This is a genomic window from Arthrobacter sp. APC 3897 (genome assembly GCF_030407495.1).
Taxonomy (GTDB): domain Bacteria; phylum Actinomycetota; class Actinomycetes; order Actinomycetales; family Micrococcaceae; genus Arthrobacter_B.
This window is the reverse complement of record NZ_JASDDG010000028.1, coordinates 1-57,671: the sequence shown is the minus strand read 5'-3', so window position 1 is coordinate 57,671 and position 57,671 is coordinate 1. Positions and strand designations below refer to the sequence as shown.

General features: G+C 65.2%; 48 protein-coding genes and 3 tRNA genes (1 of these 51 running past the window's edge). 24 read left to right on the top strand and 27 right to left on the bottom strand.

Annotated elements, in window-relative coordinates:
- Positions 1 to 401, bottom strand: partial view of a serine/threonine-protein kinase gene (locus QMA10_RS13810; RefSeq protein ID WP_290169215.1) — the 5' end (the start) only. It extends 544 nt beyond the left edge of the window; only the first 401 of its 945 coding nucleotides appear in the window; it begins with the start codon at positions 399 to 401; its stop codon lies off the left edge, out of view.
- A 238-nt stretch (positions 402 to 639) separates the two neighbouring features.
- Positions 640 to 1,452, bottom strand: a complete 813-nt coding sequence (locus QMA10_RS13805) for an alpha/beta fold hydrolase (protein ID WP_290169213.1) — start codon at positions 1,450 to 1,452, stop codon at positions 640 to 642.
- Between the two features lie 342 nt (positions 1,453 to 1,794).
- Between QMA10_RS13805 and QMA10_RS13800 the strand changes: the two genes are divergently transcribed.
- Positions 1,795 to 1,926, top strand: a complete 132-nt coding sequence (locus tag QMA10_RS13800; protein ID WP_290169212.1) for a hypothetical protein — start codon at positions 1,795 to 1,797, stop codon at positions 1,924 to 1,926.
- A gap of 311 nt (positions 1,927 to 2,237) precedes the next feature.
- Here QMA10_RS13800 and QMA10_RS13795 read toward each other — a convergent pair whose 3' ends face one another.
- Positions 2,238 to 3,578, bottom strand: coding sequence for an amino acid permease (locus QMA10_RS13795; RefSeq protein WP_290169229.1), 1,341 nt, complete (start codon positions 3,576 to 3,578; stop codon positions 2,238 to 2,240).
- 248 nt (positions 3,579 to 3,826) lie between these two features.
- On the opposite strand from QMA10_RS13795, the gene QMA10_RS13790 reads away from it, so the two are divergent.
- From QMA10_RS13790 to QMA10_RS13765, 6 genes are all read left to right on the top strand, one after another.
- Entirely contained in the window at positions 3,827 to 4,330 is a 504-nt protein-coding gene (locus tag QMA10_RS13790; RefSeq protein ID WP_290169210.1) for an Lrp/AsnC family transcriptional regulator, read from the top strand.
- 159 nt (positions 4,331 to 4,489) lie between these two features.
- Positions 4,490 to 5,245, top strand: a complete 756-nt coding sequence (locus tag QMA10_RS13785; protein ID WP_290169209.1) for an NUDIX domain-containing protein — start codon at positions 4,490 to 4,492, stop codon at positions 5,243 to 5,245.
- A 2-nt stretch (positions 5,246 to 5,247) separates the two neighbouring features.
- Positions 5,248 to 6,561: a quinolinate synthase NadA gene (gene nadA / locus QMA10_RS13780; protein WP_290169206.1), complete on the top strand. Its 1,314-nt coding sequence runs from the start codon at positions 5,248 to 5,250 to the stop codon at positions 6,559 to 6,561.
- A complete protein-coding gene (gene nadB, locus QMA10_RS13775) occupies positions 6,558 to 8,195 on the top strand; it encodes an L-aspartate oxidase (RefSeq protein ID WP_290169204.1) in 1,638 nt (545 codons plus the stop codon). Before nadA ends, nadB begins: the two co-directional genes overlap by 4 nt.
- Positions 8,196 to 8,218: 23 nt before the next feature.
- Positions 8,219 to 9,118, top strand: coding sequence for a carboxylating nicotinate-nucleotide diphosphorylase (gene nadC / locus QMA10_RS13770; protein WP_290169227.1), 900 nt, complete (start codon positions 8,219 to 8,221; stop codon positions 9,116 to 9,118).
- Positions 9,115 to 10,302 carry a cysteine desulfurase family protein gene (locus QMA10_RS13765; RefSeq protein ID WP_290169203.1) on the top strand — a complete coding sequence of 396 codons (1,188 nt, stop codon included), beginning with the start codon at positions 9,115 to 9,117 and terminating at the stop codon, positions 10,300 to 10,302. The genes nadC and QMA10_RS13765 overlap by 4 nt, the downstream gene beginning before the upstream one ends.
- Position 10,303: 1 nt before the next feature.
- On the opposite strand, the gene QMA10_RS13760 is transcribed toward QMA10_RS13765, so the two are convergent.
- On the bottom strand, positions 10,304 to 10,849 hold the full coding sequence (locus QMA10_RS13760) for a GNAT family N-acetyltransferase (protein WP_290169201.1): 546 nt from the start codon (positions 10,847 to 10,849) through the stop codon (positions 10,304 to 10,306).
- A gap of 87 nt (positions 10,850 to 10,936) precedes the next feature.
- Between QMA10_RS13760 and QMA10_RS13755 the strand changes: the two genes are divergently transcribed.
- Together QMA10_RS13755 and QMA10_RS13750 are read left to right on the top strand one after the other, a co-directional pair.
- Complete coding sequence (locus QMA10_RS13755) at positions 10,937 to 12,337, top strand: M20/M25/M40 family metallo-hydrolase (protein ID WP_290169199.1); 1,401 nt, start codon at positions 10,937 to 10,939, stop codon at positions 12,335 to 12,337.
- Positions 12,334 to 13,902, top strand: a complete 1,569-nt coding sequence (locus QMA10_RS13750) for an MFS transporter (protein ID WP_290169198.1) — start codon at positions 12,334 to 12,336, stop codon at positions 13,900 to 13,902. The genes QMA10_RS13755 and QMA10_RS13750 overlap by 4 nt, the downstream gene beginning before the upstream one ends.
- Here QMA10_RS13750 and QMA10_RS13745 read toward each other — a convergent pair.
- From QMA10_RS13745 to QMA10_RS13720, 6 genes are all read right to left on the bottom strand, one after another.
- On the bottom strand, positions 13,871 to 14,782 hold the full coding sequence (locus QMA10_RS13745; RefSeq protein WP_290169197.1) for an oxidoreductase: 912 nt from the start codon (positions 14,780 to 14,782) through the stop codon (positions 13,871 to 13,873). The two genes, QMA10_RS13750 and QMA10_RS13745, sit on opposite strands and share 32 nt — an antisense overlap.
- Positions 14,783 to 14,825: 43 nt before the next feature.
- A complete protein-coding gene (locus tag QMA10_RS13740) occupies positions 14,826 to 15,293 on the bottom strand; it encodes a MarR family winged helix-turn-helix transcriptional regulator (RefSeq protein WP_290169195.1) in 468 nt (155 codons plus the stop codon).
- A 9-nt stretch (positions 15,294 to 15,302) separates the two neighbouring features.
- Positions 15,303 to 16,412 carry an LLM class flavin-dependent oxidoreductase gene (locus tag QMA10_RS13735; protein ID WP_290169193.1) on the bottom strand — a complete coding sequence of 370 codons (1,110 nt, stop codon included), beginning with the start codon at positions 16,410 to 16,412 and terminating at the stop codon, positions 15,303 to 15,305.
- A gap of 109 nt (positions 16,413 to 16,521) precedes the next feature.
- On the bottom strand, positions 16,522 to 19,665 hold the full coding sequence (locus QMA10_RS13730; protein ID WP_290169192.1) for an efflux RND transporter permease subunit: 3,144 nt from the start codon (positions 19,663 to 19,665) through the stop codon (positions 16,522 to 16,524).
- Positions 19,666 to 19,817: 152 nt separating this feature from the next.
- Positions 19,818 to 21,308, bottom strand: a complete 1,491-nt coding sequence (locus QMA10_RS13725) for a malate:quinone oxidoreductase (RefSeq protein WP_290169191.1) — start codon at positions 21,306 to 21,308, stop codon at positions 19,818 to 19,820.
- Positions 21,309 to 21,409: 101 nt separating this feature from the next.
- Entirely contained in the window at positions 21,410 to 23,092 is a 1,683-nt protein-coding gene (locus QMA10_RS13720; RefSeq protein ID WP_356835090.1) for an ABC transporter substrate-binding protein, read from the bottom strand.
- 152 nt (positions 23,093 to 23,244) lie between these two features.
- Here QMA10_RS13720 and QMA10_RS13715 point away from each other — a divergent pair, with 152 nt between their 5' ends.
- The gene (locus QMA10_RS13715; protein ID WP_290169190.1) at positions 23,245 to 25,080 is read left to right on the top strand and encodes an ABC transporter ATP-binding protein; all 1,836 of its coding nucleotides are present in this window, start codon (positions 23,245 to 23,247) and stop codon (positions 25,078 to 25,080) included.
- Positions 25,081 to 25,148: 68 nt separating this feature from the next.
- Here QMA10_RS13715 and QMA10_RS13710 read toward each other — a convergent pair whose 3' ends face one another.
- From QMA10_RS13710 to bcp, 6 genes are all read right to left on the bottom strand, one after another.
- On the bottom strand, positions 25,149 to 26,099 hold the full coding sequence (locus tag QMA10_RS13710; RefSeq protein WP_290169189.1) for an ABC transporter permease: 951 nt from the start codon (positions 26,097 to 26,099) through the stop codon (positions 25,149 to 25,151).
- Positions 26,096 to 27,100, bottom strand: a complete 1,005-nt coding sequence (locus QMA10_RS13705) for an ABC transporter permease (RefSeq protein WP_290169187.1) — start codon at positions 27,098 to 27,100, stop codon at positions 26,096 to 26,098. Before QMA10_RS13705 ends, QMA10_RS13710 begins: the two co-directional genes overlap by 4 nt.
- Positions 27,101 to 27,194: 94 nt before the next feature.
- On the bottom strand, positions 27,195 to 28,892 hold the full coding sequence (locus tag QMA10_RS13700) for an ABC transporter substrate-binding protein (RefSeq protein ID WP_290169186.1): 1,698 nt from the start codon (positions 28,890 to 28,892) through the stop codon (positions 27,195 to 27,197).
- A gap of 294 nt (positions 28,893 to 29,186) precedes the next feature.
- A complete protein-coding gene (locus tag QMA10_RS13695; RefSeq protein ID WP_290169185.1) occupies positions 29,187 to 29,885 on the bottom strand; it encodes a fasciclin domain-containing protein in 699 nt (232 codons plus the stop codon).
- Between the two features lie 266 nt (positions 29,886 to 30,151).
- Positions 30,152 to 30,236: transfer RNA gene (locus QMA10_RS13690), tRNA-Leu, on the bottom strand.
- 70 nt (positions 30,237 to 30,306) lie between these two features.
- Entirely contained in the window at positions 30,307 to 30,774 is a 468-nt protein-coding gene (gene bcp, locus QMA10_RS13685; RefSeq protein ID WP_290169183.1) for a thioredoxin-dependent thiol peroxidase, read from the bottom strand.
- Positions 30,775 to 30,955: 181 nt separating this feature from the next.
- Here bcp and QMA10_RS13680 point away from each other — a divergent pair, with 181 nt between their 5' ends.
- Entirely contained in the window at positions 30,956 to 31,468 is a 513-nt protein-coding gene (locus QMA10_RS13680) for a MarR family winged helix-turn-helix transcriptional regulator (RefSeq protein ID WP_356835083.1), read from the top strand.
- Between the two features lie 223 nt (positions 31,469 to 31,691).
- Here the strand turns inward: QMA10_RS13680 and QMA10_RS13675 are convergent.
- The 3 genes from QMA10_RS13675 to QMA10_RS13665 all read right to left on the bottom strand — a co-directional run bounded on the left by QMA10_RS13675 (position 31,692) and on the right by QMA10_RS13665 (position 32,539).
- Positions 31,692 to 31,767 (bottom strand) — tRNA-Lys (locus QMA10_RS13675).
- 271 nt (positions 31,768 to 32,038) lie between these two features.
- Positions 32,039 to 32,114, bottom strand: a tRNA-Lys gene (locus QMA10_RS13670).
- A 101-nt stretch (positions 32,115 to 32,215) separates the two neighbouring features.
- Complete coding sequence (locus tag QMA10_RS13665; protein ID WP_290169179.1) at positions 32,216 to 32,539, bottom strand: hypothetical protein; 324 nt, start codon at positions 32,537 to 32,539, stop codon at positions 32,216 to 32,218.
- A gap of 157 nt (positions 32,540 to 32,696) precedes the next feature.
- On the opposite strand from QMA10_RS13665, the gene QMA10_RS13660 reads away from it, so the two are divergent.
- Entirely contained in the window at positions 32,697 to 33,653 is a 957-nt protein-coding gene (locus QMA10_RS13660) for a 2-hydroxyacid dehydrogenase (RefSeq protein WP_290169178.1), read from the top strand.
- Between the two features lie 60 nt (positions 33,654 to 33,713).
- Here QMA10_RS13660 and QMA10_RS13655 read toward each other — a convergent pair whose 3' ends face one another.
- On the bottom strand, positions 33,714 to 34,160 hold the full coding sequence (locus QMA10_RS13655) for a hypothetical protein (RefSeq protein WP_290169176.1): 447 nt from the start codon (positions 34,158 to 34,160) through the stop codon (positions 33,714 to 33,716).
- Positions 34,161 to 34,321: 161 nt separating this feature from the next.
- Here QMA10_RS13655 and ilvD point away from each other — a divergent pair, with 161 nt between their 5' ends.
- From ilvD to QMA10_RS13615, 8 genes are all read left to right on the top strand, one after another.
- Positions 34,322 to 36,025, top strand: coding sequence for a dihydroxy-acid dehydratase (ilvD, locus tag QMA10_RS13650; RefSeq protein ID WP_290169174.1), 1,704 nt, complete (start codon positions 34,322 to 34,324; stop codon positions 36,023 to 36,025).
- A gap of 408 nt (positions 36,026 to 36,433) precedes the next feature.
- Positions 36,434 to 38,341 (top strand): acetolactate synthase large subunit, encoded by a 1,908-nt coding sequence (locus QMA10_RS13645; RefSeq protein WP_290169173.1) that lies wholly within the window; start codon positions 36,434 to 36,436, stop codon positions 38,339 to 38,341.
- Between the two features lie 4 nt (positions 38,342 to 38,345).
- A complete protein-coding gene (ilvN, locus tag QMA10_RS13640; protein ID WP_104052391.1) occupies positions 38,346 to 38,861 on the top strand; it encodes an acetolactate synthase small subunit in 516 nt (171 codons plus the stop codon).
- Positions 38,862 to 38,927: 66 nt separating this feature from the next.
- Positions 38,928 to 39,953, top strand: a complete 1,026-nt coding sequence (ilvC, locus tag QMA10_RS13635) for a ketol-acid reductoisomerase (protein WP_290169171.1) — start codon at positions 38,928 to 38,930, stop codon at positions 39,951 to 39,953.
- A 208-nt stretch (positions 39,954 to 40,161) separates the two neighbouring features.
- Positions 40,162 to 41,757 (top strand): phosphoglycerate dehydrogenase, encoded by a 1,596-nt coding sequence (serA, locus tag QMA10_RS13630; RefSeq protein WP_290169169.1) that lies wholly within the window; start codon positions 40,162 to 40,164, stop codon positions 41,755 to 41,757.
- 335 nt (positions 41,758 to 42,092) lie between these two features.
- Positions 42,093 to 42,818, top strand: coding sequence for an ABC transporter ATP-binding protein (locus QMA10_RS13625; protein ID WP_290169168.1), 726 nt, complete (start codon positions 42,093 to 42,095; stop codon positions 42,816 to 42,818).
- Positions 42,815 to 44,209 (top strand): FtsX-like permease family protein, encoded by a 1,395-nt coding sequence (locus tag QMA10_RS13620; protein ID WP_290169165.1) that lies wholly within the window; start codon positions 42,815 to 42,817, stop codon positions 44,207 to 44,209. The genes QMA10_RS13625 and QMA10_RS13620 overlap by 4 nt, the downstream gene beginning before the upstream one ends.
- 48 nt (positions 44,210 to 44,257) lie before the next feature.
- The gene (locus QMA10_RS13615; protein WP_290169162.1) at positions 44,258 to 45,040 is read left to right on the top strand and encodes a hypothetical protein; all 783 of its coding nucleotides are present in this window, start codon (positions 44,258 to 44,260) and stop codon (positions 45,038 to 45,040) included.
- Here the strand turns inward: QMA10_RS13615 and QMA10_RS13610 are convergent, their stop codons facing one another.
- A complete protein-coding gene (locus QMA10_RS13610) occupies positions 45,041 to 46,036 on the bottom strand; it encodes an NADP-dependent oxidoreductase (protein WP_290169160.1) in 996 nt (331 codons plus the stop codon).
- A 116-nt stretch (positions 46,037 to 46,152) separates the two neighbouring features.
- Between QMA10_RS13610 and metG the strand changes: the two genes are divergently transcribed.
- The gene (gene metG / locus QMA10_RS13605) at positions 46,153 to 47,712 is read left to right on the top strand and encodes a methionine--tRNA ligase (RefSeq protein WP_290169159.1); all 1,560 of its coding nucleotides are present in this window, start codon (positions 46,153 to 46,155) and stop codon (positions 47,710 to 47,712) included.
- A gap of 103 nt (positions 47,713 to 47,815) precedes the next feature.
- Here metG and QMA10_RS13600 read toward each other — a convergent pair whose 3' ends face one another.
- The 6 genes from QMA10_RS13600 to QMA10_RS13575 form a co-directional block, all read right to left on the bottom strand.
- On the bottom strand, positions 47,816 to 48,346 hold the full coding sequence (locus QMA10_RS13600; RefSeq protein ID WP_290169158.1) for a hypothetical protein: 531 nt from the start codon (positions 48,344 to 48,346) through the stop codon (positions 47,816 to 47,818).
- Positions 48,347 to 48,455: 109 nt separating this feature from the next.
- The gene (locus QMA10_RS13595) at positions 48,456 to 50,954 is read right to left on the bottom strand and encodes an FtsX family ABC transporter permease (protein ID WP_290169157.1); all 2,499 of its coding nucleotides are present in this window, start codon (positions 50,952 to 50,954) and stop codon (positions 48,456 to 48,458) included.
- A gap of 3 nt (positions 50,955 to 50,957) precedes the next feature.
- Positions 50,958 to 51,722 (bottom strand): ABC transporter ATP-binding protein, encoded by a 765-nt coding sequence (locus tag QMA10_RS13590; protein ID WP_290169156.1) that lies wholly within the window; start codon positions 51,720 to 51,722, stop codon positions 50,958 to 50,960.
- A gap of 70 nt (positions 51,723 to 51,792) precedes the next feature.
- Positions 51,793 to 52,107 carry an MmcQ/YjbR family DNA-binding protein gene (locus tag QMA10_RS13585; RefSeq protein ID WP_290169154.1) on the bottom strand — a complete coding sequence of 105 codons (315 nt, stop codon included), beginning with the start codon at positions 52,105 to 52,107 and terminating at the stop codon, positions 51,793 to 51,795.
- Between the two features lie 42 nt (positions 52,108 to 52,149).
- The gene (locus QMA10_RS13580; RefSeq protein WP_290169152.1) at positions 52,150 to 52,899 is read right to left on the bottom strand and encodes a response regulator transcription factor; all 750 of its coding nucleotides are present in this window, start codon (positions 52,897 to 52,899) and stop codon (positions 52,150 to 52,152) included.
- A gap of 2 nt (positions 52,900 to 52,901) precedes the next feature.
- Entirely contained in the window at positions 52,902 to 54,107 is a 1,206-nt protein-coding gene (locus QMA10_RS13575; RefSeq protein ID WP_290169150.1) for a histidine kinase, read from the bottom strand.
- A 120-nt stretch (positions 54,108 to 54,227) separates the two neighbouring features.
- Between QMA10_RS13575 and QMA10_RS13570 the strand changes: the two genes are divergently transcribed.
- The 3 genes from QMA10_RS13570 (at position 54,228) to QMA10_RS13560 (ending at position 57,266) form a co-directional block, all read left to right on the top strand.
- Positions 54,228 to 55,289 carry a 3-isopropylmalate dehydrogenase gene (locus QMA10_RS13570; RefSeq protein WP_290169148.1) on the top strand — a complete coding sequence of 354 codons (1,062 nt, stop codon included), beginning with the start codon at positions 54,228 to 54,230 and terminating at the stop codon, positions 55,287 to 55,289.
- Between the two features lie 61 nt (positions 55,290 to 55,350).
- On the top strand, positions 55,351 to 56,457 hold the full coding sequence (locus QMA10_RS13565; RefSeq protein WP_290169147.1) for a branched-chain amino acid aminotransferase: 1,107 nt from the start codon (positions 55,351 to 55,353) through the stop codon (positions 56,455 to 56,457).
- 23 nt (positions 56,458 to 56,480) lie between these two features.
- Positions 56,481 to 57,266, top strand: a complete 786-nt coding sequence (locus tag QMA10_RS13560; protein ID WP_290169145.1) for an MBL fold metallo-hydrolase — start codon at positions 56,481 to 56,483, stop codon at positions 57,264 to 57,266.
- The last annotated feature ends 405 nt before the right edge of the window (positions 57,267 to 57,671 follow it).

The window sequence follows — 57,671 nt, the reverse complement described above, 5'->3', positions numbered from 1 at the left end:
CGGTGAATGACCCCGTTTGAATGCACGTAGTTCAGCGCGTCAGCCAGATCAGCTCCCAGAGAAGCCGTACCGGACGGCGTGAGCGGGCCGGACTTTAGCGTTTTGCGGAGATCAGGACCGTCCACGAGCTCCATGACCAGATAGGTTGATGCCCGGCCGTCTCCCTCTTCGAAAGTGCCGGCATCCAGCAGTGTCACCAAACCGGGGTGGTTCAGGGTGGCCAGCAGCAGCGTCTCCGTCTGCTGGCGGCGGAACTCATCGTCATCGCTGGAATTGGGATGGAAGCGCTTGACGGCAACTTCCCGGTTCAGGTTCTCGTCCACCGCACGGTACACCGAAGCAGCACCGCCGGTGCCCAGAAGCTCAACGGTCCGGTACCGGTGCCCAAGGAGTACATCCACGGGTGTCCTCCTTGAGGGTCATTCGAAAAGAAAGGGAACAAAGCGTCAGGCGGGTCCCAGTGCCGTCACGGAAAACGATTTAATCAGTAGCCTGATGAAATCATTTGTGCTCTGCTCGCCAAATCATCATATCCTGCCGACTTGGCGGCAGCGCGCAGCTCCGTGCCGGGTTTATCAACTCGTAATATGCCTTCCCGCACAACTCCCCGGTAGCTGAGGATGTCAGATACCCCGTTTCTCACCCAAGAAACGAGACAGCGGCCTGCCTGAAGGTTCGTGACGTGACGGCATTGGCATGGGTCCGGCCCGGCAGCCGGAGCACCTCTGCCCGGCCGGACAGCTCTGCCAGTTCCGGGATCCCGGCGGCAAACTCATCGCGGTCTCCGGCCACGAGCAGCAGCGGCATCCGGGGAGCGGCACCGGCCGGAACAAACCGTTCTTCCTTAATTGCTTCCACCATTCCCAGCAGGGCTGCCATGTCGTTGCCGGGAACCAGCTGCGCCATGCGCAGCAATTCGGCCGTAACGCCGTCGGCCGCCTCTTCGTGCCCCGCGAGGCTCTCCCGCGCAGCCGCCAGGTCAAAATCAGCCAGCGGATCGCTGCTGCCCGGACCGCCCAGGACCATGCGGTGCACCAGTTCGGGCTGGGTGGCGCCCAGCTCCCAGGCCAGCCGGGCGCCCAGCGAATAGCCAACAATATCCACGCCCGATGCCGGGTCCGCTTCGGTCAGCGGAAGGACGCCGGCATCCGTGAGCAGCTGCAGCAGGTCCGCCCGGATCCGGCTGGGACGGTATGCGCCCGGATCTGCGGGTGCCGTGCTGCGCCCGTGTCCGGGCAGGTCCACGGTGATGACCGTTCTCCCTGCGGCGGTCAACGTGTTTACCCAGCCGGTGTTGTGCCAGTTCAGCTGTGACGACGAGGCGAAGCCGTGCAGGAGCAGCACCGGCCGCATGGGCCGCGCGCCGGCGTCCGGCTGGATGATTTCGGCGAACAGGCCGGGGCTGACACCTTCCACGGCTTGTATCTGCAGGGGGACAGGGGTTTCGGCCACGTCGATGCTCCAATGCTTGCTGGGTCCAGGAGCGGGCGGGTTCGGCAGGGGGAATCCGTCGTCGGCAACGCCGCCCCGGAACATACGGTACGTACATTCTGCCCGAATGGCTGCCTCCGCGTGCCGAGCTGTTCCGGACCGGCCAGGAGCCACCGCGGCCCGCCCGCCAAGCGCTGCGAGGGCGTCTTATTACGGGACTCCGGCTGGGTTTTCGAAAAAGTCAGTCCGTGGAAAGTACATTTCCGCACGGCGGTTAAGGTGAAACGAGGTGAGGACTGGCTTTTATTTTTATACCGGGTAAGGTCAGGACTATCCGTATTTGTTCTTTCAGAGGAGCCTAAATTGTCAGGTAAATCCCCGCAGGGTTCAAACGAAAAGAAGCCCGGCAAGTCCATCAAGGACAAGCGGGCCGAAAAGAGGGCCAAGATCAGTGCTGAGTCAGAGCTCGCACCCAAAAAGCGCAAGGGGCAGTAGAGCACAGGCCGGTAGATCAGAGGCCGGTAAAGCAGGGACCCCCGCACAGGCCGGCAGTATCAGGGCCCGTGCGGTCCACAGTTCTCTGTAACGTCCGCAGCCGCGAAGCGAGTCAACGCTCTCCTTCGCGGCCGCGGGTCCGGAGACAAAAAACGACGATCCGGGTTATAAGGTGCTGATTTTTCTGCCTGTTATTCCGCAATGATAATTCGTACGATTTCCCGGGCAAACTCTGCGCGGTGCATATTTTAATTCCCTTAAATTTCCGGGTCCGGTTAAGTCCGAAAAAGATCTGTCGGCGGAGTGCGGGACTATTTAATCCGGCCGCCGGGCTTCACTGCGCTGCGGTCCATCAGCCAGGCAGCGAAGGCCAACGCGCAGGTCAGGGCCAGTGTTGCCAGCAGCTGGATCCGGACCGCCGGGTCCAGGAAGCCGAGCACCACAATGCCGGCCAGCAGGGCCAGCGCAAAATAGGACAGCCAGGGGAACGCCCACATCTTGAAGCGCAGTTCCACGCCTGCGGATTCGGCACGGCGCCGCAGGATAATTTGGGAAACAATTGACACTCCCCAGACCACCAGGCAGGTGGAGCCGACCAGGTTCAACAGGATCATAAGAACCGTTTCGGGGTACAGATAGTTCAGCGCCACGGCCAGGAAACCGAAGGCCACCGAAGCAGCCACCGCGGCACGGGGCACACCGCTGGTGCCCTTGCGGGCGAGCGCCCGGGGAGCCCTGCCGCGCTCTGCGAGTGAGAACACCATGCGGGAGGCGCCGTAAAGGTTGGCATTCAGGGCCGAGAGCAGGGCCACGACGATCACCACGGCCATCACCACGTCGGCACCCGGAACGCGTGCCTGTGCCAGGGCGGCCACAAAGGGCCCGGTGCTCAGGGAGTCGCTGTCCCACGGGAGGATGGTGACGATCACGAGGACTGAGCCGATGTAGAACACCAGGATGCGCCAGACCACCGACGTGATGGCCTTGGCAATATTGGTTTCAGGCTCTTCAGTGTCGGCTGCCGCAACCGCCACGATCTCGGTGCCGCCGAACGCGAAGACCACCAGCAGCAGTCCTGCACCAACTCCGCTCAAGCCGTGGGGCATGAAGCCGCCGTTGCCGGTGAGGTTGCTGAGTCCGGGGGCCGGCACATTGGGCAGCCAGCCGGCAATGAATGCGATGCCGACGGCGAGGAACGCCACGATCGCCAGGACTTTCAGCAGTGCAAACCAGTACTCAAACTCACCGAAGCTGGCGACACCGCCCAGGTTGATGGCCGTGAACAGGCTCATGAACACCAGCGCCAGCAACCATTGCTGCGAACCGGGCCACATGGATGCAACGATCGCTGCGGCAGCTGTTGCCTCCGCGGCAATCACGATCACCAGCTGCAGCCACCACAGCCAGCCGATGGTCGTTCCGGCCGGCCGTCCGAGTGCCTTTTCCGCGTACACGGAGAAAGCTCCGCTGCTGGGGTCTGCCGCGGCCATTTCGCCCATCATCCGCATGACGAGGATGACCATGGTGCCGGCAATCAGGAAAGAGAGCAGGACGGCGGGTCCGGCTGCCTGGATTCCGGCGCCGGAACCGACAAAGAGGCCGGTGCCGATGGCGCTGCCCAGGCTCATGAAGACCAGGTGGCGGGGGCGCATCTTGCGCACCGGGGGAGATCCTGCCGGCGCCGTTGCAGCGGATCCGGCGGAACCGGTCGCGGACGTTCGGGTGGTCATGGAAAAGACACCTTTGAAGTTGGGGATGCCGTGAAGGGTGGATGCCGTAAACCGGCCGCGGCGATAGCTATCTATCTTATGCCGTGCGGGCAGGTTGCTCAGTATGCGTATGATTTGTGCCACTACGCTTGCAGCTTGCACAGTATTTCGCCGTGCACGGGAAGGAAAGCATGCCCACTGATGCCTTGGATGCACGCATTATTGCGTTGTTCACCGATGAGCCCCGGATGTCCGTCCTTGAAGCCTCGCGCACGCTGCAGGTGGCCCGCGCCACGGTGCAGGCCAGGCTGGACCGGATGCAGAAGGCAGGAATCATTTCCGGATGGGGGCCGCGGATTGATCCGGCGGCGCTGGGGTACTCGGTGCTTGCCTATTGCTCGCTGACCATCAACCAGGACAGCGGCCACGATGCCGTGGTTGCCGCGCTGGCGCGCATCCCGGAGATCCAGGAAATTCATACCGTCTCCGGTGAGAGTGATTTGCTGGCGCGGGTTGCCGCCCGTTCCAATTCGGACCTGCAGCGCGTCATTGATTCCATCGTGGCCACCCGCACCATTGTGCGGTCCTCGTCCGTCATTGTGCTGAATACGCATTTTGACGGCCGGACCCTTCCGCTGCTGGAGGCGGCCTCCGGTGCGGGCCCGGCTCGGCAGCAGACTGTCGACGGCGAATAGACCTCCGCCCGCCTGCGGCGCAGGAGCTCCATGCGGGGTCCGTTTCAGGGCAACCCAGTATTGTGACGCACATCGCTTGGTTTTCGCTGGCCTTGAGTTAGAGTCATTCTGACTTTTACTCAGCCGCCGGCCACCGGCGGACCGGCCGGAAAGGGCACCGTGGTTTACCAGCATCCGGCGCACAGATACGCGAACGTTTCCGAACGCGCACGGCAGCCTCCGGCTCTGGCCATTTCCACTGTTATCTTCGCTCTCCGCCCGGATCCGGAGACCGGCCGCCCGGCACTGTGGCTGCCGCTGGTGCGCCGCATCCGCGAGCCTTTCCGCGGACTGTGGGCACTGCCCGGCGGGCCGCTGGGGGCACGCGAGTCTCTGCAGGAAGCCGCGGCCGGGAATCTGGCGGCGACTACCGGGCTGGCACCGAAGTACCTGGAGCAGCTCTATGCCTTTGGCGGGACCGACCGGTCGCCGTCGCCCCGGGTGGTGTCCATTGTCTACTGGGCCCTGGTGCAGCCCGATGAAGCAGCTTTGTCCCGGGAGGACGAGAACGTCCGCTGGTTTCCGGCCGCCGCGGTGGGGGAGCTGGCGTTCGACCACAACGAAGTCGTGGAATACGCGCTGTGGAGGCTGCGCAACCGGATGGAATACGGCTCCATTGCTTACGCCTTCCTGGGCGACACCTTCACCCTGGCGCAGCTGCGGGAAGTATACGAAGCCGTGCTGGGCCGCGGGCTGGAACCGGCCAACTTCCGCCGCCAGCTGCGGGCAGATACAAACATCGAAGCCACGGACCAGTTTCTGCAGGGCGGCAGGCACCGCCCGCCCCGCCTCTACCGCTACACCGGAGTCCTCCCCGGCGGTCCCGGCACTCCGGCGGACACGCACGCCCACACCAACCGAGCAACGGAGCACTGATCATGAGCAACACCCCCGGTACCTCAACACCCAGTGTTGCCACAGCCGTGGAACTGATTTCCGCCGCGGCCGCCGCCGGCGGCCGGTCTTCCACCAGCACCTGCACCCCGGCACTGGCCATGCCGCCATGGGAGTTCGACGGCGCCGGGCTGCCGGACTACGGACCGGGTGCCTCCATGCATGATCCGGCGCCGCCTGCCACACCCCGCCAGGGCAGCCTCCCCGAGGAATACCGGCAGGCTTCCGACGCCGAGCTGCACCTGCGGATCGAAGCCGCCAAGGGGAAGCTCGGTGAACGTGCCGTCATCCTGGGCCACTTCTACCAGCGGGACGAGGTGATTCGCCACGCGGACTTCGTGGGGGATTCCTTTCAGCTCGCGAAGGCAGCCAAATCCAAACCCAACGCCCAAGCCATCATCTTCTGCGGTGTCCACTTCATGGCTGAAACCGCTGACCTGCTCTCCGGGCCGGACCAGGCCGTGGTGCTGCCCAACCTCGCCGCCGGCTGCTCCATGGCGGACATGGCGGACATTGATTCGGTGGCCGCATGCTGGGAGCAGCTCACCGGACTTTTCGGTTCAGAGCCCGACGACGACGGCCGGCTTCCCGTCATTCCGGTCACCTACATGAACTCATCCGCCGCGCTGAAGGGCTTCTGCGGCTTGAACGGCGGGATTGTCTGCACTTCCTCCAACGCCGCGGCCGTCCTGGACTGGGCCTTTGAACGCGGGCGGCGGGTGCTGTTCTTCCCGGACCAGCACCTGGGCCGGAACACCGCCAAGGCGATGGGCATCCCGCTGGAGGCCATGCCGCTGTGGAATCCCCGGCTGCCGCTGGGCGGAAACACCGTGGAGCAACTGCAGGATTCCCGGGTGCTGCTCTGGAACGGCTTCTGCTCGGTGCACAAACGCTTCACCGTCGCCCAGATCGAAAAGGCCCGCGCGGATTACCCCGGCGTCCGGGTGATCGTGCATCCGGAATGCCCTATGCCCGTGGTGGATGCCGCCGATGAAGCCGGTTCAACCGATTACATCCTCAAGGCAGTCGATGCCGCACCGGACGGCAGCACCTTTGCCGTGGGCACGGAGATCAACATGGTCAACCGGCTGGCCGCGCAGTATCCGCAGCACACCATTTTCTGCTTGGACCCGGTAATTTGCCCCTGCTCCACCATGTACCGGATCCATCCCGGCTATCTGGCCTGGGTGCTGGAGGGACTGGTCCGGGGTGAGGTCCTGAACCGGATCACGGTTCCCGCCGCCGTTGCGGTCCCGGCCCGTACCGCACTGGAACGGATGCTGGCGGCGCGGCCGTGATCGCCGTCGTCGGCGCGGGAATTGCCGGGCTGACCGCTGCGCTCAGTGCGGTGCAGGAGGACCCGCGCACCGAAGTAACCGTGCTCGCCAAGGGCACGGTGCGGCAGTCCAACACCTGGCTGGCGCAGGGCGGAATCGCCGCCGTTGTACCCGTTGCCGCGGCGCCCGGTGACACTGCGGCCGCGCACGCGGCGGACACGCTGGCGGCCGGAGCCGGGAGGTGCGACGCAGACGCGGTGCAGGTTCTGTGCGGGGCGGGCGGAGAGCAGATAAGCCGTCTGCTGGACCTGGGCACGCCCTTTGACCGTGATCCGTCCGGCGCGCTGGCCCTGGGCCGGGAGGCGGCGCATTCGGCCCGGCGGATCCTGCACGTCAACGGCGACAGCACCGGGGCCGGCATTGCCGCCGCACTGCTGCGGGCGGTGGCGGCGGAACCGCGCATCACCCTCACGGAACACGCGTTTACAGCCGGCCTGCTTCTCGATGCCGGCGTCGTCACGGGAGTGGACGTACTCCGGAACGGCGTCCGGTCTGTGCTGGCGGCCGACGCCGTGCTCCTCGCCGCCGGCGGAGCGGGAGCGCTGTACACGCACACCACCAATCCGGACTCGGCAACGGGCGACGGCGTGGCGCTGGCAGCCGGAGCCGGGGCCGCGGTGCGCGATCTTGAGTTTTTCCAGTTTCATCCCACCTCCCTGGACGTGCCGGGCAATCCGCTGATTTCCGAGGCGGTCCGCGGCGAAGGGGCGGTGCTGCGCAACGCTGCGGGGGAACGTTTCCTCCTGGAATGCCGTAACGCCCACCCTGACGCTGAACTGGCTCCGCGCGACGTCGTTTCCCGGGCCGTCAGCGCCTATCTGCAGGACAGCGGGGAACGGTGCGTCTGGCTGGACGCCACCGGGATCGCGGCTGCCCGCGGGACCGGCTACCTGGCCGGCAGGTTTCCCGGACTGGATGCCATGACCCGGAGCCACGGCCTGGACTGGGAACAGGATCTGCTGCCGGTGGTGCCCGCTGCGCACTACTGGATGGGCGGCGTAGCCACCGATCTCCGCGGCCGCACCACCGTTCCCGGACTGTACGCCGCCGGGGAGTGCGCCTGCACCGGTGTCCACGGTGCAAACCGGCTGGCTTCCAACTCCCTGCTGGAAGGTTTGGTGTTTGGAGCGCGCGCGGGGGCCGCCGCGGCGGCAGACAGCAGAGCCGGTGCTGTTCCCCGGGTTTTGTCCGGCGACTTTCCGGTTGCCGGACGAGCCGAACAGGTGCCGTCAGCGCCCCCGGACGGCAGCCGCGGGGAGCCCGCCTTTAGCCGTGCGGCTCTGCAGGAGCTCATGTCTGCCCAGGCCGGGGTCCTGCGCAACGCGGACGGACTGGCTGCTGCCGCCGCTGCAGTTGCCCGCTGGCACTGCGGGACAGCGGGCACGGCAACGCTTCAAGGAACCAAAGGTTCCGGATCGCAGGGGCAACCGATACGGCAGATGCGGGTGTTGGAAGACGCCAACCTGCTCACCTGCGCAGGGCTGCTCCTGGCGGCTGCACTGCGGCGCACGGAATCCGTCGGCGCGCATTACCGGTCCGATGCTGCGGCCGGGACGGCTGGAACCGCCGGCAGCACCCTGAACCTCCTCTCATGAGCTCTCCGAAGGGAAACACCTCCATGACTGTCAGCCCTGCCGTTACCGGCACAACGGCTCCCCCGTCCGCACACCTGCCTGTTCCCCGGGACGCGGTGGACCGGATCGTGGCCGCAGCGCTCGCAGAGGATGCACCGTGGGGTGATCTCACGTCGGAGCTCCTGGTTCCCGGGGCGGCGAAGGCCTCGGCCGTCCTCACCGCCCGCGAACCAGGCATCTTCTGCGGAACCGGGGTCATCGAGGCAGCCTTCCGCCTCGCCTCCCCGGAAACAGCAGTAGAGTTCCGGATCCAGGACGGCGAATCCTTCGCCGCGGGGACTGTCCTCGCGGAAATCAGCGGTCCCGCCCGTGCCGTGCTGACAGGGGAGCGGGTGGCCCTGAACCTGGCCCAGCGCCTCAGCGGCATCGCCACCCTCACCGCGGCCTTTGTTGCGCAGGCCGCCGGCACGTCCGCCCGGATTACCGACACCCGCAAGACGACGCCTGGCCTGCGGGTCCTGGAACGCCATGCGGTCCGGTGCGGCGGTGGATATAACCACCGGTTCAGTCTCTCCGACGCAGTGATGGCCAAGGACAACCACCTGGCGCTGCTCGCGGCAGATGGTTCGGATCTGGCACAGGCCCTGGCAGCTGCCAAAGCGAGACTGCCGCACACCGTGCACTTTGAGGTGGAGGTGGACCGGCTGGACCAGATCGAGGCAGCGCTCGCAGGCGGTGCGGACACCGTGCTGCTGGATAACTTCAGCCTCCCGGACCTGCGCCGGGGAGTGGAGCTGATCGGAGGACGTGCCCTGGCCGAGGCCAGTGGAAATGTGCGCCTGGAAACCGTCGCGGACATCGCGGCCACCGGGGTGGATCTGATCTCCGCCGGGGCGCTCACGCACAGCGTCAGGGCGCTGGACCTGGGGCTTGATCTGCGGTGATGTACCTGGATGCCGCTGCCACCGCCCCGCCGCGGCGCGAAGTGCTGGAGGCCATGTGGCCGCATCTCACCACCGGGTTCGGTAATCCCTCCAGTGCCCACTCCGCCGGGGAAGCCGCTGCCCGAGCGCTGGAAGCGGCACGTGAAACCGCTGCCGGTGTGCTGGGCTGCCGGCCCGGGGAGATCATCTTCACCTCCGGCGGCACCGAGGCGGACAATCTGGCAGTCAAGGGACTGGCCCTGGCCGGGATGGACCGGCTGGCCCTGGAGCGCCCGGCTCACGAACGTCCGGGTGCCGCACCGCACGTGGTCTCCACCGCCGTCGAGCATCCTGCGGTCCTGGAATCCCTGAACTATTTGCGGCGGCGGCACGGCTTCAGCGTGACGCTGCTCCCGGTGGACGGAACGGGCATGGTGGATCCGGAGCAGGCCGCCGCGGTCCTGACCCCAAAAACGGTGCTCTGCTCAGTGATGTACGCCAACAATGAAGTGGGCACCGTCCAACCCGTGGGAGAGATTGCCGGCCGCTGCCGGGCGGCCGGGGTTCCCGTCCACACCGACGCCGTGCAGGCAGGCGGTTGGCTGGATCTGAACGTCACCGCGCTGGGGGTGGATGCGCTGAGCCTGTCCGGACACAAGCTGGGCACGCCCAAGGGAATCGGGCTGCTGTACCTGCGCGGAGCGCCGGCGGTGGAACCGGTGATGCACGGCGGAGGGCAGGAACGCGGCCGGCGTTCCGGCACGGAGAATGTGGCAGGAGCGGTGGGGCTGGCTGCGGCACTGGTGCTGGCTGCCGCGGAGCGCGATGACGCCGTCCGGCACGCCGAAGCGTTGCGGAACCGCATGGTCGAAGCCGTGCTGCGCGACATTCCCGGCGCGCTGCTTACCGGGCACCGGACCCGGCGGCTGCCCGGCCACGCTTCGTTCTGTTTTCCGGGCGCCTCCGGGGAAGCGGTGCTGCTGGAGCTGGAGCGTGCCGGCGTACTGTGTTCCAGCGGCTCGGCCTGCGCGGCCGGATCCGATGAGCCCTCGGCCGTGCTGACCGCGATGGGCCTGGACCGGGAGGTTGCGCAGACGGCAGTGCGGTTCACGTTTACGGCCGCCCTGACGGAGGGCGAGGTGGACCGTGCCGCACGGGCAGCGGGTGAGGCCGTGGCGGCAGTGGGAGGACTGATGCGCCGCTAGGTCAGAACTCCCGGCTGTGGCGGCGCTCCGCGACCGGCGGATCAAACCGGGTGTCCTGCAGGGTTCCGCCGTCGTCCAGCCAGCCCCGCTTCATATAGAAATCGATAGCCCGCTGATTGGTTGCCTCAACCCACAGGAACGCCCTGTTATAGCCCAGTGCTGACAGTTTTCCCTCCGCTGCGGCAAACAGCGCTGAACCGACACCCCTGGCCCAGGCATCCGGATGCACATTGATCGCATACAGCTGTCCGGTTGACGACGGCGGACGGTCCCCGGCATCTGAACCAGCGGCGTCTTCGGCGGGTCCGAAGATGCAGAACCCGGCAACTCCGCTGTCCGTTTCCGCCACTAGATTGAACGTTCCCGGTCTGGGTTCGCGAATGTTCCGCCGCCACCCTCCTGAGAAGGCTTCAGGATTCAGGCCGTCCAGATACTCGGCGGGCATGACCCTGCGGTAGGCGGCCCGCCACGCGGAAATATGGATGCCGGCCAGGTGCGGCGCATCAGCTTCAACCGGGGGCCTGATAAGAATCTTATTGCTGGTCATGCTCCTCCTGACGAGCTGGAATGGTGCGGGACGCGGCACCAAGGCTACCTCAGCAGCAGCAGATGTGATGGCCGTTACACTCTGGGCATGCAGATCAAATCAACGCCCCTCCGCGTGCAGGAGACCGCCGGCGGGCAGGCACTGTCACTCGGCACCGCTGCGGCATCCAAGCTCTCCCGGCTCATCGGCTACCAAACCGTCTCCTCCCGGGACCCGCACCAGGTCCGCCTCGAAGAATTCGACGGCTTCATCAGTGCGCTTCCCGAACTGTTTCCCCTGGTCCACGAGAAACTGTCACTGGAACGGGTCAACGCGCACGGGCTGCTGTACCGGTGGCAGGGCAGCGGAACGGACGACGTCGGCGGCCCGCTGGTCCTGATGGCCCACTATGACGTGGTTCCGGTTCAAGATCCGGCGTCATGGACGCATCCGCCTTTCTCCGGAGAGATTGCGGACGGCCGGATTTGGGGCCGGGGAGCCCTGGATGACAAGGGGTCGCTGACCGCCATCCTGGAGGCAGCGGAACAGTTGCTGGCGGCTGGCTTCGCCCCTTCCCGGGACGTGTACCTGTCCTTCGGCAACAACGAGGAAACCGCCGGTGACACCGCAGAAGCGGCCGCCGCGCTGCTGGAGAGCCGTGGTATCCGCCCCTGGCTGGTGCTCGACGAAGGCGGCGCCGTGGCCGGGCAGGCCTTTCCCTTCGTGGACCGTCCGGTGGCAGTGGTGGGTGTATCCGAGAAGGGCATCCTGGACGTGGAACTGTCCACCGAGGATGCCGGCGGGCATGCCTCCACGCCGCACCGGCGCGGAGCCACTGCACGGCTGGCACGGGCCATCACCCGGGTGGACGCCCGGCCGCTGCCGGCGGTCCTGCCGGAGCCCACGGTGGAAATGATCGGACGGCTGGCCCCGTCGGCGCGCTTTCCGGGGCGGCTGGTGTTCGGAAACCTGAGGATCTTCCGGCGTCCGCTGACCCGGGTGCTGGCCCGGATGGGCGGCGAGCCCGGCGCGCTGACCCGCACCACCGTGGCCATCACGCAGCTGCAGGGCAGTTCCGCCTCCAATGTCATCGCGTCCCGGGCCACGGCCAACGCCAACATCCGGGTTGCCGTGGGGGAGAGCGTGGCCGGCACAGTGCAGCGGCTGCGGCGGATCATTGCCGATCCCTCAGTCTCCCTGCGCGTCGTCGAAGGCAACGAACCCGCTCCGGTCTCCGCGACGGACAACGCGCAGTTCGCCTTGCTGGAGCAGACCATTGCCGACGTGTTCCCGGATGCCGTGACCGCCCCGTACATCATGCTCGGCGGCACCGACTCGCGCCGCTTCACCGGCATCTGCGATGCCGTGTACCGCTTTGTGCCGTTCCGGATGAGCCGGCAGGACCGGGCGAGCATCCACGCGGACAATGAATCCCTGAACATTGAGACTTTCGGTGAAGGAATTCTCTTCTACGCCCGGCTGCTGCGCGGACCCGGGGCCGGCCAGTGAAGCCGGCCGCCGGCGTCGCGCACCGAAGCCTGCGTTCGCTGGGACCGGTGGTGCTCTTTCTGGCCCTGCTGGAAATCACGTCCGGGATCCTGCAGGGGTACTACACACCCATCCTCACCGACATCGCACGGAACCTGGGGATCAACGACGGCGACGTCAACTGGTTTGAAGCCGCGCAGCTGATGCTCAGCGCGCTCGCCGTTCCAGTGCTGGCCAAACTGGGGGACATCTACGGACATAAGCGGATTCTGCTGGTCTCCACCATCCTGACGGCCGCGGCCTCCTGGGGAGTCGCTTTCGCGCCGGACTTCTGGACCTTCCTGGCGGCATGGTCGCTGCAGGGTTTCTATGTGGTGTGGCTGCCGCTGGAGATCGCGCTGATTTTCGGCCGTGCCTCCGCGGCCCCCGGCGGCGCTGCCCTGACCCGCAAGGCCGCGGGCGTTTTGGTGGGCGCCCTGCAGTTTGGCGTGATTGCCGGTGCGCTCGCCGCCGGTGCACTGGTGGAGGTCTTCGCGGGACGGCTGGAGATAACGCTGATGATCCCGGCGGCTGCCGTGACCCTGTGCATTGCGGCAGTGCAGTTCGGCGTTCCGGAAACGCCTGAGCGGGCCGGCGGAATCCTGGACGGCAGGGGGTTCCTGCTGCTTGCCTTCGGGCTGCTGCTTCTCACGTCCGGGTTGAGTTTCCTGCGCATCAACGGGCCGGGCACCTGGTGGGTCTGGGGAATCCTGCTGGCCGGGGCAGCGGCGTTTGTCCCGTTTGTCCGCTGGGAACTGGGCCGCACGGACCCCCTGGTGGACTTCCGGATGCTCCGGGACCCGGCCATGTGGCCGGTGCAGCTCACCGCGGGCCTGTTTGGCATCTCGGTGCTGGGGGCGCAGGCACCCATGTCCACCTTCGCCCGCACGGACCGGCAGGTGCACGGCTACGGCCTGGGACTCGACGCCGGTGACGTCTCCGTCATCATTGGCTCCTATGTGCTGTCCGTGCTGGTGGGTGCGCTGCTGTTCCCGGTGGTCTCCCGGCACATCACACCGCGGCTGACCCTTTGCGGTGCCGCGGCCCTGGTGGGACTGGGCTACCTGCTGTTCCTGCCCTTCCACGACACTCTGGCCCAAACCCTGGCCAACATGATCGTGGCCGGACTGGGGTCCGGGGCACTGGTGGCGGCGCTGCCGTCGGCCGCCGCCGCGGCGGCTCCGCGCAGCCGCACGGGCATGGCCACGGGGCTGACCAACACCACCAAGACCATTGGCGGCTCGTTCGCCTCCGCCGTGTTCGGCATCGCCCTGGCCGGCGCCGCCGCGGATGCCCTGGCGGACGGCGGAGCCGGGGGTACGGAGACCGCGGCACCGCTCTCGGGCTACCTGGTGGTTTGGGGAGTGTGTTCGGTGACCGGATTTATTGCGGCCGGACTGCTCCTGCTGGTGCCGCGGCTGGCCTTCGCTGATCCTCCGCTGACGGCATCGGGTCAGGGGATTATGGTCCAGCCTCCCGGCGGGAGCGGGTCTAAAGGGCAGGTGCCCGACGCCGCTAGCCGAGTCCGGGGAAACGAACGCCGGTGAGCCGGGCGCTGACGTCCCAAAGGCGCCGGGCGGTGAGCGGATCCAGCGCCTGCGGAGCCGGGGTCACCGGCACCGGCCGGCCGCGGAGCTGCCCCGGACCTCCCGGGCCGTAGAACTCTCCGCCGCGGACCCCGGGAGCGGTGGCCGCGTACAGGGTCGGCAGCGCACCGGCGGCTCCGTCCTGGCCCAGCAGCCGGAAGAAGGAACCCAGGATGTCCAGGGTTGCCGGGTGGTTCATCCCGGAGGTGAGGTTGGTGCTGGTAAACCCGGGATGCGCGGCCACCGCCACGGGTTTTTCACCGTGTGTGCGGAGCCTGCGCTGAAATTCAAAAGTGAACAGCAGATTGGCCAGTTTGCTCTGGTTGTACCGCGCCCAGGGGCGGTAGCGGCGCTGCGCGGACAGATCCTCAAAGTCGATTCGCCCGCCGCGGTGGGCAAGGCTTGAAACGGTCACGACGCGCGCTGCCGGTGCCTTCCTCAGTGCCGGGAGCAGCAGTCCGGTCAGGGCAAAGTGGCCCAGATGGTTGACTCCGAACTGCAGTTCAAACCCGTCCGCGGTGGTGCGGTGCGGCGTGGCCATCACCCCGGCATTGTTGATCAGCAGGTCCACCGGGCCGTCCTGATCTGCAGCGAACCGGCGTACGGAATCCAGGGAAGCGAGGTCCAGCTGGCGCAGCCGAACATTCTTGTTGCCGGTCTCCGCGCGGATCTGCTTCACGGCAGCCTCCCCGCGCTGCCTGTCCCGGCAGGCCAGGTCCACGCTGGCGCCCTTCGAGGCAAGGGCCAGCGCGGTCTGCAGGCCCAGGCCGCTGTTGGCGCCCGTGACGACGGCGGTGCTTCCGGACAGGTCCGGAATGGACTCGGTGCTGAAGTTCTCCACTGGGGCTCCCGCCGTCGTTCCGTATGGGTGCTGCGGCGCTCCCTTAGCCGTCGCTGTCAGCCAGGCTGGCCAGCACCTTGTCAGTCAGTGACTTCAGGTCCGCCATTTCGGCCTCGGAGAGTGCAGGCGTTAACAGCTCGTAGATGCCGCGCACATGCGCCCGCCCCAGCCGGCGCTGCAGGGCGAGCCCTTCCTCCGTCAGGGAGATTTCCACGCCGCGCTGGTCATGCTGGGCCGGCCGCCGCTGGACCAGCCCTTTGGCCTCCATCCGCTCCACCATGCGGCTGAGGCTGGGCTGGCTGATCAGCAGGTGCTCATTGAGCTCGTTGAGACGCGTCCAGCCGGTGGGGCAGCGGGTGAGATTGAACAGGACGTCATACTCCCGCATGGACAGTTCTTTGAAGGCCGGATCCCGCTGCAGGCGGCGCATAACTCCCACCTGGGTCCGGAAGAGGGACTCCCAGGCTTCGGCTGCCTGTCGAACGGGGGTGCTGCTGGTATCCAAGGACATGTCCTAAGCCTACTGAAGGGACGGGGCGGAGGTGGAACGTGACGACACCTGCGCCGCGGCTACCCGTGCGGCATGGGTGGGGCCCTCGGGCACATCGGCCGGACGCCTGGAATCAAATTCACGGCGAAGCTCCGGCAGCACGTATTCGCCGAACAGATCCAGCTGCTCCAGGACGGTCTTCAGCGGCAGCCCGGCATGGTCGATCAGGAACAGCTGGCGCTGGTAATCGCCGAAGTACTCCTGGAAGGACAGGGTTTTCTCAAGCACTTCCTGCGGGCTGCCCACGGTCAGCGGGGTTTGCGCCGTGAAGTCCTCCATGGAGGGTCCGTGGCCGTACACGGGGGCGTTGTCGAAGTAGGGACGGAACTCGTTGACGGCGTCCTGCGAGTTTTTCCGCATGAAGAACTGTCCGCCCAGACCCACGATGGCCTGGTCGGCCCGGCCGTGGCCGTAGTGCTCGTAGCGTTCGCGGTAAAGACTGATGAGCTGCATGTAGTGCTCCTTCGGCCAGAAGATATTGTTCGCGAAGAAGCCGTCGCCGAAGTAGGCAGCAATCTCCGCCACCTGGGGCGTGCGGATGGAACCGTGCCACACAAAGGGAGCAACGCCGTCGAGCGGGCGCGGAGTGGAGGTGAAGTTGCGCAGGGGGGTGCGGAACTTCCCCTCCCAGTTCACCGTCTGGTTGTCCCAGAGCTGGCGCAGCAGGTTGTAATTCTCCACTGTCAGCTCCACCGAGTCCTGCATGTTCTTGCCGAACCAGGGGTAGACAGGAGCTGTGTTGCCGCGGCCCAGGACCAGGTCCACCCGCCCGTCGGCGAGGTGCTGGAGCATGGCAAAGTCCTCGGCGATCTTCACCGGATCATTGGTGGTGATCAACGTCGTGGCCGTGGAGAGGATGATCCGCTCGGTCTGCGCCGCGATGTAGCCCAGCAGGGTGGTGGGGGAGGAGGCATAGAACGGCATGTTGTGGTGCTCGCCGGTGGCGTAGACATCCATGCCGATTTCTTCGACCTTCCTGGCGATGGCGACCGCGGCCTTGATCCGTTCGCCCTCAGTGGGGATCCGTCCGGTGACGGGATCGCGGGTGATGTCGCTGACGCTGAATACGCCGATCTGCATGGTGTCCTCCGATGTACTGGTGCAGCTACAAGTATATGCATTTGCATCTACATCTGTCACAACGGCGTGCACCGGCTCATCATTCCCGCGCGGTGCCCGGGTGCGGGGCTCAGGCCTGTTGTTCCCCGGCGGCCGCATGGTTCGCGGAATGCCGCCGCCTGCCGGCCCGCTTTTCCCGGGCACCCTCCACCAGCCGGTAGAGGACCGGCACCAGGATGAGGGTCAGGATGGTGGAAGAGACCAGGCCGCCGATCACCACGATGGCCAGGGGCCGGGAGATGAAGCCGCCTTCGCCGGTGACGCCCAGGGCCATGGGGGTCAGGGCAAAGACAGTTGCCAGGGCGGTCATCAGGATGGGCCGCAGCCGCTGCCGGGAGCCGCGCATGATGGCATCGGCCACGTTCATGCCGGGCTGTCCGTCATGCGGACGGCGGTACTGGTTGATCAGGTCCACCAGCACAATGGCGTTGGTCACCACAATGCCCACGAGCATCAGCATGCCCACCAGGGAAGGCAGGCCCAGCGGCACGCCCGTGACGAGCAGCAGCAGGATCGCCCCTGTGGCCGCAAACGGCACTGAGACCAGCAGGATCAGCGGCTGAACGAGGGACTTGAAGGTGGCCACCATGATCACATAGACAATGGCGATGGCCGCCAGCAGTGCCAGTCCCAGCTGGGTGAAAGACTCGTTCTGCTGGGTGGCGGCGCCTGAGAGCGTGGCCGTCACGCTGGGGGGCAAATCCAGTTCCGCAAGTTTGTCCTGGACCTCGGTAATGGCTGCGCCCAGATTCTCTCCGGCCGGGGACACGGAGACGACGGCGGTGCGCTCGCCGCCGGAGGAGGAAATCGACGTCGGGACATCCACTTCCTCAACCGTGGCCAGCGAGCTCAGCGGAACGGTGCCGGACCCTGCGGGAACGGGAACCCGGCTGAGCTGTTCCACACTGGTGATCTGCGTTCCCTCGCCGATGAGCACGGGGAAGTCATCGGTGCCGATGCGGATGGTTCCCGCAGGCAGCGGGCTGAGCGTGGAGGCCACCAGACCGGCAATCTGCTGTTCGTTCAAACCCGCAGCCACCGCCTTGGCCCGGTCAATCGATACCTGGACCACGGGGGAGGAGGATGACAGGTTGCTGGTGACCTCACCTGCGGCGGGCAGCGAGGACATGGCTTCCACCACCTCATCGGCCGCCGGCTGCAGTTCACCCGGGTCACCGGCGGACAGGCTGATGTCCACTGTGTTGGAGGTGCCGAAACCGCCGCCGGTGCTGCCCAGGGTGATGTTCCCGGCGTCGTCGTCCAGGCTGTCCAGCGCGCCGCTGACGGTATCGCGCAGCGCCACCTGGTCAACACCCGGTTCGGTGATGACCGTGTAGGAAGCTACCGCGGATCCGCCGGAGCTGAAGGCGGCGAAGCCGGCGCTGGAGGTTCCCATGGTGACCTGCACGTCCTTGACGCCCTCAGTGCCGCGGAGCACGTCCTCCACCTCTTCGGCTGCCGCGGAGGTGGTTTCCAGCGAGGTGCCCGGGGGCAGCTCCTGCCGGACACTGAAGGTGTTCTGCCCGGTGTCACCGAGCAGGTTGGTCTGCAGCAGCGGGGTCATCGCCGCCGTGGCCGCAAGGACAATCACGCCGGCCACCACGGTGTATACCGGATGCCGCTGGGTGGTGCGCAGGATCGGCACATAGCCGCGCTGCAGGAAAGTCTTGGATTCCCTGGCCTCAGCTTCGGCGCGGTACGCCGCGGGGTCGGCCACCGGCCGGCCGGATTTCAGGAACCAGTAGGCCAGCACCGGCACGATGGTCAGGGAAACCAGCAGCGAGGCCAGCAGCGCCAGGGAAGTGGTGATGGCGAACGGGCGGAAGAGCTCACCGGCCAGCCCGCCCACAAAGGCGATTGGAGCGAAGACGGCAACCGTGGTCAGGGTTGAGGCGGTAATGGCGCCGGCAACTTCGCGCACGGCGGTAAGTATTGCCGTGCGTTTGTCCGTGCCGTAGCCCAGATGCCGCTTGATGTTCTCGATGACCACAATGGAGTCATCCACCACCCGGCCGATCGCGATGGTCAGTGCGCCCAGGGTCAGGATGTTGAGCGAGTAACCGAAGGCCAGCAGGCCAATGAAGGTCACCAGCAGGGACAGTGGAATGGAGACGGCGGTAACCAGGGTGGAGCGCACCGAAAGCAGGAAGACCAGAATTACCAGGACAGCGAAGCCCAGGCCGAGAATGCCTTCGGTGGTGAGGTTGGAGATGGATTCCTCGATGAAGGGGGCCTGGTCAAAGACCACCGTGAACGTGGCACCGTTGCCGAGTTCGGACTCCAGGGCCGGCAGCAGATCGGTCACCTGGTGGGAAATCCCCACAGTGTCGCCCGCCGGAGTCTTGGTGATGGAAACGGCCAGCGTGGGCTGTCCGTTGGTGCGGGTGATGGAGGTGTTCTCGTCTTCCACGATCTCCACCGAGGCAACGTCACCTATGGTTACCGGATCCGCTGACGCGCCGGCGCCGCTGCCGGTGGACTCCACCGGCAGGGCGGAGACCTTCTCCAGGCTGTCCAGCGGACTGCCGATCTGGATGGACAGGGTGCGGGTGTCCTCAGTAACGGTGCCCGCGGGCACCAGGGCGCCGCTGTTCTCCAGCGCGGTGGAAATGGCCGACGGCGTGACACCCAGGGCGGCGAGCGCCGCCTGATCCGGCAGGATGGAAATGCTCCGGGTGGATCCGCCGGTGACTTCAGCGGTGCGGACGCCTTCGATCTTCTGCAGCCGCGGAACGGTAAGCCGCTGCAAATCAGCGTTGAGTTCGGCCAGCGGCTGGTCGGAGGAGACCGCGAGGTAGACAATCGGGAAGTCGCTGATGCTGCCGGCCAGGGACTGCGGGTTCACGTCGTCGGGCAGGAGCTGACGCGCGTTGGAGATGGCCCGGTCCACCTGGCCGCGGGCACGGTCCAGGTCGGTGCCGTAGGCAAAGGTCAGGCTGATAGTGGAAATTGAATTGCGGGAAGTGGCGGAGGAATCCTCCAGGCCCTCCACCGCGGTCAGCGCACCCTCCAGGGGCTCACTGATCTGCTTGTCCACCACTTCCGGCGAGGCACCGGGCAGCGCGGTGATCACCGTGATCTGCGGAAACTCCAGCGACGGGATGAGTTCCTGCTTCAGTGATCCCATGGAGATCACTCCGAAAACGGCAATGAACACGGTGATCAGGGCAATGAGCGCCCGGTTGGAGAGGGAAAACTTGGCCAAACGGTCCATGAGCCTGCCTTCGGAAGGGCCTAACTAACGCAGAGCGGCAAAAACATCCCGGAACAAACCCGGTTCCGGTACTTAACGTTCGTTGGACCGGGCCGACCGGATGGGTCAGCCCGGTCCAACGGGTGAATCTTTTTTCGGAGCGTACCTGCGGGCTAGTTCAGGCCCAGCGCGCGGTTGGTGTCGGAAGTGATTTCTTCCAGCATCGACTCATTCTCATTGAGCTTGACGCCGTATCCCGGAATCATTTCCTTGATCTTCGGCTCCCAGGCCCCAAACTCGCGGGGGAAGGCACGCTTGAGCAGGTTGATCATGATGGGCGGTGCGGTGGAAGCCCCCGGAGAAGCACCCAGCAGGGCGCCGATGGAGCCGTCCGATGAAGTGATGAGTTCGGTGCCGAACTGCAGCACGCCGCCCTTCTTCGGGTCCTTCTTGATGACCTGCACGCGCTGGCCGGCGGTGATCAGTTCCCAGCCCTCGGTGACGGCCTGCGGCATGAATTCCTGCAGCGCCTTCGTCTTGCCCTCGCGGCTCTTCATCACCTCGGTGACCAGGTACTTGACCAGGGACATGTTGTCCTTGGCCACGGCCAGCATGGGCACCAGGTTCCCCGGACGCACGGATGCCGGCAGATCCAGATAGGAACCGGTCTTCAGGAACTTGGGGGAGAACCCGCCGTACGGGCCGAACAGCAGCGAACGCTTGCCGTTGACGAAGCGGGTGTCCAGGTGCGGCACGGACATGGGCGGGGCGCCCACTGAGGCCTGGCCGTACACCTTGGCGTTGTGGCGGGAAATGATGGACTCGTCAGTGGAGCGCAGGAACTGGCCGGAGACCGGGAAGCCGCCGAAGCCCTTGCCTTCGGGAATGCCGGAGGCCTGGAGCAGGTGCAGGGCGCCGCCGCCGCCGCCAATGAAGACGAAACGTGCGGACACGGTGCGGGACTGTCCGGTGGCGCGGTTCTTGACCTTAACGTCCCAGCCGCCGGAGGAGGAACGCGTGACGTTGCCGACCTCGTGGCCGTAGTTCATCTCCACGCCGCTGCCGGCCAGGTAACCGGTCAGCTCGCGGGTCAGCGCACCGAAGTCAACGTCGGTGCCGCCCACAACCCGGGAACCGGCAACACGCTGCGAAGGATCGCGTCCCTCCATGATCAGCGGAGCCCATTCGGCCAGCTTGGAGTGGTCTTCGGAGAACTCCATCGACTTGAAGAGCGGCTGGGAGCTCAGGGACTCGTGCCGGCGGCGCAGGTACTCGGAGTGCGCGTCGCCCCAGACAAAGCTCATGTGCGGCAGCGGATTGATGAAGCTGTTGGAGATATGGCCGGATGAGACCATGTGGGACCAGAACTGGCGGGACACCTGGAACTGCTCGTTGATGCCCACCGCCTTGGCCGGGTCCACTGAGCCGTCCGCAGCTGCGGGGCTGTAGTTCAGTTCGCACAGTGCGGCGTGGCCGGTTCCGGCATTGTTCCAGGGATCCGAGCTTTCCAGTCCGGCGCGGTCAAGGCGCTCAAACAGGGAAATGTCCCAGTCCGGCTGGAGCTGCTTCAGGAACGCCCCGAGGGTCGCGCTCATGATGCCGCCGCCGATCAGCAGTACATCGGTTTTTGTTGCGGACGTATCCGCCGGGCTATTAGCAGTCAACTTCGTATCTCCAGTCGCGTGGGCGCTAGCCCTAGAAGCGTATCGCTCCAAGCGTCCTTACTAAAATCACCTGCAGGTTGCAACGCGCCGGGGCGCACCCGTTACTCGCTTCGAAGTTCGATCCGGTTGAAGACCTCGTTGAGCAGCGGCGACGTGGGGTAGGAACCGATTCGGGGGGACAGCGCCAGCGCTGAAATGGGGAAGGCCAGCGGAATGGCAGGCACCCGGGTGGAAATACGGTCCGTAATCGCGGTGTACGCCTCCGCCTGTTCGGGACCGTCCTGCAGCGTCCGTGCCCGGTCGATCTTGCTCAGCAGCTGCGCGTCATCGTAGGCAAACTCTTCGGTGTAGCTGCCGAAAAGAGTGCCCAAAAAGTTGTCCGGATCATCATAGGTGCCGCTGATGCCGAGCAGATGCAGGGCACGGTCGCCGCTGGTCTGCACGCTGGCGAGATAATCATCGGACCACTCAACCGGAACCGGTTTGATATTCAGTCCCGCGGCAGTCAGCTGGCGGCTCAGCTCCGCATACACCCGCTCCGGGGTGGGCAGATAGGCCCGCGTCACATGACGCGGGTAGTAGAAGGGGAGCTCGGCGCCGTCGTAACCGGCTTCCTTGAACAGCTCGGCGGCTTTGGCCGGGTCGTAGCCGTAGTTGGTGACGGACCCTGAGGAAACACCGAGTTTTTCCGGCACAAACTGGTTGGCCTGCTTGGTTCCGTTAAGGAAGAGCCCGTCCAGGAGTGCGCCCTTGTCGATGGAGTGGGCGATGGCCTGGCGCATCTTAAGGTCATCCATGCCGGGGAACGCCTGGTTGATGCCGAGATACAGCACCGAATAGGGGTCCCGCTGCAGGATCTGCAGGCCGTTCCGGGCGAGATTGTCCACATCTGCGACGGTAACCAGGTCATAGCCGTCCACCTGTCCGGACTTGAGCGCCCGCAGGCGGCTTTCCGGACTGCTGATGGTGGAGAAGACCACCGTGCCGATTTGTCCGCGGACACCCCAGTAGTCCGGGTTGGCGGCCAGCCGCACCTCGTCGCCGCTCCAGGACTCGAGCATGAAGGGACCCGTTCCCGTCGGGTGCAGCCCGTAATCGGAGACCTTTCGGCCGTCCTTTTCCACCGTCAGCGTGTCAGCTTTGAACTGCTGAAGAGCCTTGGGGGAGGAGATCGCAAATTCCGGCGATGCCAGGGCGGGAATGAAACCGCTTAACCGGGTGGCCAGGTTTACCTGAACGGAGTACTCGTCGACGGCAGTGCAGGATTTGTAGACGGCCAGGTTGGGGGCATCCGAAAAGGCATTGAAAACAGCCTTGTAGGCAAGGTTGCCGGAGCCGCGTGCGGAGACGGGCAGGTTGTACCAGCGGTCAAAGTTGGCGCAGACGGCCTCGGCATTGAACGGCTCGCCGTCGTGGAAGGTGACGCCCCGCCGCAGCGTAAACGTGTATGTGCGTCCGTCCTCGGACTCGGTCCAGCTCTCGGCCAGCAGCGGGGTGGGAGCAGAAGTGAGGGGATCGACGCCAACCAGCCCCTCCAGGATCTGGCGGGTGACCCGGTGGCTTTCCGTGTCGGTGGCCAGGGCCGGGTCCAGGGTGGCCGGGCGGGCTGCGGTGGCAAAGGTGAAGGTGGCGGCGGGAGCTGAGGGCGCGGCGCTTCCCGTTGCCGGCGGCGGCGTGGTGGCATTGCCCGAGGGCGGAGCGGCGGTGCACCCGGCCAGAGTTACAGCGGCAATCATTGCACCGGCCCGAAGGAAGGAGCGGCGGCCCATGCCGGAATTTGTCACAGCTGTTGTTCTCCTCCGGAGACGCTCCGTCAACGGCGCGTTTGGTTCTGTCGGGTGTATTTATGCGAATTGCCAGTCTAAATGATAAAAATCCGGCAACAGCCGGTGAGACACGGCTCACAGTGGTGCTGCAAGTAAGGCAGGATAGGGAAATGACTGAAACCAGCCTTGGTTCACCTCTGCTTGAGGTGACGGATCTCGCGGTTAATTTCCGCACCACCGACGGAGAAGTGCAAGCCGTCAAGAACGCCTCCTTTACTTTGCCCCGCGGAGGGACGCTGGCAATTGTGGGGGAGTCGGGTTCAGGCAAATCCACCACCGCCATGGCGGTGATCGGCCTGCTGCCCGGAAACGGCAAAGTGGCCGGGGGCAGCATCCGTTTCGACGGCACTGAACTGGTGGGCCTGCCCGAGGCGAAGATGCGTGCCATCCGGGGGCGGTCCATCGGACTGGTGCCCCAGGACCCCATGTCCAACCTGAATCCGGTCACGAAGATTGGCACCCAGGTTGCGGAAACCCTGCTGGTTCACGGCATGGCAACGTCCAAGGATGTGGACCGCAAGGTCATCGAGGTGTTGACGGCGGCCGGTCTGCCGGACGCCGCGGAGCGGGCCAAGCAGTATCCGCATGAGTTTTCCGGCGGCATGCGCCAGCGCGCGCTGATCGCCATTGGCCTGGCCTGCCGGCCGCGGCTGCTGATTGCCGACGAGCCCACCTCGGCCCTGGATGTCACGGTGCAGCGGACCATCCTGGACCAGATCGGAAAAATGACCGAGGAGCTGGGAACCTCGGTGCTGCTGATTACGCACGATCTTGGGCTGGCGGCTGAACGCGCCTCCCAGCTTGTGGTGATGCACCGGGGCCTTGTGGTGGAAACCGGTCCAGCCCGCCAGCTGCTGGAGGATCCCCGGCACCCCTACACCCAGTCGCTGGTGGCAGCGGCACCCAGTGTTGCGGCGGTCCGTCTGAGCCCGGGGGCCTTCAGGGCGCCGGCGGCGCAGCGGCTGCGGCTGGCTGAGCAGGTGTACGCCGAACACTCGGAGGCAGCCGGCACGGGAGCCGACGACGGCGGTGCCGCGGCTGCTGCGGCTTCGTCACCGAAACACAGTGCCGGTGTGGACGCGGAGGGCTTGCCGGAAACGGTTGCGCCGGACAACGGCACTGCGTCGGACGAGAGCACTGCCCCGGACAATATTGTGGAGATCCGGGATTTGACCAAGGTGTATAAGATTCGCGGCCGTTCCGATGACTTCTATGCCGCCCGCAACGTCACGCTGGACATTCCCCGCGGGCGGACGGTGGCCATCGTTGGGGAATCCGGTTCCGGCAAAACCACCACGGCGCGGATGCTGTTAAAGCTGGTGGAACCCACCAGCGGAACCATGACCTTTGACGGGGTGGATGTGGGCTCCCTGGAAAAGGCCAAGCTGCGGGACTTCAGGCAGCGGGTCCAGCCGATTTTCCAGGATCCGTATTCCTCCCTGGACCCCATGTACACGATTCAGCGGATCCTGGACGAGCCGCTGAAAACCTACAAGCGGGGCTCCAAGAGCGAGCGCGATGCCAGGGTGCGCGAGCTGATGGACCAGGTGGCGCTGCCGCAGTCCATGCTGGGCCGCTACCCGGCGGAGCTCTCCGGCGGACAGCGGCAGCGCGTGGCGATTGCACGTGCCCTGGCGCTGAAGCCTGAGCTGATTGTCTGCGACGAACCGGTCTCTGCACTGGATGTCCTGGTCCAGGCCCAGATTCTGAAACTGCTGGGGGACCTGCAGGCAGAACTGGGGCTGAGCTACCTCTTCATCTCCCATGACCTGGCCGTGGTGCGGCTGATCTCGGACTACGTCTGCGTCATGAAGGACGGCGAGCTGGTGGAGGCGGCATCCTCGGAGGAAGTCTTCTCCAACCCCCGCCACCCCTACACCCGCAAACTGCTGGCCTCGATCCCGGGTAATGAGCTGAACATCGAGGAAGGCGAACTGGCTTCCTAAATCCGTTCGACGAAGAAAGCGCCGCTCCTGCGAACAGGAGCGGCGCTTTCTTCGTGGTCCGGAACCGGTTACTTCTTCCGGGTTTTGGGATCCAGGGCCTCCCGCAGGGATTCGCCCAGCAGGGTGAAGCCCAGGGCCGTGACGGCAATGCAGATGCCGGGCAGGAACGCCAGCTGAGGCGCCACGGCCAGCTCACTCTGCGCGTAGGTCAGCATCCGTCCCCACTCCGCCGTCTGCGGCTTGCCGCCGCCGAGGCCGAGGAAGGAAAGTGCTGCGGCGTCAATGACGGCCGTGGCCAGCGTCAGGGTTCCCTGCACAATCACGGGACCCATGCTGTTGGGCAGCAGATGGCTCATGGTGATGGTGCGGCGGCTCAGGCCCAGGGACTGTGCCGAGAGGATGTAATCGGCGCTCCGCTGGGAGATCATGGACGAGCGCAGCAGCCGGGCGAAGATCGGAATCTGGGAAACACCAATGGCGATCATGATGGCGTAGGTGTTCTGCCCCAGGATGGCTGCAATGCTCACCGCCAGCAGCAGGTTCGGGATGGAGAGCAGGATGTCGACGAACCGCATGATGAGGTTGTCCACCCAGCCGCCGATTCCGCCGGCGATGATACCCAGGAGCATTCCGCCGGCCAGTCCCAGGGCGGTGGAAATGACGCCGATGATCAGTGAGGCGCGGGCGCCCCAGATGAGCTTGGACAGGACGTCGCCGCCGAACCGGTCCAGTCCCAGCGGGTAGGCCTCAATGTCGCCGGGCCCGGGAATGCTGGTGGGCGTGATGTCCGTCCGGCCCGGAAGATCGTCGCCGCTGAACGGTGCCAGCACGGGTGCCAGGATGGCGACCAGGATGAACAGGCCAATGATTACCGCACCGGCAATCGCGGCAGGATTGCGGCGCAGCCGCTTGAAGGCTGAGCGCCACATGCCCGTTCCGCGGGTGTCGGCCTGGGCCGGTGCTGACGGCTCCCCGGGACGGATGGAACCGCCGGGAGCCGGCGGGAGAACTGTACTCATTGCACCCTCACCCTCGGGTCGATGAAGCCATAGGACACGTCAACAATCAGGTTGATCAGTGAGTAGGCGATGGCGATGAAAATGATGAATCCCTGCAGCACCGGATAGTCCAGGTTGAAGATGGCGTCCCGCAGGAATCTGCCGATGCCGCTGAAGGCAAATACCGTTTCAGTCAGCACGGCACCGGAAATCAGCAGGCCGGTCTGCAGCCCAATGGTGGTGGTCACCGGAAGCATGGCGTTGCGGAGCACGAACCTGCCCCGGATGGTTTTCTCCATCAGGCCCTTGGCGCGGGCGGTGCGCACGTAATCAGCGCCCTTGACCTCCAGGACGGAGGCGCGGGTGATGCGCACAATGATGGCCAGCGGGATGGTGCCCAGGGCAATTCCGGGCAGGACCAGGTGCATCAGCGCGTCCCAGGACGCATCCCATTCCCGGGTCAGCAGTCCGTCCAGCACATAGAAGTCGGTGATGTGGGTGGCGTCAATGCGCGGGTTCTGCCTGCCGTCCGGGGGAAACCAGGGAAGCTGGATGGCAAAGAGCCACTTAAGGATGAAGGCCAGGAAGAACACCGGGATGGTGATGCCCACGAGGGAGAGCACCACTGAGGAATGATCCCAGAAGCGTCCGTAGTGGGTGGCCGCGAGGTAGCCGAGCGGGATTCCGATGCCGATGGCAAAGATGAGGGCCACCACGGACAGTTCCAGCGTGGCGGGGAAGCGGGTGGCGAATTCCTCCAGGACGGGCCGGCCGGTGACCGTGGAAACGCCGAAGTCGCCCTGCAGGAGCTTGCCCACATAGACGAAGTACTGCTCCAGGATGGGCCGGTCAAAGCCGTAGGCGGCATTGATCCGCGCAATGGCCTCTGGTGTTGCTTTGTCGCCGAGCAGAGCGGTTGCGGGGCCGCCCGGAAGGCTGCGGACCCAGACGAACAGGAGGATGGACAAACCAATGAGTGTGGGAATCAGCAGAAGAAGGCGTTTGCCGATGACTTGCAGCACAGGTGTCCTTTCTCAGCGGGGTAAAGGCGCTGGATGAAGGAGAAGAAACAGTGAAAGGGCCGGGATCTCCGAAGAGACCCCGGCCCTGTGCTGCTTACTTGTTGAGTTCGATCTTGTTGAACACTTCGTCATTCACCGGGCTGGCAGGGTAGGAAACCACGCGCTCGTTGAAGGCGAGTGAGGGAGCCGGGTGTGCCAGCGGGATGGCAGGCACATACTGGGCGATGTCCTCGTTGATCTGCTCGTACAGCGGAGTCTGCTCCTCCAGGCTGCTCACCTGGCGGGCTTCTTCGAGTGCTGCAAAGATCTCCGGGTTGTCAAAGCCGAATTCCGGCTTGGCCTGTCCGAAGAAGACGCCTACGAAGTTGTCGGTGTCGTTGTAGTCCCCGGTCCAGCCCAAAAGGTGGATGCCGTGGTCCTCGGTAGCCTGGATCCGGTCCTGGTAATCGGGGGACCACTTGTTCGGCTGCGGGGTGACCGTGATGCCCACTTCTTCAAGCTGGGCGGTGATGTTGGTGTACACCTGCTCGGGGGTGGGCATGTACGGACGGGAAACGTTGGTCGGGTAGTTGAAGTCCAGGGTGAAGCCGTCCGGGTAGCCGGCCTCTGCCAGCAGCGACTTCGCCTTCTCCGGGTCGTATTCATACTCGGTGACGTCTTCGTTGTAGCCGTTGACGACGTCGGGGATGAACTGGCTGGCAACCTTGGTGCCCTCCGGCAGCGTCTGGTCCACCAGCGCCTGCTTGTCAATGGCGTGGGCGATGGCCTGGCGCACCAGCGGGTTAGACAGTTCCTCAACCTTCTGGTTCATGCCGAGGTAGAGGATGGTGAACGGTTCGCGGGCGATGACGTTGTAGCCGGCATCCGAAAGCGTCTGGGTGTCTGCCGGAGCCACCAGGTCATAACCGTCAATGGTGCCTGCCTCAAGGGACTGGCGGCGGGAGTTGGGATCGTCAATGACGCGGAAGATGATGTCCGTGACCTGCCCCTGCTCGCCCCAGTAATCGTCGTAGGCGGAGAGGGTGACCTGGTTGCCCACTTCCCAGCCTTCGAACTTGAACGGGCCGGTGCCGGTGGGGTGTTCCTTGGCATATGAGCTCAGGCTCGGTGCCTCCGCGGTGCCTGAGACATCATTGGCGGAGTACTGCTCCATGGCTGCCGGACTCTGCATGGCGAAAGCCGGCAGGGACAGGGCCGCAATAAAACCGGCAAACGGCTTGGCGAGGGTCACCACCGCCTCGGAGTCCCCGGTTGCCTCGCAGGACTCGTAGGTGGCGGTTTCGGGGGAATCCGAGAAGCCCTTGAACAACTTGCCGTAGTAGTAGGAGACGCTGTCTGCCTGCTGGATGCCCGTGAAGTTGTACCACCGGTCAAAGTTCGCGCAGACGGCTTCGGCGTTGAACTCCGTGCCGTCGTGGAACGTGACGCCCTCCTGGAGATCAAAGGTGTACGTCAGAGCGTCCTCGGAAGTCTCCCAGGACTTGGCCAGCAGCGGCTCGGGGTCCGCTGTGCCGGCCTTGACGCCAACCAGGCCCTCAAAGATCTGGCGGCTCACGCGGAAGGACTCGCCGTCATAGGCGAAGGCAGGGTCAAGGGACTTCGGATCGGATGACGCCGCGAAGACAAAGGTTCCGTCGACGTCCGACGACGCCCCGGCGTCGCCCGTTCCTTCGTCGCGCTCGCTCTGGGCACAGCCCGAGAGAATCAGGGCGCTGAGGGCGATCCCTGTGGTGATGGCCGCGGCGCGCCGTTTAGGGCGCGAACCGCTCGTAGATCGGCCGGCAAGTGACATGGTCTTACTCCTCTGGGGCGAGAGATACCCGTGTGTGGCGGGTGCCGTGTGCGGTGCATGCTGTTTGTGTGTCGTGGAACACAAACGTATGGACAGAGCCTAATGGCTGCCCGGGAATCCATCGGTATTTGAACGCCCGGCGGCGCGGTCACAATTCGGTCACACGGCAGGCAATCGGCTGCACAGGAGGTGCGCCGGGCACACAAAAGGCGGGCACCCCCCCCAGGGGCACCCGCCTTCTGCTCGGCTGCGAAGGTCGACACAGCCTTGCCGGCGCTAAACCGGCCGCTTGGGTTACATGCCGGGCATCAGGACGGTGTCCAGCAGGTAGACGGTGGCGTTTTCGGTCTGCACGCCGCCGCAAACCACTGCGGCATCGTTGACCATCAGGCTGTCGCCGGAGCCGGTGACCTCAACTTCTTCACCATTGACGGTGGCGTACATGCCGGAGAGCTCATCCGGCGTCATCTGGCCGGGAACCACATGGTAGGTCAGGATGCTGGAGAGCAGTTCAGGATCGGTCTTCAGGGTCTCGACGGTGGCCGGGTCCAGTTTCGCAAAGGCGTCGTCGGTGGGAGCGAAGACGGTGAACTCAGAGCCGTTGAGCGTATCCACCAGGTTGACGTCGGGATTCAGCTGGCCGGAGACTGCAGCGGTCAGGGTGGTCAGCATGGGGTTGTTGGAGGCTGCGGTGGCCACCGGGTCAAGGGACATTCCCTGGATGGAGCCGGCGCCTTCGGGAACGGCTGCCGCGTAGTCGGCGCAGCTGCCGCCCACCAGGTTGGCTGCCGGGTCAGCGCTCATGGACTCGCTGGCCATGGGATCGGAGCTCATGGATTCTGAGGCCGACGGGGACATGGACTCTGATGCCATGCCTGATTCGGAGCTTGTGGACGAGCTGTCGGTGGAGTCGGTGCTGCAGGCAGCCATGCCCAGCATGGAGACAGCGGCGATTCCGAGGATGGACATGTTCCGGCGGGTCTTGAAAGCCATTGTTTTTCTCCTTCTGGCGAGGACCCCGTTGCGGCGGAACCTCTGGTTGGTATGAACACCTCTTGGTGCGAGGTCTCAGAAGGTCTTCGGGCCGGCTCCGAAGCCGGATGGGTGGGAGGCCGGAAAAGTTTTGAAGTGCGTCACAGGCTGGAAGGGGACGGGGGAGGAGGAAGTGCGGGAAGGCAAAAGAAAACACCCCGGTCCGAGGACCGGGGTGTTTTCTTTTGCCGCGACTCATCCGTGAACGATGTCTCGACGATTATCTTTGGTGCGCGAGGAGGGACTTGAACCCACACGTCCGAAGACACTGGAACCTAAATCCAGCGCGTCTACCAATTCCGCCACTCGCGCGTATTGCTTCCAGGATGTTGTGCGCAGTTGTTGCGCAAAGCCCTAAAACCAGCCTCCAGTGTACCCGAGGTTAGGCAAGCCCCAGATCACGGGATAGTTTGGCAACGTGTCCGGTCGCTTTCACGTTGTACTGGGCGAGGGAAACCTTGCCTTCCGGGTCCACCACCACGGTTGACCGGATCAGGCCCTCGTAAGTCTTGCCGTAGTTCTTTTTCTCACCCCAGGCTCCGTATGCTTCGGCCACCGCATGGTCGGGATCGCTGAGCAGGGGAAAGTTGAGGTTCTCCGCCTCGGCAAACTTCTCCAGCTTGGGTACGGGGTCGGGGGAAATGCCGACGACGGCGTACCCGGCATCCTGCAGACGGTTCAGGTTGTCCCGGAAGTCGCAGGCTTCCTTGGTGCAGCCAGGGGTGGCCGCAGCGGGGTAAAAGTACACAATGGTGCTGCGTCCGCGGAATCCGGAGAGCGAGACGGAGGTCGAATCGGTGGCGGGGAGGGTGAAATCGGGTGCTGTTTCCCCCGGGGACAGGCGGGTCATGAGTCTCTCCTTGGTATCAATGCGCGGCTCACCAGTGTCTGGGCAAGACAGCGGGAGGCCCTGATGCTTATCATAGTAGGTGGTGGATTTGCAGGTTATCCGATCGGCTGATGAATCCTCACCCTGAAAGGAAGAGTTCTGTTTTATGCCCGATATGGAGCACTGGCCCACTGGTCGCCTCTTGTCTACGGCCGCACGTCTGGTCGAACATGCCTGGAATGAGAGGCTGGTCCGGATAGGTGTCACCCATGCAGGAGTGATCGCGCTTGGAGTCCTCGAATCCCAGGGACCCATGACGCAGGCGAGACTGGCTCAAATTGTGCGTGTACAGGCACAGACGATGGGCAAGACTCTTTCCCGCCTCGAAGCTCACGGGCACGTCACCCGCGTCCGCAATGATCTGGACCGGCGCAGCCACATGGTGTCCATTACCCCGCAGGGGCTCGAAGCGCTGCAGGAAGCCCACGACATTGAGCGCACTCTGACCGAAGGCCAGGAACTTATGTCTTCGGAACTGCGCGGTCAGCTGCGCAACCTCATCCGGGAGCTGGGGAATCCCCGCTGGCAACTCGCCGTCGATGTTCCGGGCCTGCCTATTCCGGTGGTGGCCCCGGAGGAAATCGAAGCCATTGCTGCCCCCGCCGGGCCTGTGGGCGATGAATCGCGCAACCCCGGTGTTGAAGCGGAAAAATGACCCGGGCCTGATCTCCGGGTAGGAATTACAGGGAGGCGCGCATCCCGGCGGGGAGCGCGCCTTTCGTGCTTAACGGCCGGCCGTCCCGGGTTGCCCGCGTCAGGACATGCAGGGGCACGGCTTCGTGCCGCCCAAGGATCTGTGTCAATCAAAACCTGGATCAATGCAAAAAAGGAGAGCGGCCCTGCCGGTATTTCACCGACCGGAACCGCTCTCCTTGATGTGGTGCACCCCCCGGGACTTGAACCCGGAACCCTCTGATTAAGAGTCAGATGCTCTGCCAATTGAGCTAGAGGTGCATCTTGCCGGGATGCCCTGCCGCCGGTCAAAACCGGCGATTTGTCATCCGCAACGACAAACAACGTTACCAGCCTTTTTCCCTGACTGCTAACGCGCAGGCGTGCAATCGGCAAAGTGAGACGCAGTTCATAGGCCGGCTCCGGTTTCGGTACACCCGGGGAGCTGAGCATGTCCGGGACGGCGTGGGACGTGCCGGCTGCCGGAAGGTCCTGGAGAGAAAGAAAAAACCCCGGCTGTTTGGTCATCGTGCCAAACAGCCGGGGTTCTCTTTGGTGCACCCCCCGGGACTTGAACCCGGAACCCTCTGATTAAGAGTCAGATGCTCTGCCAATTGAGCTAGAGGTGCATTTTCACAGATCGCAAACCATATTTTTTGCTCGATTTGCTCTCCGCAACGACATGAAACATTACCAGTACTTCCGGGAAAAAAGGAAATCGGCCGGAAACTCAGGGATGGGGTGTGTCTGCCTTCCGGTGTGTGCCGGCCGGGACCACTAGCTCCTGCGGGCTGCCGTCCCAATCATCGCTGTTATCAACAATCCAGGTTCGGGAGGGAAGCCCGGGGGTGCCGGAACCCGGCTCCTGTGGCTCCTGCGGCTCCTGCACGGCAGTGGCTGAAACGGTGTCCCGGGGAACCGGAGTGACCGGCAGTGTGCCGGCCCGCACCACTGCAGTGTTGTTCACCAGCCGTCTCAACAGGGCAAAAGCGGCACCGGCGCTTAGTCCGGCAACGGCAGCAGCGGACGTTGAAAACAGAGATAAACGTTTCATTCGACCCGCCCTTCCACTGGTGTTCCGCATCAGCCATGGACTGCGGGGACAACACACTGAACCGGTCTTCGACGTTACGGCGGTGCAGCAGCGGTGTCCAGAGTCCGCCGGCCGGAGTGCGCCGCGCAGAGCCGTCCCCGGGGCTAGGCTGTCAGGCATGAATGAGCCATTCCGCCCCGTCCGCGCCCTTACCGTGCCCAGTGAAGATCTTCTTGAAGCGCTGCAACCTTTGCCGGACGGCTTCCGTGCCGGGGTCTGGGACCTGGTGGGGGAGCCCCGCGGACTAACCTACGGCGAGATCGACGCCGTCGTGCTGCCGTATGCGGCCGGGAACAATTGGGGTGAGGCGCTGGGCCGCGTGCCCAACCTCAGGCTGATTCAGGCGCAGACCACCGGATATGACGGACTGCCGGAACTCGCCGGACCCGGTGTTGCCGTCGCCAGCGCGGCGGGCGTCCATGCAGCCGGGACCGCGGAGCTCGCACTGACCCTGATGCTGGCCAGCCTGCGCGGCGTGGATGATGCCGTACGCAATGCGCAGACCGGCACGTGGAAGAGCAGGCGTTACCGCGGTCTGGCCGACTGCAGGGTCCTGATGGTGGGTGTGGGCGGCATCGGATCCGCCATCGGGCGCCGCCTTGAACCCTTCGAAGTTGAACTGACCCGCGTGGGAAGCCGGGCACGCACCGATCAGCACGGAAAGGTGCACGGGGTGGATGAACTGGCGGAGCTGGCGGCAGCTGCGGATGTCCTGGTGGTCATCACCCCGCTGAGCGAGGACACCCGGCACCTCATTGACCGTGATGTCCTGGCGGCGCTGCCTGACGGGGCGCTGGTGGTGAATGTGGCGCGCGGAGCCGTGGTGGACACGGACGCGCTCACGGCGGAGGTTCTCTCCGGCCGGCTGTCCGCAGCGCTCGACGTCGTCGATCCGGAGCCGCTGCCGGCGGAGCACCCGCTGTGGAAGGCGCCCAATGCGATCATCACCCCGCACGTCGGAGGAAATACGGAGGCCTTTGTGCGGCGCATCCGGAAGCTGCTCGGGGAGCAGGCGGGCCGGCTGGCGCGCGGCGAAGAACCGGTGAACCTTGTGCTGCGCGGGCCGTGGGCGTAAGCCTGCCGTGGCTGGGCGGGACGCGGCGTCGGGCCGGCATCAGGCCAGCGTCAGCCGGTGTCAGGCCAGCGTCAGGAAGTGGTCGAGGAAGGCGCTGAAATCCTCCAGATCCGCGGCCTGTTCGATGATGCGGTGTTCTGTGCCATCGTCGATCCCCGGAAGCGGAGCCGCGGAGTCCACCCGGAACCGGAAAAGACGTCCGGTGTTGGTTCCCACTTCGTAGTCCCCCGGGTGCACTTCCTCCGTGTAGGAGAGGTTGGTCGAGTTGACGGCTGTGGGGGCCTCCAGGCCAGCCAGTGTTCCGGTATTGAACGGCGCGAACACCAGCTCGGCGGGGCGCCACCGGTAGCCCACCACATAGTAGGTTTCGGCACCGTCTCCGCCGGGCACTGCGCAGACCAGGTTGTAGTCCCCGTAGGTGGGGATCTGAGATTCAAACACATGCCGGAGCACAGCCTTGATGTCATCGCTTGAAGGCTGGTCGCGGAATTCTGGTGCCGAAGTCATTAGTCCAGTCTATGAACATCCGCCTCGGACAATGGAAGCCCGCCGCGGCAATACGCCGGTTGGTCATCCGCTTGTCACGCACGCTTCATGCGCCGTAACAAGCAGGGCATGCATCCGTCACATGCCCCGGAACGGTCACTGAAAGGTTCTAAGATCAGAGCATGAGTGCGGAGAATACCCCTGACATCAAACCCCGAAGCCGAGTAGTCACCGACGGGATCCATGCAGCCCCGGCCCGCGGCATGTTCCGGGCGGTCGGGATGGGGGACGACGATTTCGCCAAGCCGCAAATCGGCGTCGCCAGTTCCTGGAACGAAATTACTCCCTGCAACCTGTCCCTGAACCGCCTGGCCCAGGGCGCCAAGGAAGGCGTCCACGCGGGCGGCGGTTTCCCCATGCAGTTCGGCACCATCTCGGTGTCCGACGGCATTTCCATGGGACATGAGGGCATGCACTTTTCCCTGGTGTCGCGTGAAGTCATTGCCGACTCCGTGGAAACCGTGATGATGGCCGAGCGCCTGGACGGGTCCATCCTGCTGGCCGGCTGCGACAAGTCCCTGCCCGGCATGCTGATGGCCGCGGCGCGCCTGGACCTCTCCAGTGTGTTCCTCTATGCGGGTTCCATCATGCCCGGCTTCGCCAAGATGGAAGACGGCACCGAGCGCGAAGTGACGCTCATTGACGCTTTTGAAGCTGTAGGCGCCTGTGCCGCCGGCAAGATGAGCCTCAAGGACCTGGACACCATCGAACGTGCCATCTGCCCGGGCGAGGGTGCCTGCGGCGGCATGTATACGGCCAACACCATGGCATGCATCGGTGAAGCCCTGGGCATGTCCCTTCCCGGCTCCGCGGCGCCGCCCTCGGCAGACCGCCGGCGCGACGAGTTCGCCCGCAAGTCCGGCGAAGCCGTGGTCAACCTGCTGCGCAAGGGCATCACCGCCCGCGACATCATGACCAAGAAGGCCTTCGAAAACGCGATTGCCGTCACCATGGCCTTCGGCGGTTCCACCAACGCGGTCCTGCACCTGCTGGCCATCGCCCGCGAGGCTCACGTGGACCTGACGCTCGAGGACTTCAACCGCATCGGTGACCGGATTCCGCACCTGGGCGACCTGAAGCCCTTCGGCCGGTATGTGATGCATGACGTCGACAAGATCGGCGGCGTGCCGGTGATCATGAAGGCACTGCTCGACGCCGGCCTGATCCACGGCGACTGCCTCACGGTTACGGGCAAGACCGTTGCGGAGAACCTGGCGTCCATCAACCCGCCGGATCCGGACGGCAAGGTTCTGCGCGCCATGGACAACCCCATCCACAAGACCGGCGGCATCACCGTCCTGCACGGTTCCCTGGCGCCGGAAGGCGCCGTGGTGAAGAGCGCCGGCTTTGACGCCGACGTCTTCGAAGGCACCGCCCGTGTGTTTGAACGTGAACAGGGAGCACTGGATGCCCTCGACAACGGAGAAATCCACGCCGGCGACGTCGTCGTCATCCGCTATGAGGGCCCCAAGGGCGGACCGGGCATGCGCGAAATGCTCGCGATCACCGGTGCCATCAAGGGAGCGGGACTGGGCAAGGATGTTCTGCTGCTCACCGACGGCCGGTTCTCCGGCGGCACCACGGGTCTGTGCATCGGCCACGTGGCTCCGGAAGCTGTCGACGGCGGTCCCATCGCCTTCGTGAAGGACGGCGACCGGATCCGCGTGGACATCGCCGCGCGCACCTTTGACCTGCTGGTTGACGAAGCCGAGCTGGAATCCCGGAAGGTCGGCTGGAAGCCGCTGCCCGGAAAGTTCACCACCGGCGTCCTCGGGAAGTACACCAAGCTGGTCAACTCCGCCTCCACCGGCGCCTACTGCGGCTGAAAACCTGCGGCCCCGGTTCTCCGCGTGAGAGCCGGGGGGGGGCAGGGCTGAACACGCCTGCAGCAGTCGGACGGGCCCCGGCGACGTCCGCTTCCGGCGGGCGCCGCCGGGGAGGCCCCGCCAGCGGTGGACACCTTGTCCACATAATGAGACGCCGGTCTCATTAGTTTGACACCCCCGCAGGGGACGGGAAGACTAAAGGGCATGCAGATCGTACCCGTCGTCCTTACCAAGCGCGTGGCCTAACCGCCGAGCTTGCAAGAACGTCACGCGCGAACCCCTACGGAGCCAACCGGCACGAGGGGTTTTTTTATTGGCTCAGACAAAAGCAGAAAAGCCGTCCCGGGCCTATCGCCCGGCCGGCCGTCGCAGCAGATCACATGAATAAGTATCCGTAAGGAAGATTTTATGAGTAAGGGATCGCCAATCAGCCCGTCGCTGATGGCCAGCAAGGCCAGCGTTGCCGCCAAGGCAGCCGCGGCCAAGACACGTGATGTTGCCTCTTCCGTTTCCGTTTCGTCCGAAGCCGTGGACACCCGGGTGCAGGGCCCCAACAACGTTGTTCCGCCCACTGAGATGACCGGCTCCAAGGCCATTGTCCGGGCACTGGAAGAGCTGGGAGTTGAGGACATCTTCGGCCTGCCCGGCGGAGCCATTCTTCCGACGTATGACCCGCTCATGGATTCCACCAAGCTCCGGCACATCCTGGTTCGCCACGAACAGGGAGCCGGACACGCTGCGGAGGGGTATGCCATGGTCACCGGCAAGGCCGGTGTCTGCATCGCCACCTCCGGGCCCGGCGCCACCAACCTGGTCACCGCCCTGGCAGACGCCCATATGGACTCGGTTCCCATGGTGGCCATCACCGGCCAGGTCTCCAGCGCCTTCATCGGCAGCGACGCCTTCCAGGAAGCGGACATCGTGGGCATCACGATGCCCATCACCAAGCATTCCTACCTGGTCACCAACGCGGATGATATTCCCCGCGTCCTGGCAGAAGCCTTCCACATTGCCACCACAGGCCGCCCCGGTCCGGTGCTGGTGGACATCTCCAAGGACGCCCAGCAGGCCAGGACCACGTTCTCCTGGCCGCCCCGGATTGATCTGCCCGGCTACCGCACCGTTGTCCGCGGCCACTCCAAGCAGGTGCGCGAAGCCGCACGCCTGATCGCGGCCTCCCACCGCCCCGTGTTCTACGTAGGCGGCGGCGTACTGAAGGCAAATGCCTCCGCAGAGCTGCTGGAACTGGCGGAACTGGTGGGTGCGCCCGTCGTCACCACGCTGCAGGCCCGCGGCGTCTTCCCCGACTCGCACCGCCAGCACGCGGGCATGCCGGGTATGCACGGTTCCGTTTCGGCGGTCACGGCCCTGCAGCAGTCGGACCTGCTCATCACGCTGGGCGCGCGCTTTGATGACCGGGTCACCGGCGTCCTGTCCTCCTTCGCGCCCGGAGCGAAGGTCATCCACGCGGACATCGACCCCGCCGAGATTTCCAAGAACCGGCCTGCGGACGTGCCGATTGTCGGGTCGGTCAAGGAGATCATTCCTGAACTCTGCGACGCCGTCCGTACCCAGTTCGCCGTCGAGCGTCCCGACATTTCGCCCTGGTGGGAGGTCATTGACCGGCTCCGCGAAACCTACCCGATGGGTTACAGCGAACCCGAGGACGGCCAGATTGCCCCGCAGAAGGTCATTGAGCGCATCGGTGCACTGACCGGACCGGACGGTGTGTACGTGGCCGGCGTGGGCCAGCACCAGATGTGGGCCGCGCAGTTCATCAAGTACGAGCGTCCCCGCGCCTGGCTGAACTCCGGCGGCCTGGGCACCATGGGTTATTCGGTGCCTGCAGCCATGGGTGCCAAGGTTGGCAACCCGGACCGCGTGGTCTGGGCCATTGACGGCGACGGCTGCTTCCAGATGACCAACCAGGAACTGGCCACCTGCCTGATCAACAAGATCCCGATCAAGGTTGCCATCATCAACAACTCCTCGCTGGGCATGGTGCGGCAGTGGCAGACCCTCTTCTACGAATCCCGCTACTCCAACACGGACCTGAATACCGGCCATGACACTGTCCGGGTTCCGGACTTCGTGAAGCTCGCTGACGCCTACGGCTGCGCCGGTCTGCGGTGCGAGCGCGAAGAGGACATTGACGACACCATCCGCCAGGCCCTGGCGATCAACGACCGCCCGGTGGTCATCGACTTTGTGGTCAGCCGCGACTCAATGGTGTGGCCGATGGTTCCCTCCGGCGTGTCCAATGACCTGATCCAGATTGCCCGCAACATGACACCCACCTGGGAAGAGGAGGACTAGGGCCATGGCACGCCACACCCTTTCCGTACTGGTTGAAGACGTTCCCGGTGTCCTGACCCGCGTTGCGTCCCTGTTTGCCCGCCGGGCATTCAACATTAATTCTTTGGCCGTGGGCCCCTCGGAAGTGCCGGGACTGTCCCGCATCACCGTGGTGGTTGAGGCCGAAGGCGACCTGCTGGAGCAGGTCACCAAACAACTGAACAAGCTCGTCAATGTCATCAAGATTGTCGAGCTGGTTCCCGAGTCTTCCGTGCAACGCGACCACATCTTGGTCAAGGTTCGCGCGGATGCCGCAACCCGGCTGCAGGTAACCCAGGCAGCCGAGCTGTTCCGTTCTTCCGTGGTTGACGTGTCCACCGACTCGCTGATCGTTGAAGCCACAGGCACCGCCGAAAAGCTCAACGCACTCCTTGCAGTGCTTGAACCCTTTGGCATCCGCGAAATAGTTCAATCCGGAACGCTGGCCATTGGCCGCGGCTCCAAGTCCATGGGCGACCGTGCGCACCTGCGCACCGCCTAGGCCTTCGCTGCCGTTCCGACCCCAACCTTTATCCAAGACAGCAACAAACTTCAGTAGGAGAACACTGTGACTGACATGTACTACGACGACGACGCCGACCTGTCCATCATCCAGGGACGCACCGTCGCGGTCATCGGCTACGGAAGCCAGGGCCACGCCCACGCCCTCAGCCTGCGCGATTCCGGCGTTGACGTCCGCGTTGGCCTCAAGGAGGGCTCGAAGTCCCGTGCCAAGGCCGAAGCCGAGGGTCTGCGTGTCCTCAGCGTGGCCGATGCCGTCGCCGAGGCTGACCTCATCATGGTGCTTACCCCGGACCAGGTGCAGCGCTTCGTGTATGCCGAGGAGATCGCTCCGAACCTGCAGGCCGGTGACGCCCTGTTCTTCGGCCACGGCTTCAACATCCGTTACGGCTACATCCAGCCGCCGGCAGACGTCGACGTTGCGCTGGTTGCGCCCAAGGGTCCGGGCCACATTGTGCGCCGCGAATTCGAAGCCGGCCGCGGTGTTCCCGACCTCATCGCCGTCGAGCAGAATCCTTCCGGCAAGGCCAAGGAACTGGCGCTGTCCTACGCGAAGGCCATCGGCGGCACCCGTGCCGGCGTCATCGAGACCACCTTTACCGAAGAGACCGAGACGGACCTCTTCGGCGAGCAGGCCGTGCTCTGCGGCGGCGCCTCGCAGCTGATCCAGTACGGCTTCGAAACGCTGACCGAGGCCGGCTACAAGCCGGAGGTCGCGTACTTCGAGGTGCTGCACGAGCTCAAGCTCATTGTTGACCTGATGGTTGAGGGCGGCATCGCCAAGCAGCGCTGGAGCGTTTCTGACACCGCCGAGTACGGCGACTACGTTTCCGGGCCGCGCGTCATTGACGAGAGTGTGAAGGAAAACATGAAGGCTGTCCTCGCGGACATCCAGAACGGTGCCTTCGCCAAGCGCTTCATCGATGACCAGGACGCCGACGCCACGGAGTTCAAGGCACTGCGCCAGAAGGGTGAAGACCACCCGATCGAGGCCACCGGCCGCGAACTGCGCAAGCTCTTCTCCTGGATCAAGTCCGAGGATGACTACACCGAGGGCTCCGTCTCCCGCTAGGCAGCCCTGCCATTGCAGGTGAGCCGGTAACCTGCCGGTAACACAGAGCACACGATTAAGTGCGCCCAACAGCGAAACGATAAGCTCGAAAACAGCAAGCCGTTTCGGTAAAGAGGCCGGGCCCGGTTGAACGGGTCCGGCCTCTTTGCGCAGAAAAACGCTTCACCAAGATCCCCACCAGAATCCACCACAGCTAAAGAGGTCACCGGTGACAGCCACCAAACCCGTCGTACTTATTGCGGAAGAACTTTCCCCGGCCACGGTCCAGGCCCTGGGCCCGGACTTCGAGATCCGTTCCGCCAACGGAGCGGACCGCTCGCAGCTGCTCTCCGCCATTGCGGATGTGGATGCCATCCTGGTGCGTTCCGCGACCCAGGTGGATGCCGAAGCCATCGCCGCCGCGAAGAACCTCAAGGTCATTGCCCGGGCAGGTGTCGGTCTGGACAACGTGGACATCAAAGCTGCCACCCAGGCCGGTGTCATGGTGGTCAACGCTCCGACGTCGAACATTATCTCCGCCGCCGAACTGACCGTCGGCCACATCCTGTCCCTGGCCCGCCATATCCCGCAGGCCAGCGCCGCGCTCAAGGGCGGCGAGTGGAAGCGCTCCAAGTACTCCGGCACTGAGCTGTATGAAAAGAAGATCGGCATCATCGGCCTGGGCCGCATCGGCGCCCTGGTGGCCGCCCGGCTGCAGGGCTTCGGCACCGAAATTCTTGCCTATGACCCGTACATCACCCCCGCCCGGGCCGCCCAGCTCAATGTAAAGCTGGTGACCCTGGACGAGCTGCTGGAGCAGGCGGACTTCGTCACCATCCACATGCCCAAGACCCCCGAGACGCTGGGTATGCTCGGCGCGGAGGCCTTCGACAAGATGAAGGACACCGCCTACGTGGTGAACGTGGCCCGCGGCGGCCTCGTGGACGAAGACGCCCTCTTCACGGCGCTCACCGAAGGCAAGATCGCCGGCGCCGGCGTGGACGTCTTTGTGAAGGAGCCCTCCACCGACCTGCCGTTCCAGGCCCTGGACAACGTCATTGTCACCCCGCACCTGGGCGCCTCCACCGCGGAAGCCCAGGAAAAGGCCGGCGTCTCCGTGGCGAAGTCCGTCCGCCTGGCCCTGGCCGGGGAACTGGTGCCCGACGCCGTGAACGTAGCCGGCGGCATCATTGCCGAGGACGTCCGCCCGGGGATTCCGCTGATCGAAAAGCTCGGACGCATCTTCACCGCACTCTCCTCCGATTCCGTTACCGCCATCGACATTGAGGTGGCCGGCGAGATCGCTGCGCTGGACGTGAAGGCGCTGGAACTGGCAGCACTGAAGGGCATCTTCACGGATATCGTGTCCGAACAGGTCTCCTATGTGAACGCTCCGGTCCTGGCCGAGCAGCGCGGCATCGAGGTGCGTCTGCTCAAGACCCCGGATGTGGATGACTACCGCAACGTGCTGACCATCCGCGGCGCGCTCTCGGACGGCACCCAGCTGGAAGTCGCCGGCACCCTGACAGGTCCCAAGCAGATCGAAAAGCTCGTAGGCGTCAACGGCTACGACCTGGAAATCCCGATCAGCGACCACCTGCTGGTGCTGATCTACGCCGACCGTCCCGGCGTCATCGGTGCCCTGGGCCGGATCCTGGGCGAGAAGGACATCAACATTGCAGGCATGCAGGTGGCCCGCAGCACAGAGGGCGGCCAGGCGCTGTCGCTGCTGACCGTGGATTCCTCCGTCCCGCAGGACGTGCTGGAAACCCTGCGCACCGAAATCGGCGCCACCGTGGTCCGCGAAGTGGACCTGCAGGGCTAGTTCCGCACTGCGGCTCCATCGCCGGCGGCAGCACCACGGGCAGCAGGGACCGGTTCCGTTTCGGCGGGCCGGTCCCTGCCGGTTTCTTGGCCTTAGCCGGCCCCGGACCATCCTTCGTGCAGATCCGGGGACATCAAAAGTCTCTCGTGCAGATGACGGGGCCAAGACCCCCGAGAATGCCTTTTTGAGCCCTTGATCTGCACTGAGGATTTCCGGAAGGTCCTTTAGGCATCGGATGCGCCATCTATTTCTCCACCCGCGGTAGGAGACGGCAGGCGTCCGGATTCATGCCGTCCTCCGAGGCGCCGCCTGCCCGGGCAGGAAAGCATGGGGGCATGACTGCATCCATGTCCGGTGCGCCCCTGCTGGCGGCCGAAAACCTGATCAAGACGTACGGCGGCGCTCCGGCGCTGGCCGGCGTCAGCCTCACTGTCCGGCCCGGGGAGTCGCTTGCCGTCATGGGAGCCTCCGGTTCAGGAAAGACCACCCTGCTGCACTGTCTGGCGGGCATCATCCCGCCGGACGCCGGCCGGGTCCGGCTGTTCCGGGACACAGCGCCGCCCCTCGAGGTCACGGCCCTGAATGACGACGCCCGGTCGGCCCTGCGGCGGCGGGAGTTCGGCTTCGTCTTCCAGCAGGGACTGCTCATACCCGAGCTCACTGCGGGGGAGAACGTGGCCCTGGCCCTCATGCTTGACGGCACGCCCCGCCCGCAGGCGGAGCAGGCTGCCGCCAACGCCCTGGCTGACCTGGGACTGGCCGGCATGGCGGAACGGCGGATTGGGGAACTGTCCGGCGGACAGGCACAGCGGGTGGCCATCGCCCGGGCACAGGTCACCGGTGCCCGGATGCTGTTCGCCGACGAACCCACGGGTGCCCTGGATTCCCGCACCTCGGCGGAGGTCATGGAACGGCTGCTGCGGACAGTGCAGGGAACCGGGCGGGCTCTGGTGGTGGTCACCCATGATTCCGAAGTGGCCCGCTGGTGCGGCCGCATCATCACCCTGGCCGACGGCGTCGTTGTCGCGGACACATCCGGTGCAGCGGGAATCCGCCGATGACCGCCATGGCCTCCGCTCTGATCCGCGCAGTGGACTCTTCTCCGCTGGCCGTACCGCTGCGTATTACCTGGCTGCTGAACCGTCCCGGTACCGCCGGGCGGACAGCCGCGCTCCTGCCGGCCGCATCCTTCGCCGTGGTCACCACCCTGCTGCTGACGGTCCTGGCTGGATCCCTGTCCTTCCTGCAGTGGGGGGATGAGGAGGGTGACCTGTACCTGCTGCTGGCCGGGTTTGCGCTTATCCTGCTGGTCCTTCCGCTGATCACCCTCGGAGGATCAGCCGCACGGCTCGCCGCCCGCCGCCGCGATGAGCACCTCTCAACGCTGCGCCTGCTGGGTGCTTCCGCCGCAACGGTTCGCCGGGTGACGGTCCTGGAGGCCGGAGCGCAGGCGCTGGCCGGCGCGCTGGCAGGAGTGGCCGGCTATGTGGTGCTCGCACCGTTCGTCCAGCTGATACATTTCCGCGGCGCACCGCTGGGCGCTGCCTACTGGCTGAACCCGGGCGCCGGGACCGCAACCGTTGCGGCGGTGGTCCTCCTGGCCGCGGTCAGCTCCGCCGTCGGCCTGCGGCGGGTGACGGTTTCACCGCTGGGAGTGCGGACCAGAGCCAAAGCGCAGAAGGTGCACTGGAGCCGGGCCGGAATAGCCGTTGCCGTTCTGGGGCTCTGTGTCCTGGCCCTGGTGATCCCCGGCGCGGGGGCAGCACTTGGCCTCATGATTATTTTTGGGGTGTTCGCCGCCGGGATGTCTGTCCTGAACCTGGCGGGTCCGTGGCTGGTGGGTGTTTCAGCCCGGCGCCGGCTGAAACGGGCGCAAACGCCGCAGGCCCTTCTTGCCGCGCGGATTGTGCTCGATTCCCCGAAGGCGGCGTGGCGGCAGGTGAGCGCCTTGTCGATGGTCTGCTTTACCGCTGTCATTGCCGGCGCCGGTGCCGCGGCCCTGCAGGGAGCCCAAGCAGAGGGACCGGAGGACTTCCTGCTGCAGGACATCATGACGGGTGTCTTCATCACCGTCATCGCCGGCTTCCTCATGGTGGCCTGCTCGGCCGGCATCAACCAGGCGGCAACCGTCCTGGACCGGGCGGAGCTGTACCGCAGCCTGGCCAAGACGGGCATGCCGCGCGAGGTCATCGATGCGGCCCGCATCGGAGCCGTGATGCAGCCGGTGCTGCTGGTCAGCCTGGTCTCCTGCGCCGTGCCCGCGGTGCTGCTCTTTCCGATCATCGGCGCAGCCCTGCTGTTCGCACCGGTGACCATGATCTTCCTGGCCGTATCGGTGGCAGCCGGGGTGGTGCTGGTGCGCGCGGGGCTGGCAGCGACGGGTCCGGTCCTGACAGGTGTACTGGACACCGGATCCGGTGCAGGGGGAAAAACGCAGCTCCCGTTACACTGACCCCATCGGGTGTTCCGCTGAGCCCGGAGCACCAGGGGGAGAGAACAGATGGCCAGGGGTCCGGCTGAAAACATCACGGTGGAACGGGCAACACCCTTGGAACGCAGCTGGTTCGGCCCCGCCCTGCTGCTGGCGTGGCTGAGCACGTTTGCCCTGGTCTCATGGTCCGGCGGCGGGAGCAGCGGAGGGGGAGGAGCTGAGCCGGGTGCCGCTCTCATCTATGGAAGCGGTGCCGCGCTGACGGGACTTGCGGTGTTCCTTCCCGTCCGTCCGCCGGCGCTTCGGCTCCGCGCCGTCATTTATGCGCTTCCGGTACTTCTGGTGATCATCCTGCTGTTGCTTACCGGCCCCGGGTTGTCTACCGGCCTGGCCGTAGCTTTCCTTCCGGCCTGGGCACTCATCACTGCGCTGTACGGAGTGCGGGGCGGACTCCCGAAGGGCGCGCGGCACGTTCTTCTGTATGCGGCATCCGCTCCGGTGGCCGGCGGCACCGGCTTTGCTGCCGCCCTCGCGCTGTTCTATCTTGCGTTTGCGGGGTTCCCGATCGAAGTACTTTTGGTGCTGCCGCTGCTCCCCCTTCTTCTCCTGTTCAAGACGCGCTACCGGCGGCACAGGGGGCGGACGCTGGTCGAAATCACCCTGTCCGTGCCGGTGATCGCCTGCAGTTTGGGATTGTTCGGACTGCTGGGGAGGGGACCGGGCTGGTCCCCGGACCTGGCTGCCGCGGCGGCACTGCCTGTGTATAGCACTGCGGCAGTCCCCGCCGCAGTGCTGCTGGGCCTGGGCTACCTCGCCCGGTTCGACACAGCCGAATACACTATGACCGCGTGATCAGCCCCGGCTGACCACCACTTTCCCCTGCATCCCGCCCTTTCGCAGTGATTCCAGCGCCTCCGGCGTTTGGTCAAAGGGAAATACCCTGCCAACCACCGGGCTCAGGACGCCTTCGTCAACCAGTGCCGTGACGCGGCGAAGCTGATCGCCGCTGGCGTGCATAAACAGGAATTCGTAGCTGACACCCAGTTTCCTGGCCCGACGCCGAACCCCGGCACTGAGCCCGGCAAGAGCCAGCCGCATCAGCGGGTTTAGGCCTGTTTCGCGGGCAAACGCCGCATCCGGCGGGCCGGCAATGCCTATGGCTTTGCCGCCCGGGCGCAGGACGCGCAGGGACTTTTCCAGGTTCCTGCCGCCCAGAGTGTCCAGCACCAGATCATAACCATGCAGCAGCTGCTCGAAGTCGGAGGTCCGGTAGTCGATGACTGTGTCTGCGCCGAGGCTGCGCACAAAGTCGGCGTTAGAGCCGCCGGCAGTTGTTGCCACCTCAGCGCCCAGATGCTTGGCCAGCTGGATGGCGATCGATCCGACGCCGCCCGCCCCTGAGTGGATGAGGACCTTTTGTCCGGGCTGAACGTTGCCGCGCTCAATCAGGACCTGCCAGGCCGTCAGCGCCACCAGCGGGAGCGAACCGGCTGCGGTCAGGTCCAGTGAGACCGGCGTTGGAGCCAGATCCTTCTCGTCAATGGATATCCGTTCAGCGAAGGTCCCGATGCGGTCCCTTCGGGGCCGGGCATAGACAGTGTCGCCGGGGGCGAAGCTGCTGACCGAGCCGCCTGCCCGAACCACAGTCCGTGCCACTTCATTGCCCAGGATCAGCGGCATCCTGTAGTGCAGGATCCGCTTGAACTCACCGGAACGGATCATCTCATCCAGATGGTTGACGCCCGCGGTATGCACCTCAACAAGCACATCGTTCTCACCCATCTTGGGCTCGGGCATCTCCGTTTCCTGCAGCGGCCCCTTGTACCGGGATATTGCGAACGCCTTCATTCCGCAACAGCGCACCGAAGCAAACAGACAGTCAAGCAACGTCCCGTGCTTCCCGGCACAGTGACCCGGAACCGCCCGAAGCGACACCGACGGGCAAAACAGGGTAATTTTCTTATGTGACTTCTTCCGATTCCCAGACCCCGTTCTACATCACCACGGCCATCTCCTATCCCAACGGAGTGCCCCATATCGGCCATGCCTACGAGGCCATCGCCACCGACGCCATGGCCCGCTTCAAGCGGCTGGACGGTTACGACGTCTTCTTTATGACCGGCACCGATGAGCACGGCCTGAAGATGCAGCAGTCGGCGGACAAGGAAGGCATCACCGCCAAGGAACTGGCGGACCGGAACTCCTCTGCCTTCCAGCAGATGAGCCGGGACCTGAATATCTCCCACGACCGCTTCATCCGTACCACGGACAAGGATCACTACGCCGCAGCGCAGGCCATCTGGAAGCGGATGGAGGAGAAGGGCGACATTTACCTCTCCAAGTACGCCGGCTGGTACTCGGTCCGGGATGAGGCCTACTACTCCGAGGATGAAACCGAAGTCCGTGAAGACGGCGTCCGCTACTCCAGGGAGACGGACACCGAAGTGACCTGGACCGAGGAGGAAAGCTACTTCTTCCGCCTCTCCGCCTACCAGGACAAGCTGCTGGCGCTGTACGAGTCCCAGCCGAACTTCGCCGCTCCGCAGTCCAAATTCAACGAAGTCATCAGCTTCGTCAAGGGCGGCCTCGAGGACCTCTCCATCTCCCGCACCACCTTCGACTGGGGTGTTCCGGTTCCGGGCAATCCCGAGCACGTGATGTACGTGTGGGTGGACGCGCTCACCAACTACCTCACCGGCGTCGGCTTCCCCGACACCGAGTCGGAGTCCTTCCGGAAATACTGGCCCGCTGACGTCCACGTCATCGGCAAGGACATCTCCCGCTTCCATGCCATCTTCTGGCCGGCGTTCCTGATGTCCGCGGACCTGGAACTGCCCAAGCGCGTGATGATCCACGGCTTCCTGCACAACAAGGGCGTGAAAATGTCCAAGTCCCTGGGGAACGTGGTGGCGCCCAAGGAGTGGGCGGACCAGTACGGCCTGGACTCCGTGCGCTTCTTCCTGCTGCGCGAGGTGCCCTTCGGCGGCGACGGCTCCTACAGCCACGAGGCAGTGGTGGGCCGGATGAATTCGGACCTCGCCAACAACCTGGGCAACCTGGCCCAGCGCTCGCTGTCCATGGTGTCCAAGAACTGCGGTGCCGCAGTGCCGCAGCCCGGCGAATTCACCGATGAGGACCGGGCCATCCTGGCCGCCGCCGGCGAGCTTCTGGAGATCTCCCGCAGGGCCTACGACGTCCAGGATTTCCACGGTGCGCTCGAAGCCACCTGGAAGGTCCTCGGCGACACCAACGCCTACTTCGCCGAGCAGGCGCCCTGGGTGCTGCGGAAGACCGACGTCGAACGCATGAACACGGTGCTCTACGTGACGCTGGAGGTGCTGCGGATCGTGGCCATCCTCATCCAGCCCGTGATGCCTGACAGCGCAGCCAAGCTGCTGGGGGTCCTGGGCCAGGACGACGACGCCGCCCGCCGCTTCAGCGCGATCGGCACTCCGCTGGTCCCGGGTACACCGCTGCCGGCTCCCGCCCCGATCTTCCCGAAGTACGAGGAGCCTGCCGAGTAACGCGGCCGGCAACCTCCTCAACAACGAATCAGCCCAACAACGAATGAGTGCCCTCCTGAACCGATCAGGAGGGCACTCTTTCGTTGCCGGCAGGCGCTGAAGCCTAGGACTGCGCCGCGAGGGTGCCGGTCAGGAACCGTTCCGGTGCGGTTTCTTCCATCACCCGGGCCACGGCATCCTGCTGCCGGCCGGCCATGTCAATCATTTCCTGAAGCCGGGCCGGATTGAACCGGTGGTCGTGCGGGGACAGCGCCAGCAGGGTCCGCCACAGGCACTCCTTGGCCCGAACGATGGACTGCAGGGTTTCCAGTTCAAACTGGCCCGTGGTGCCGCCTCCGGTGCTGAGCGGATTGATCGGTCCCAGCTTCCCGGTAACGGCTCCGGCCATCGCCACAGCCTTCTTGAACTTGTTCCGCCGGTAGCCCAGGGCCAGGATCAGCTGCTCCAGTTCATCCCGTTCCCCGGAGATTTCGGCTGCCAGGTCAGCGAAGGTCTGCTCATACTCGGAGCCCTCCCAGGTCCGGCGGGCCGCGCTGAACAGCCGAACCCCGGTTTCCGCACCGAGCAGATGGTCATCCAGATATGCGGAGAGGGATGCGTGGGCAGGTTTCCAGGCGTTTCCGGGGGTGGACATCAGTACTCCTTCGACTCGTGATGATCAGGCTGCTTATTATCCTGTCAGATCACTCTGCCGGCCGCGAGTTCCCGGGCCGCGTGACCGGCCCGGGAACCCGCTGCGGCGGTTAGTCGGCGGCCAGTCCGGCCACCGGGGACAGGCGGGCGGCACGGCGGGCCGGGAGGACCGAGGCGGCCAGCCCGGCCAACAGTGCCACGGCCAGGACGCCGAGCAGCTGCAGCCACGGGAGGGAGAGTGCCACGGAGGCAAAGGTGCCCAGCGCCGACTGCGCTCCGAGCCAGCCGTATACCGATCCGAGTACGCTGCCCATCAGCGCCGCGACTCCTGCAATGAGGACGGCTTCGAGTGCCAGCATGCCGCGCAGCTGTCCGCGGGTCAGGCCCAGTGCGCGCAGCAGGGAGGATTCGCGGGTGCGTTCCAGTACTGACAGGGAGAGCGTGTTTGCCACGCCCACCAGGGCAATCACCACGGCGACGCCCAGCAGCCCGGTGACCACCATCAGCAGGACATTGATGACCTGTTCATACGCAGCCCGCTCAATAGCGGAGCCGGTGACGGTGTACTCCTCCACGTCCAGCTGTTCAGCGAGATCGGCGCGCAGATCAATCAAGGCAGTGGTATTCAAACCGTCCTTCACGGACAGCCAGAGCTGCGGCATCGGAACGTAATCCGCGGAGTCGGCCACCGGCGCGGGGCCACCCAGGGCCTCGGCCGTGTCAGCCGTGATCAGCGGCCGCAGCATTTTGTCCTCCGAGACCAGGACCTTCAGCTCCACGCTGGAGGTTGCCCCGGTAACCGTCAGGGTTTCATCCTCAACCCCCTGCGGCATCAGGATGGTGTCATCCGCCAGGACCAGGTTCGAATCCTGCAGGACCTTCGCTGCGTCGGCGGGATCAAGACTGTAAACGTCATACGCCCCGTAGGTTTCCGAATCGGTGGTTCCTGCCACAGGTACCAGGACGGCATCCTGTACCCCCTCGACGGCACGTGCGGTATCCGCATCAGCTGCGGTAAACGCACGGTCCTGCCCGGCGACGCTCACATCCACCGGGAACTCTCCGGCCAACATGCTGTCCAGGGACGTCCGCACGGTTGCGGCTCCGGTCATCATCATGGTCACGAGGGTCACGCCGATCAGGAGGGCCGAGGCCGTGGCCGAGGTGCGCTGGGGATTCCGGACGGCGTTGACGGCGGCGAGTTTCCCGGGCACACCCAGCGGCGCGGCCAGCGAACCGACAGTCCGCACCAGCGACGGCACAAAGAGGGTGGCACACATCAGCACACCCACAAAGCTAAGGATGCCGCCGGGAAGCGCCACCAGAAGGTCCGCGGATACCGCGCCGGCTGCCAGGAGGGCGGCTCCGCCGGCCAGCAGCACCAGCCCGGCAACCAGGCGGACCCGGCCGCGTTTTGATCCGGCCCGCACGTCTTCGGCAGGCCGCAGGGCAGCCAGCGGGGCAACAGCGGTAGCGGCGCGGGCCGGAACCAGTGCGGCCAGGACAGTCATCAGGACGCCAACCAGCAGCCCGGCGACAACCGACACGGGGGAGACAGCCAGCGTGGCGAAGCCGCTTTCAGGAACGGTCTGCAGGTAGGCGATGATGCCGCCCACCAGGGCAACGGCGGCCAGGACACCGGCAACCGATGCCACGCTGCCCACGATCAGGGCTTCCGCGAGGACGGAGCGGCGGATCTGGGAACGTTCCGCACCGATGCAGCGCAGCAGAGCGAGTTCCCGGGTGCGCTGGGCCACCAGTACGGAGAAGGTGTTGGAGACCACCAGGGCGCAGACCAGTACGGCGACGGCCGCGAAGGCCAGCAGGATGAGGGTCAGGGCGTCGTCTCCGCCGGTGTACATGGCTACGACGGCGTCGGTCTGTTCCGGGGCAGTGCGGACAACAACTTCGTCCATGCCGGCGGCTGAAAGTTCCTGCTCCGCGGCGGCCCGTACCTCGTCCGCCCTGGCGCCGTCGGCAAGTGCCAGCTGAATGGTGTCGAACCCGTCTTCGGTGTTGGCGAACAACGCCGCGGTGGCACCGGTCGCGTAGAGCTGGGGAGTGCCCATGCTGGTGGGATCGTTGGAGGGCGCAACCAGGGCGGTGACGGTCAGCTTTGCCGAAGCTTCGTCCGGGCCGCCGGTGAGGTTCAGTACCGATCCTTTTGCCAGGCCCCGGCGCTCGGCCGTGTTGCTGTCTACGGCTACCTCGCCGTCGGATACCGGCAGCGAACCGTCGATGACATCGGCGGGGAAGAGCGGTGCGTGCTCCGGAATGCTGTCCATCTGGGCGTAGACCGTGTCACGCCCCGTGCCGAAGCTGGCGTAACCCTGCTGAACAGCGTAGACACCCTCTACCCCGGGAAGGTTGCTGACGACGTCGACCGTGTCTTCGTTCAGCACCACCGGGTCGGAGCGGTACAGGTTGCCGTTGAGGATCAGATCTGCGTTCCGGAAACCCTCACCCACGCTCTGGGTCAGCGAGGCCTTTGACGAGGAGTTGATGACCAGCGTGGCGGTCAGGAATCCGACGGCGATCATCACGGCAAGTGAGACGGCGATGAACCGCCGGGCGTTGAGGCGCACCTGCGCCAGGGCTACCTGCAGCATCGCCTAGGCTCCCAGTTTGGTCAGGGCGGCGAGCACGGTCTCCGGCGTCGGGTTGGCCAGCTCGCCCACCAGGGCGCCGTCGTTCATCAGGACCACGCGGTCCGCGTAGGAGGCGGCGACCGGATCGTGGGTGACCATGATGATGCTCTGGCCCATTTCCCGGGTGGAGCGGCGCAGCAGGGACAGCACTTCGGCGCCGGACTTTGAATCCAGGTTGCCGGTGGGCTCGTCTCCGAAGACCACATGGGGGCGGGTCAGCAGGGCGCGGGCGACGGCAACGCGCTGCTGCTGTCCGCCGGAGAGCTCGTGGGGGCGGTGCTTGAGCCGGCCGGTCAAACCCAGGGTCTCAGTGATGTAGTCCAGCCACGGCTGGTCCACCTTGCCGTTGGCCAGGGCCACGGGCAGCGTGATGTTCTGCTCGGCCGTGAGGGTGGGCACCAGGTTGAAGGACTGGAACACAAAGCCCACGCTGTCGCGGCGCAGGCGGGTCAGCTCGGAGTCCTTAAGGGAGGTGATCTCCGTGTCCCCGATCCAGATCCGGCCGGAGTCAGCCGTGTCCAGTCCCGCGAGGCAGTGCATGAGGGTGGATTTGCCGGATCCGGACGGTCCCATGATGGCAGTGAAGGTGCCGGCTTCAAAGGTGACATCAACGTTGGACAGCGCATGGACGGCGGTGTCCCCGGAGCCGTAGGTCTTGTTCAGGGACCGGGCGGCAGCGGCGGCCGTGGTGCCGCCGGGCACGGAAGATTTCTCAGTAAGGGTTGTCATACCAACTACGTTATTCCTCGGCCGGTTGCCGAAGCATCGGAGGAGGGGCGGGGATCAGCACGCCTCCGTCTCATACCGTGGGTGGAAGCGGGCCTGCCAGCCGGTAGGACTCCAGCAGCAGTTCCTCCAGCTCACCGCGGTCCACCCGGTCCAGCCGCACCAGCACCAGGAGCGGCGAACGGTCGTGGTGCGGGGTCCAGAAAAAAGTCTCCGGGGCCGTGGCGGCAAGTGCTTCCCGTTCCGGGGATTTGACGGTCAGAACCCCGTCCTCCCAGATACGCGCCATCAGGCTCCGGGCAAACCACGCGGGCTGCTGCCAGCTGAGCCGTTCGCTCACTCCGGGCAGCCCAAGGCAGAAGGAACGGACGTCGGTTTCAGCGGGCACGGCAGCCTCCCTGATCAGGGGGGGCGCCGGGGCGCCCCGGTTCTACGGTGCGACGATACCTGTCTCGTAGGCGATCACCACAGCCTGCACCCGGTCCCGGGCGCCAAGCTTCGCCAGGATGTGGCCCACGTGGGTTTTCACCGTGGCGTCGGAGAGGAAGAGGCGGGCCGCGATTTCGGGATTGGAGAGCCCCTGCGCGATCAGCCCGAAGACTTCGCGCTCGCGCGGGGTGAGGCGTTCGACGTCGGCCGCGTGCCTGCTCACCTCGGCGGTGGGTTCGCGGAGCAGCGGAGCCACGTGGTCCAGCAGCCGGCGGGTGGTCGACGGCGCAATCACCGCGTCACCGCGGTACACGGTGCGGATGGCGTCGAGGAGTTCCTCCGGCGGGGCATCTTTGAGCAGGAAGCCGCTGGCACCGGCCCGGATCGCGGACAGGGCGTACTCGTCCAGGTCGAACGTGGTCAGCACCACCACCTTGAGCTCGGCGTCGCTGGAACCCCTGGGCTGCGCGGCGGCCCGCTCCAGGATCCGGGAGGTAGCCTCGATGCCGTCCATCCCCGGCATGCGCACATCCATGAGGACGACGTCGGCGCGCACGGTGGAGAGCGCACGCACCGCTTCCTCGCCGTTGCCTGCCTCGGCCACCACAGTGAGGTCGGGCTGGGAATTGATCAGCATCTTGAAACCGCCGCGGACCAGTTGCTGGTCATCGACCAGGACCACCCGGATGGGATCAGAACCGGATGAATCGGGTGTGTAGCTGCTGAACGGGGTGGCGGGGGTGCCGGTCATGCTCAGGCCTCCGTGTAGGGAATGAATGCGGTGACGCGGAATCCTCCGCCGGCGGCGGGCGCGGCAACCAGTTTTCCATCGTAGAGCGCCACCCGCTCCGTCATGCCATTGATGCCCTGGCCGGAGCCGGCACCCGGGGGAGGCGGCGGTCCGTCCGCTCCGGCGCCGCGCCCGTCGTCGTGCACCCGGACCTCCAAACCGCGGGACGTCCACTCCAGTTCCACTTGGGCCCGCACCGAGGGGCCGGCGTGCTTGAGCACGTTGGTCAGGGATTCCTGGATCACCCGGTAGGCGGTGAGTTCAGCTCCGGCGGGAAGCTGGCGGCGCATGTTTCCCATCCGGATGACGTCTACCTCCAGGCCGGCACGCTTGACGGCGTCCACCAGGGAGTCAACGTCGGCCAGCGACGGAAGCGGGCGTGTGGACGCCAGCTCATCGCCGCGCAGCACGCCCAGCAGTCGCCGCATTTCCCGCAGCGACGCGCGGCCGGTCTCAGCGATGGTGCCGAGCGTCTTGGCAGCAATCTCGGGATCCTGGGCGCTCGCATACCGGGCGCCGTCGGCCTGGGTGATGATGACGGAGAGGGAGTGGGCCACGATGTCGTGCATTTCCCGGGCAATGTGGGTGCGCTCGTCAGCGGCGGCAAGATCGCGTTCCTGCTGGCGTTCGGTTTCGAGGCGCCGTGCCCTGTCCTCCAGAGCCTGCAGGGCCAATCTGCGGGTGCGGGCCAGGTCACCGAAGGTCCAGGCCACCAGGATCACGGCATCGAAGGCAATGACGTTGAAGACAAACATGGCTGCGCTCATGCTCCCCAAACCCTCAAGGGGATTGGCGAAGTAGCGGAACACAAACAACATCCCGCCCACCAGTGCCAGGACCAGTCCGCCCAGGCTTGCCCAGCGCGGCGCGTAGGCGGCCAGCGCATAAACCGTGGCCAGAACCGTAAAGTCCGCCGGCAGGGGCGAAGCGCTGAAGATCACCTGTATCAGGCAGAAGAAGGCGGTGATGCTGCCGGACAGCACCGGGCGGGTTCGGCGCCACGCCAGGGGCACCACAATGCCCAGGGAAAGGAGCATGTCGAAAACCGGACGCGCACTGATGGTCGCCGCTGAAACCACAAAGATCAGGACGCTGAACAGCATGAGAGCGGCGTCAACCTTGAACGGATTGGCCTGCAGCCAGGCTTGGATTCGGCGGTGCACGAGCATGGTCACCAACTTTAGGCCCTGACGGACGGGGTGGTCCTCATGCCAGGGGCTGATCTCTCCACGCGTCCAGTATGTGGAACGGTTTGCCCGCGATATGGACACTCTTCCTAGAATGGCGGCATGAGCGAAGAGTCCTCCACTGTTTCCCTGGCCGTCATCCCCGGTGACGGCATCGGTCCTGAAGTCACTGCCGAGGCCGTCAAGGTACTCCTTGCGGTGACTGAGGGCGGCCCCGTGAGTTTGGAACTTACTGAGTATCCGCTCGGCGCCGAGCATTGGCTGGCCACGGGTGAAACCCTGCCGGACTCCACCCTGGAGGCACTCAAAGGCCATGACGCCATCCTGTTCGGCGCGGTAGGGGCGGCTCCGGGGGATAAGAGCATTCCGTCCGGCCTGCTGGAGCGGGAAATGCTGCTCAAGCTGCGCTTCAACCTGGACCACTACGTGAATCTGCGTCCCTCGCGGCTGTACCCCGGCGTTGGCAGTCCGTTGGCGAACCCCGGCAATGTGGACTTCATCGTGGTCCGCGAGGGCACCGAGGGTCCCTATACCGGCAACGGGGGAGTGCTCCGCGAAGGAACTCCGCAGGAGGTTGCCACCGAGGTCTCCCTCAATACGGCCTACGGTGTGGAGCGCGTGGTCCGGGATGCCTTCCGCCGCGCCAGCGAGCGTCCGCGCAAAAAGCTCACCCTGGTGCATAAGCACAACGTGCTGGTCTATGCCGGCCGGCTCTGGAAGCGCACCGTGGAACGCGTCGCCGCCGAGTTCCCGGAGGTCAGCCATGACTACCTGCACGTGGACGCGGCAACCATCTTCCTGGTGACTGACCCGTCACGTTTTGACGTCATCGTCACGGACAACCTCTTCGGCGACATCATCACGGACCTGGCCGCTGCGGTGACCGGCGGGATCGGGCTGGCGGCATCCGGCAACATCAATATGGACGGTACTTTTCCCTCCATGTTTGAACCGGTGCACGGCTCCGCCCCCGACATTGCGGGCCGGCAGAAAGCCGACCCCACGGCAGCTATCCTCTCCGCGGCGCTGCTGCTGCGCCACCTCGGGCTGGACAAAGAAGCCTCCCGCGTGGAAGAGGCCGTGGAGCAGGACCTTGCGGCACGCACCGGGGAACCGCGCACCACTGCGGAAGTCGGCAATGCCATTGCTTCAGCAGTGTCATAAGCTCGGGACGTACCAATAACCAATTCGTCGGACGGCCCGCGCCGCCCACCGTGGAGGAAAAATGTCTGTCAGCGCTCTGGAATTCTCCCAGCAGCTCTCTGCCCACCCGAAGTCGGCGCAGGAGCGTGCGGCCATACTGGCGAACCCCGGATTCGGGGACTACTTCACGGATCACACCGCAGTTATCGACTACAAGGCTGATGAAACCGGCACCGGTGCCTGGCAGAACGCACGGATTGAGCCGTACGGCCCCATTGCCATGGATCCGGCCGCCGCCGTGCTGCACTACGGCCAGGAGATCTTCGAAGGACTCAAGGCCTACAGGCACGCTGACGGCTCGGTGTGGACCTTCCGCCCCGAGGCCAACGCCGCCCGCATGAACCTTTCCGCCCGCCGCCTGGCCCTGCCGGAGCTGCCGGAGGAACTGTTCCTTGAATCGCTGCGCCGGCTGGTGTCGGTGGATTCAGACTGGATCCCCGAAGGCGACGGCGCTGCGCTGTACCTGCGCCCGTTCATGATCGCCACCGAAGCGTTCCTGGGTGTTCGCCCCGCCCGTGAGGTTTCCTACCGGGTTATTGCTTCCCCGGCAGGCAACTACTTCGGCGGTGAGCTGAAGCCCGTGTCCATCTGGCTTTCCACCAAGTACGCCCGTGCAGGTATCGGCGGCACCGGCGAAGCCAAGTGCGGCGGCAATTACGCCGCTTCCCTCATCGCCCAGATGGAGGGCGAAGCCCACGGCTGCAAGCAGGTGCTCTTCCTGGACGCGGCCAATGACAACGCCGTGGAAGAACTCGGCGGCATGAACGTCTTCTTTGTCTTCAAGGACGGCACCCTGGTCACACCGGCACTGTCCGGCACCATCCTGCACGGCGTCACCCGCTCATCGGTTCTGCAGCTGGGCCGCGACCGCGGCATGAATGTCCAGGAACGCAAGATCACCCTGGATGAGTGGCGCGACGGCGTTGCTTCCGGCGACATTACCGAGGTCTTTGCCTGCGGCACAGCTGCTGTCATCACTCCGGTGGGTGAGCTGAAGACTGAAACCGAGACCATTGGATCGGCCGACGCCGTTGCCGGCCCTGTCACCATGTCCATCCGCGAACAGCTTCTGGGCGTCCAGACCGGCACCGTGGAGGATACCCACGGCTGGCTGACCCGCCTGGCCTAAACCCGGCTTAACAAAGGAACCCGATGTCCACCACCACCCTGACCCGCAGCAGTCCGCTGACCCGCTTTGCCCTGGCACCGAACCCCGGTCCCATGAGCCTGGAGGGAACCAACAGCTATGTGATTGCTGCTGAGGATTCGGAGCATGTGGTGGTGGTGGACCCCGGGCCCCTGGATGAAGCGCACCTGCAGCTGCTGGCCTCTGCCGGAACTGTTGAACTGGTGCTCATTACGCACCGGCACCCCGACCACACCGAGGCAAGCGTCCGGTTTGCCGAAATGACCGGGGCTCCCGTCCGTGCTTTCCATCCCGCCTACTGCGTGGACGCAGACCCGCTCACCGACGGTGAAGTGGTGCACGCCGGGGGAGTGGACATCACGGTGCTGGCCACCCCCGGCCACACCTCGGATTCGGTCTGCTTCCACCTTCCCGCCGACGGTCCGGGCGGATCAGTCCTGACCGGCGACACCATCCTGGGGCGCGGCACCACGGTTCTGGACTTCCCGGACGGAACCCTCGGAGATTACCTCGCCAGCCTGGACCGGTTGTCCGAGCTGGGGCATGCAACCGTGCTTCCGGCACACGGCCCCGTACTCTCAGACCTCAGCACCGTGGTCCTGACCTACCGGGACCACCGCCAGGAGCGTTTGGAACAGATCCGCGCAGCGCTGGAAGAAGCAGGAGCCGGTGCCTCTGTTCCCGAGGTTGCGGATTTGGTCTACGCTGATGTGCCGGCCAGCGTCCGCGGCGCTGCGGAACTTTCAGTGGCTGCCCAGCTGCAGTACCTGCGGGGGAACGACCCGCTGTGAGCGAGACAACGCCTGGCAAACTTGCACCAACCTGATTCTCCGTCGCAAACTATTGAATGTTGGTTCGGCAACGCGCAGACGTTGCGCAGGAGCCTGGTTCGGCAGAGTGCAGGAGGTCACACTCCGGCGGTTTGCAAGGACCGGCAACTCTGTGTAAAGTTTAGTGAGTTGCCCCGGTGAGTGTCTGGCGGACATGGTTCGCAGATAAGACTCCCGGATCCGGCAACAGCCCACAACACAGCAACGGACTTCAATCCGGACGCTTTGTGACGGGCTCATCCGGTTGTTTCAGTCCGGTTCCGCGAATACCGCGGAATTGCTAAAACAATCCGGATGAAATAGAATAAAGAAACACTGCAGCGAAGAGAAAAGAAAAACATTCATTGTTTTTCCGAGTATTTCGGA

Excerpts from the sequence above, each read along its gene's own strand:
- QMA10_RS13795 (WP_290169229.1), bottom strand. The coding sequence starts at position 3,578 with ATGCGCCCCCGCCACCTGGTCTTCATGAGCCTGGGCAGCGCCATCGGC.
- QMA10_RS13790 (WP_290169210.1), top strand. The coding sequence starts at position 3,827 with ATGCCCACTGATGCCTTGGATGCACGCATTATTGCGTTGTTCACCGAT.
- nadA (WP_290169206.1), top strand. The coding sequence starts at position 5,248 with ATGAGCAACACCCCCGGTACCTCAACACCCAGTGTTGCCACAGCCGTG.
- nadC (WP_290169227.1), top strand. The coding sequence starts at position 8,219 with ATGACTGTCAGCCCTGCCGTTACCGGCACAACGGCTCCCCCGTCCGCA.
- QMA10_RS13760 (WP_290169201.1), bottom strand. The coding sequence starts at position 10,849 with ATGACCAGCAATAAGATTCTTATCAGGCCCCCGGTTGAAGCTGATGCG.
- QMA10_RS13755 (WP_290169199.1), top strand. The coding sequence starts at position 10,937 with ATGCAGATCAAATCAACGCCCCTCCGCGTGCAGGAGACCGCCGGCGGG.
- QMA10_RS13740 (WP_290169195.1), bottom strand. The coding sequence starts at position 15,293 with ATGTCCTTGGATACCAGCAGCACCCCCGTTCGACAGGCAGCCGAAGCC.
- QMA10_RS13735 (WP_290169193.1), bottom strand. The coding sequence starts at position 16,412 with ATGCAGATCGGCGTATTCAGCGTCAGCGACATCACCCGCGATCCCGTC.
- QMA10_RS13730 (WP_290169192.1), bottom strand. The coding sequence starts at position 19,665 with ATGGACCGTTTGGCCAAGTTTTCCCTCTCCAACCGGGCGCTCATTGCC.
- QMA10_RS13715 (WP_290169190.1), top strand. The coding sequence starts at position 23,245 with ATGACTGAAACCAGCCTTGGTTCACCTCTGCTTGAGGTGACGGATCTC.
- QMA10_RS13710 (WP_290169189.1), bottom strand. The coding sequence starts at position 26,099 with ATGAGTACAGTTCTCCCGCCGGCTCCCGGCGGTTCCATCCGTCCCGGG.
- QMA10_RS13700 (WP_290169186.1), bottom strand. The coding sequence starts at position 28,892 with ATGTCACTTGCCGGCCGATCTACGAGCGGTTCGCGCCCTAAACGGCGC.
- QMA10_RS13695 (WP_290169185.1), bottom strand. The coding sequence starts at position 29,885 with ATGGCTTTCAAGACCCGCCGGAACATGTCCATCCTCGGAATCGCCGCT.
- bcp (WP_290169183.1), bottom strand. The coding sequence starts at position 30,774 with ATGACCCGCCTGTCCCCGGGGGAAACAGCACCCGATTTCACCCTCCCC.
- QMA10_RS13665 (WP_290169179.1), bottom strand. The coding sequence starts at position 32,539 with ATGAAACGTTTATCTCTGTTTTCAACGTCCGCTGCTGCCGTTGCCGGA.
- QMA10_RS13660 (WP_290169178.1), top strand. The coding sequence starts at position 32,697 with ATGAATGAGCCATTCCGCCCCGTCCGCGCCCTTACCGTGCCCAGTGAA.
- QMA10_RS13655 (WP_290169176.1), bottom strand. The coding sequence starts at position 34,160 with ATGACTTCGGCACCAGAATTCCGCGACCAGCCTTCAAGCGATGACATC.
- ilvD (WP_290169174.1), top strand. The coding sequence starts at position 34,322 with ATGAGTGCGGAGAATACCCCTGACATCAAACCCCGAAGCCGAGTAGTC.
- QMA10_RS13645 (WP_290169173.1), top strand. The coding sequence starts at position 36,434 with ATGAGTAAGGGATCGCCAATCAGCCCGTCGCTGATGGCCAGCAAGGCC.
- ilvN (WP_104052391.1), top strand. The coding sequence starts at position 38,346 with ATGGCACGCCACACCCTTTCCGTACTGGTTGAAGACGTTCCCGGTGTC.
- QMA10_RS13625 (WP_290169168.1), top strand. The coding sequence starts at position 42,093 with ATGACTGCATCCATGTCCGGTGCGCCCCTGCTGGCGGCCGAAAACCTG.
- QMA10_RS13620 (WP_290169165.1), top strand. The coding sequence starts at position 42,815 with ATGACCGCCATGGCCTCCGCTCTGATCCGCGCAGTGGACTCTTCTCCG.
- QMA10_RS13615 (WP_290169162.1), top strand. The coding sequence starts at position 44,258 with ATGGCCAGGGGTCCGGCTGAAAACATCACGGTGGAACGGGCAACACCC.
- QMA10_RS13610 (WP_290169160.1), bottom strand. The coding sequence starts at position 46,036 with ATGAAGGCGTTCGCAATATCCCGGTACAAGGGGCCGCTGCAGGAAACG.
- QMA10_RS13600 (WP_290169158.1), bottom strand. The coding sequence starts at position 48,346 with ATGTCCACCCCCGGAAACGCCTGGAAACCTGCCCACGCATCCCTCTCC.
- QMA10_RS13595 (WP_290169157.1), bottom strand. The coding sequence starts at position 50,954 with ATGCTGCAGGTAGCCCTGGCGCAGGTGCGCCTCAACGCCCGGCGGTTC.
- QMA10_RS13590 (WP_290169156.1), bottom strand. The coding sequence starts at position 51,722 with ATGACAACCCTTACTGAGAAATCTTCCGTGCCCGGCGGCACCACGGCC.
- QMA10_RS13580 (WP_290169152.1), bottom strand. The coding sequence starts at position 52,899 with ATGACCGGCACCCCCGCCACCCCGTTCAGCAGCTACACACCCGATTCA.
- QMA10_RS13575 (WP_290169150.1), bottom strand. The coding sequence starts at position 54,107 with ATGCTCGTGCACCGCCGAATCCAAGCCTGGCTGCAGGCCAATCCGTTC.
- QMA10_RS13570 (WP_290169148.1), top strand. The coding sequence starts at position 54,228 with ATGAGCGAAGAGTCCTCCACTGTTTCCCTGGCCGTCATCCCCGGTGAC.
- QMA10_RS13565 (WP_290169147.1), top strand. The coding sequence starts at position 55,351 with ATGTCTGTCAGCGCTCTGGAATTCTCCCAGCAGCTCTCTGCCCACCCG.
- QMA10_RS13560 (WP_290169145.1), top strand. The coding sequence starts at position 56,481 with ATGTCCACCACCACCCTGACCCGCAGCAGTCCGCTGACCCGCTTTGCC.